This window comes from Cronbergia sp. UHCC 0137 (assembly GCF_034932285.1).
Lineage (GTDB): Bacteria > Cyanobacteriota > Cyanobacteriia > Cyanobacteriales > Nostocaceae > Cronbergia.
Genome location: NZ_JAYGHC010000020.1, coordinates 30,771 through 88,441, shown reverse-complemented (window position 1 = coordinate 88,441; position 57,671 = coordinate 30,771). Strand labels below are relative to the sequence as shown.

General features: G+C 39.2%; 51 protein-coding genes (1 of these 51 only partly in view). 28 read left to right on the top strand and 23 right to left on the bottom strand.

The window, feature by feature from the left end:
- A protein-coding gene (locus tag VB711_RS12490) for a pitrilysin family protein (RefSeq protein WP_323286377.1) crosses the window boundary here: on the bottom strand, positions 1-97 show its beginning. It extends 1,145 nt beyond the left edge of the window; only the first 97 of its 1,242 coding nucleotides appear in the window; it begins with the start codon at positions 95-97; its stop codon lies off the left edge, out of view.
- Between the two features lie 398 nt (positions 98-495).
- On the opposite strand from VB711_RS12490, the gene VB711_RS12485 reads away from it, so the two are divergent.
- Positions 496-780, top strand: coding sequence for a hypothetical protein (locus VB711_RS12485; RefSeq protein ID WP_323286375.1), 285 nt, complete (start codon positions 496-498; stop codon positions 778-780).
- Positions 781-1,037: 257 nt separating this feature from the next.
- Here VB711_RS12485 and VB711_RS12480 read toward each other — a convergent pair whose 3' ends face one another.
- Both VB711_RS12480 and VB711_RS12475 read right to left on the bottom strand, forming a co-directional pair.
- The gene (locus VB711_RS12480) at positions 1,038-3,800 is read right to left on the bottom strand and encodes a bifunctional acetate--CoA ligase family protein/GNAT family N-acetyltransferase (RefSeq protein WP_323286374.1); all 2,763 of its coding nucleotides are present in this window, start codon (positions 3,798-3,800) and stop codon (positions 1,038-1,040) included.
- Positions 3,801-3,843: 43 nt separating this feature from the next.
- Entirely contained in the window at positions 3,844-4,302 is a 459-nt protein-coding gene (locus tag VB711_RS12475) for a hydrogenase maturation protease (RefSeq protein WP_323286373.1), read from the bottom strand.
- Positions 4,303-4,687: 385 nt separating this feature from the next.
- Here VB711_RS12475 and VB711_RS12470 point away from each other — a divergent pair, with 385 nt between their 5' ends.
- Complete coding sequence (locus tag VB711_RS12470) at positions 4,688-5,398, top strand: cytochrome b/b6 domain-containing protein (protein WP_323286372.1); 711 nt, start codon at positions 4,688-4,690, stop codon at positions 5,396-5,398.
- Positions 5,399-5,427: 29 nt separating this feature from the next.
- Here VB711_RS12470 and VB711_RS12465 read toward each other — a convergent pair whose 3' ends face one another.
- The 4 genes from VB711_RS12465 to VB711_RS12450 all read right to left on the bottom strand — a co-directional run bounded on the left by VB711_RS12465 (position 5,428) and on the right by VB711_RS12450 (position 13,955).
- The gene (locus VB711_RS12465) at positions 5,428-6,510 is read right to left on the bottom strand and encodes a hypothetical protein (protein WP_323286371.1); all 1,083 of its coding nucleotides are present in this window, start codon (positions 6,508-6,510) and stop codon (positions 5,428-5,430) included.
- 84 nt (positions 6,511-6,594) lie between these two features.
- Positions 6,595-9,558: a molecular chaperone gene (locus tag VB711_RS12460; RefSeq protein WP_323286370.1), complete on the bottom strand. Its 2,964-nt coding sequence runs from the start codon at positions 9,556-9,558 to the stop codon at positions 6,595-6,597.
- Between the two features lie 246 nt (positions 9,559-9,804).
- Positions 9,805-12,369, bottom strand: a complete 2,565-nt coding sequence (locus VB711_RS12455; protein WP_323286369.1) for a proteasome protein — start codon at positions 12,367-12,369, stop codon at positions 9,805-9,807.
- Positions 12,370-13,115: 746 nt separating this feature from the next.
- The gene (locus VB711_RS12450; RefSeq protein ID WP_323286368.1) at positions 13,116-13,955 is read right to left on the bottom strand and encodes a DUF2887 domain-containing protein; all 840 of its coding nucleotides are present in this window, start codon (positions 13,953-13,955) and stop codon (positions 13,116-13,118) included.
- 355 nt (positions 13,956-14,310) lie between these two features.
- On the opposite strand from VB711_RS12450, the gene VB711_RS12445 reads away from it, so the two are divergent.
- Positions 14,311-14,874, top strand: coding sequence for a hypothetical protein (locus VB711_RS12445; protein WP_323286367.1), 564 nt, complete (start codon positions 14,311-14,313; stop codon positions 14,872-14,874).
- A gap of 96 nt (positions 14,875-14,970) precedes the next feature.
- Positions 14,971-15,342 (top strand): zinc ribbon domain-containing protein, encoded by a 372-nt coding sequence (locus tag VB711_RS12440; RefSeq protein ID WP_323286365.1) that lies wholly within the window; start codon positions 14,971-14,973, stop codon positions 15,340-15,342.
- Between the two features lie 77 nt (positions 15,343-15,419).
- Here VB711_RS12440 and VB711_RS12435 read toward each other — a convergent pair whose 3' ends face one another.
- Positions 15,420-17,582 (bottom strand): tetratricopeptide repeat protein, encoded by a 2,163-nt coding sequence (locus VB711_RS12435; protein ID WP_323286363.1) that lies wholly within the window; start codon positions 17,580-17,582, stop codon positions 15,420-15,422.
- Between the two features lie 286 nt (positions 17,583-17,868).
- Here VB711_RS12435 and VB711_RS12430 point away from each other — a divergent pair, with 286 nt between their 5' ends.
- The 7 genes from VB711_RS12430 to VB711_RS12400 all read left to right on the top strand — a co-directional run bounded on the left by VB711_RS12430 (position 17,869) and on the right by VB711_RS12400 (position 23,386).
- Positions 17,869-18,051: a hypothetical protein gene (locus tag VB711_RS12430; protein ID WP_323286362.1), complete on the top strand. Its 183-nt coding sequence runs from the start codon at positions 17,869-17,871 to the stop codon at positions 18,049-18,051.
- A 171-nt stretch (positions 18,052-18,222) separates the two neighbouring features.
- The gene (locus VB711_RS12425; protein WP_323286361.1) at positions 18,223-20,139 is read left to right on the top strand and encodes a hypothetical protein; all 1,917 of its coding nucleotides are present in this window, start codon (positions 18,223-18,225) and stop codon (positions 20,137-20,139) included.
- 318 nt (positions 20,140-20,457) lie between these two features.
- Positions 20,458-20,712, top strand: coding sequence for a SemiSWEET transporter (locus VB711_RS12420; protein WP_323286360.1), 255 nt, complete (start codon positions 20,458-20,460; stop codon positions 20,710-20,712).
- Between the two features lie 55 nt (positions 20,713-20,767).
- Positions 20,768-22,396 (top strand): radical SAM protein, encoded by a 1,629-nt coding sequence (locus VB711_RS12415; RefSeq protein ID WP_323286358.1) that lies wholly within the window; start codon positions 20,768-20,770, stop codon positions 22,394-22,396.
- Positions 22,397-22,463: 67 nt separating this feature from the next.
- Positions 22,464-22,652, top strand: coding sequence for a CPXCG motif-containing cysteine-rich protein (locus tag VB711_RS12410; protein WP_323286356.1), 189 nt, complete (start codon positions 22,464-22,466; stop codon positions 22,650-22,652).
- A gap of 16 nt (positions 22,653-22,668) precedes the next feature.
- A complete protein-coding gene (locus VB711_RS12405) occupies positions 22,669-23,112 on the top strand; it encodes an SRPBCC family protein (RefSeq protein WP_323286355.1) in 444 nt (147 codons plus the stop codon).
- Positions 23,105-23,386 carry a hypothetical protein gene (locus VB711_RS12400; protein WP_323286354.1) on the top strand — a complete coding sequence of 94 codons (282 nt, stop codon included), beginning with the start codon at positions 23,105-23,107 and terminating at the stop codon, positions 23,384-23,386. The genes VB711_RS12405 and VB711_RS12400 overlap by 8 nt, the downstream gene beginning before the upstream one ends.
- Positions 23,387-23,483: 97 nt before the next feature.
- Here VB711_RS12400 and VB711_RS12395 read toward each other — a convergent pair whose 3' ends face one another.
- Both VB711_RS12395 and lepA read right to left on the bottom strand, forming a co-directional pair.
- Positions 23,484-23,702: a type II toxin-antitoxin system VapB family antitoxin gene (locus VB711_RS12395; protein WP_323286353.1), complete on the bottom strand. Its 219-nt coding sequence runs from the start codon at positions 23,700-23,702 to the stop codon at positions 23,484-23,486.
- Between the two features lie 115 nt (positions 23,703-23,817).
- Complete coding sequence (gene lepA / locus VB711_RS12390) at positions 23,818-25,629, bottom strand: translation elongation factor 4 (protein WP_323286352.1); 1,812 nt, start codon at positions 25,627-25,629, stop codon at positions 23,818-23,820.
- Positions 25,630-26,162: 533 nt separating this feature from the next.
- Here lepA and VB711_RS12385 point away from each other — a divergent pair.
- Together VB711_RS12385 and VB711_RS12380 are read left to right on the top strand one after the other, a co-directional pair.
- On the top strand, positions 26,163-26,399 hold the full coding sequence (locus tag VB711_RS12385) for a hypothetical protein (RefSeq protein WP_323286351.1): 237 nt from the start codon (positions 26,163-26,165) through the stop codon (positions 26,397-26,399).
- Positions 26,400-26,584: 185 nt separating this feature from the next.
- On the top strand, positions 26,585-28,369 hold the full coding sequence (locus tag VB711_RS12380) for an ATP-binding protein (RefSeq protein WP_323286350.1): 1,785 nt from the start codon (positions 26,585-26,587) through the stop codon (positions 28,367-28,369).
- Positions 28,370-28,472: 103 nt separating this feature from the next.
- Here VB711_RS12380 and VB711_RS12375 read toward each other — a convergent pair whose 3' ends face one another.
- Entirely contained in the window at positions 28,473-29,927 is a 1,455-nt protein-coding gene (locus tag VB711_RS12375; protein WP_323286349.1) for an MFS transporter, read from the bottom strand.
- 333 nt (positions 29,928-30,260) lie between these two features.
- Between VB711_RS12375 and VB711_RS12370 the strand changes: the two genes are divergently transcribed.
- Complete coding sequence (locus VB711_RS12370) at positions 30,261-30,788, top strand: phosphoribosyltransferase (protein ID WP_323286348.1); 528 nt, start codon at positions 30,261-30,263, stop codon at positions 30,786-30,788.
- A 106-nt stretch (positions 30,789-30,894) separates the two neighbouring features.
- On the opposite strand, the gene VB711_RS12365 is transcribed toward VB711_RS12370, so the two are convergent.
- Entirely contained in the window at positions 30,895-32,409 is a 1,515-nt protein-coding gene (locus VB711_RS12365) for an ATP-binding protein (RefSeq protein WP_323286347.1), read from the bottom strand.
- A 58-nt stretch (positions 32,410-32,467) separates the two neighbouring features.
- Positions 32,468-33,385 (bottom strand): AEC family transporter, encoded by a 918-nt coding sequence (locus VB711_RS12360; RefSeq protein ID WP_323286346.1) that lies wholly within the window; start codon positions 33,383-33,385, stop codon positions 32,468-32,470.
- A gap of 161 nt (positions 33,386-33,546) precedes the next feature.
- On the opposite strand from VB711_RS12360, the gene mrdA reads away from it, so the two are divergent.
- Positions 33,547-35,343, top strand: a complete 1,797-nt coding sequence (mrdA, locus tag VB711_RS12355) for a penicillin-binding protein 2 (protein WP_323286345.1) — start codon at positions 33,547-33,549, stop codon at positions 35,341-35,343.
- Between the two features lie 84 nt (positions 35,344-35,427).
- Here the strand turns inward: mrdA and VB711_RS12350 are convergent, their stop codons facing one another.
- Positions 35,428-35,832 carry a biopolymer transporter ExbD gene (locus tag VB711_RS12350; RefSeq protein WP_323286344.1) on the bottom strand — a complete coding sequence of 135 codons (405 nt, stop codon included), beginning with the start codon at positions 35,830-35,832 and terminating at the stop codon, positions 35,428-35,430.
- Positions 35,816-36,469 (bottom strand): MotA/TolQ/ExbB proton channel family protein, encoded by a 654-nt coding sequence (locus VB711_RS12345; RefSeq protein ID WP_323286342.1) that lies wholly within the window; start codon positions 36,467-36,469, stop codon positions 35,816-35,818. The genes VB711_RS12350 and VB711_RS12345 overlap by 17 nt, the downstream gene beginning before the upstream one ends.
- Positions 36,470-36,750: 281 nt before the next feature.
- On the opposite strand from VB711_RS12345, the gene VB711_RS12340 reads away from it, so the two are divergent.
- Positions 36,751-38,151, top strand: coding sequence for an energy transducer TonB (locus VB711_RS12340; protein WP_323286341.1), 1,401 nt, complete (start codon positions 36,751-36,753; stop codon positions 38,149-38,151).
- Between the two features lie 245 nt (positions 38,152-38,396).
- On the opposite strand, the gene VB711_RS12335 is transcribed toward VB711_RS12340, so the two are convergent.
- Positions 38,397-39,188 (bottom strand): M15 family metallopeptidase, encoded by a 792-nt coding sequence (locus VB711_RS12335; protein WP_323286340.1) that lies wholly within the window; start codon positions 39,186-39,188, stop codon positions 38,397-38,399.
- Between the two features lie 253 nt (positions 39,189-39,441).
- Between VB711_RS12335 and VB711_RS12330 the strand changes: the two genes are divergently transcribed.
- The 5 genes from VB711_RS12330 (at position 39,442) to rpmA (ending at position 43,704) form a co-directional block, all read left to right on the top strand.
- Positions 39,442-40,590, top strand: a complete 1,149-nt coding sequence (locus VB711_RS12330; RefSeq protein WP_323286339.1) for an ABC transporter ATP-binding protein — start codon at positions 39,442-39,444, stop codon at positions 40,588-40,590.
- A gap of 75 nt (positions 40,591-40,665) precedes the next feature.
- Positions 40,666-41,751, top strand: coding sequence for a spermidine/putrescine ABC transporter substrate-binding protein (locus tag VB711_RS12325; protein WP_323286337.1), 1,086 nt, complete (start codon positions 40,666-40,668; stop codon positions 41,749-41,751).
- A gap of 136 nt (positions 41,752-41,887) precedes the next feature.
- On the top strand, positions 41,888-42,772 hold the full coding sequence (locus VB711_RS12320) for an ABC transporter permease (RefSeq protein ID WP_323286404.1): 885 nt from the start codon (positions 41,888-41,890) through the stop codon (positions 42,770-42,772).
- Between the two features lie 173 nt (positions 42,773-42,945).
- Positions 42,946-43,371 carry a 50S ribosomal protein L21 gene (gene rplU / locus VB711_RS12315; RefSeq protein WP_323286336.1) on the top strand — a complete coding sequence of 142 codons (426 nt, stop codon included), beginning with the start codon at positions 42,946-42,948 and terminating at the stop codon, positions 43,369-43,371.
- A gap of 33 nt (positions 43,372-43,404) precedes the next feature.
- A complete protein-coding gene (gene rpmA / locus VB711_RS12310; protein WP_323286335.1) occupies positions 43,405-43,704 on the top strand; it encodes a 50S ribosomal protein L27 in 300 nt (99 codons plus the stop codon).
- Between the two features lie 413 nt (positions 43,705-44,117).
- On the opposite strand, the gene VB711_RS12305 is transcribed toward rpmA, so the two are convergent.
- Complete coding sequence (locus tag VB711_RS12305; RefSeq protein ID WP_323286334.1) at positions 44,118-44,543, bottom strand: hypothetical protein; 426 nt, start codon at positions 44,541-44,543, stop codon at positions 44,118-44,120.
- Positions 44,544-44,751: 208 nt separating this feature from the next.
- Here VB711_RS12305 and cruG point away from each other — a divergent pair, with 208 nt between their 5' ends.
- The gene (gene cruG / locus VB711_RS12300) at positions 44,752-45,918 is read left to right on the top strand and encodes a 2'-O-glycosyltransferase CruG (protein WP_323286403.1); all 1,167 of its coding nucleotides are present in this window, start codon (positions 44,752-44,754) and stop codon (positions 45,916-45,918) included.
- Positions 45,919-46,114: 196 nt separating this feature from the next.
- Here the strand turns inward: cruG and VB711_RS12295 are convergent, their stop codons facing one another.
- From VB711_RS12295 to VB711_RS12285, 3 genes are all read right to left on the bottom strand, one after another.
- Positions 46,115-48,382, bottom strand: coding sequence for a transglycosylase domain-containing protein (locus VB711_RS12295; RefSeq protein WP_323286333.1), 2,268 nt, complete (start codon positions 48,380-48,382; stop codon positions 46,115-46,117).
- Between the two features lie 294 nt (positions 48,383-48,676).
- Entirely contained in the window at positions 48,677-49,144 is a 468-nt protein-coding gene (gene lspA, locus VB711_RS12290) for a signal peptidase II (RefSeq protein WP_323286332.1), read from the bottom strand.
- Positions 49,145-49,178: 34 nt separating this feature from the next.
- A complete protein-coding gene (locus tag VB711_RS12285; RefSeq protein ID WP_323286402.1) occupies positions 49,179-49,766 on the bottom strand; it encodes a biotin transporter BioY in 588 nt (195 codons plus the stop codon).
- A 347-nt stretch (positions 49,767-50,113) separates the two neighbouring features.
- Here VB711_RS12285 and pstS point away from each other — a divergent pair, with 347 nt between their 5' ends.
- The 4 genes from pstS (at position 50,114) to pstB (ending at position 54,128) form a co-directional block, all read left to right on the top strand.
- The gene (pstS, locus tag VB711_RS12280; RefSeq protein WP_323286331.1) at positions 50,114-51,256 is read left to right on the top strand and encodes a phosphate ABC transporter substrate-binding protein PstS; all 1,143 of its coding nucleotides are present in this window, start codon (positions 50,114-50,116) and stop codon (positions 51,254-51,256) included.
- A gap of 183 nt (positions 51,257-51,439) precedes the next feature.
- Complete coding sequence (gene pstC, locus VB711_RS12275; protein WP_323286329.1) at positions 51,440-52,390, top strand: phosphate ABC transporter permease subunit PstC; 951 nt, start codon at positions 51,440-51,442, stop codon at positions 52,388-52,390.
- A 19-nt stretch (positions 52,391-52,409) separates the two neighbouring features.
- Positions 52,410-53,291: a phosphate ABC transporter permease PstA gene (pstA, locus tag VB711_RS12270; RefSeq protein WP_323286328.1), complete on the top strand. Its 882-nt coding sequence runs from the start codon at positions 52,410-52,412 to the stop codon at positions 53,289-53,291.
- A 30-nt stretch (positions 53,292-53,321) separates the two neighbouring features.
- Entirely contained in the window at positions 53,322-54,128 is an 807-nt protein-coding gene (pstB, locus tag VB711_RS12265; protein ID WP_323286327.1) for a phosphate ABC transporter ATP-binding protein PstB, read from the top strand.
- 190 nt (positions 54,129-54,318) lie between these two features.
- Here the strand turns inward: pstB and VB711_RS12260 are convergent, their stop codons facing one another.
- Complete coding sequence (locus tag VB711_RS12260) at positions 54,319-54,837, bottom strand: hypothetical protein (protein ID WP_323286326.1); 519 nt, start codon at positions 54,835-54,837, stop codon at positions 54,319-54,321.
- Between the two features lie 200 nt (positions 54,838-55,037).
- On the opposite strand from VB711_RS12260, the gene VB711_RS12255 reads away from it, so the two are divergent.
- Both VB711_RS12255 and VB711_RS12250 read left to right on the top strand, forming a co-directional pair.
- Entirely contained in the window at positions 55,038-55,961 is a 924-nt protein-coding gene (locus VB711_RS12255; protein WP_323286325.1) for a DUF4351 domain-containing protein, read from the top strand.
- Positions 55,962-56,027: 66 nt separating this feature from the next.
- The gene (locus tag VB711_RS12250) at positions 56,028-56,273 is read left to right on the top strand and encodes an AbrB/MazE/SpoVT family DNA-binding domain-containing protein (protein ID WP_323286324.1); all 246 of its coding nucleotides are present in this window, start codon (positions 56,028-56,030) and stop codon (positions 56,271-56,273) included.
- Positions 56,274-56,448: 175 nt separating this feature from the next.
- On the opposite strand, the gene VB711_RS12245 is transcribed toward VB711_RS12250, so the two are convergent.
- Together VB711_RS12245 and VB711_RS12240 are read right to left on the bottom strand one after the other, a co-directional pair.
- On the bottom strand, positions 56,449-56,736 hold the full coding sequence (locus VB711_RS12245) for a hypothetical protein (protein ID WP_323286323.1): 288 nt from the start codon (positions 56,734-56,736) through the stop codon (positions 56,449-56,451).
- 54 nt (positions 56,737-56,790) lie between these two features.
- Positions 56,791-57,624, bottom strand: a complete 834-nt coding sequence (locus tag VB711_RS12240; RefSeq protein WP_323286322.1) for an Rpn family recombination-promoting nuclease/putative transposase — start codon at positions 57,622-57,624, stop codon at positions 56,791-56,793.
- Between the last annotated feature and the right edge of the window lie 47 nt (positions 57,625-57,671).

Genomic DNA, 57,671 nt, shown 5'->3' with positions numbered 1-57,671 from the left:
GAACCCAAACATCTGCTACAACTACGGGGGTAGTGGGAATTTCTTGATGAATGAAAGTTAACCCATTATCTAGGTGAATAACGGAGGCTGGAAACACGATGTTAGTTTAGTGTGTGTGATAATTTTTTGTTCTTAACCATAATTTACCGTAATTTTGCCATCTTAGCTGCGAGAAGTTACTTAAATTATAGTTATAGACACTCTAAACAAGATAACACAATATATGGAAAATGTGAGAAATCTCAGTTAAGTTATGATTTATTAACCCAATAACGCGGTTTTAGGAGAAGCAAGAAAAGCCTGATCCTCAATGTCAGTAATAGTTGTACTTAAATATATTTAGATGATGAACACTATTAATTTCTCAAAGATATGCTAAGTTCGCGATTGTTACTTCCAAAAAACTGGTACAATTCGCTTAATGCTCTGCGGTATATCCTCTTCGTTAAAATCCTGCCCGGCACAAGATTGTCACCAACTTAATTAATGTAACCCATGAACCGCTTTATCTCCATTGTCATTGCGGCTATACTAGCATCAGCATCTATTTTTTCCAATGCGGAAAAAGCTGAAGCTCATCACTACAGATATTCCCATCGTCATGGTAGTCATGGCCGAGTCTATTATTATCGCAGACACCGCCGCCATTATTATCGTCCCGCCAGCCGTCATCGTAGACGCTACCGTGTCCGTCGTTGCAACAATAACGCTCGCTACCGTTACTATTACCGTCATGGACGTAGGTATCGCATCCACAGAAATGGCTATTATGGTTATTAACCTAAGTTGCTAGTTAGATCAAATTAAGGTGCGTCAGAAACTTAAAATTAGTGATTTTAGCCTAAATTATTCTGTCTGACGCACCCTACACATTACAAAATATCCGCAAAATTAATAACTAGCAACTTGAGTTATTAACAGTATCTAATAAACATTTCCAGGAATTTAAGAGGCGTTCCATGGAACGTCTCTACAACAGTCCCAGATTTACGCTCTTAATTCCTCTCAGAAGCCTCTGCGCCTCTGCGTGAATCAATTTAAAGGCGAATTTCTGCCCTTAACACTGTTGGGTCGGTGGTGGCTGCGATTTGGAAACCGAGTTTTTCACAAATTCGCCGCATTCCTAAATTATCAGCTAGAATATCGGCATAAATACAGCAGATTCCCTCATTTTTAGCAACTTCTAACAATCTACGGACTAATTCTGTGCCTAAGCCTTGACACTGATAGCGATCGCTCACTAGGATAGCAAACTCTGCCGCCTTAGTACCATGTAATTTATTCAACCTAGCTACAGCTAAAATTTCCCTTGCGTCTGTATCTGGATTATGATATAGTGGAACTAGAACCGTTTGACGGTCATAGTCAATAAAACAAATCCGCGTTAGTCTTTCGTGGCTAACCCTGTGACTCAACTTAATTAAATGAAAATAACGAAAATACACACTTTCTTCTGATAATGTTTGGTGAAACTGCACCATCAAAGGTTCATCTTCGGGACGGATAGGACGGATAGTAACAGGTTGACCGTTGGGTAAATTCCACTGTCCCACATATTGAGTAGGATAGGGACGAATGGCTAATTTGGGTAATTGACTTTCCTGCATATCGGGAGAATGGAGAACAATTCGCCCATCTAAAGCGATTAATCCCCCAGTATTGACAGCAGAAGGGGGAATTGCCAACAACGGATTAATATCAATTTCTTTAATCCAAGGTTGTTCGACCACCAATTGACTAAACTCTACCAATAATTGTTCAAGTGCAGACATATCCACACTTTTACGTCCTCTCACACCTTGGAGGGCTTGGTAAATTTTCGTATTTTCCATCATCCGTCGTGCTAAAGTGGTATTGAGGGGAGGGAGAGCGATCGCTCGATCTTGAAAAACTTCCACCAACTGTCCCCCAGCCCCAAACACCAACACCGCACCGAATTGGGAATCTAAACTACTCCCAATAATCAACTCATAACCATCCATTTTCACCATTGGCTGAACAGTTACACCCAAAAAATGTTCCGCCCCTACTTTCTCCCTCACAGATGTTTCAATAGCTTGATAAGCCATTCTCACCGCTTCGTGATCACGCAGATTTAACTGCACACCACCCACATCGGTTTTATGGGTAATCGTCTGGGAATAAACTTTCAAAACCACCGGATAACCCATCCCATCAGCACATTCTACCGCCCCAGCTACATTTTTAGCCACACAAGTCCTGACCACAGGAATACCGTAAGCTGTTAAAATCTGCTTAGATTCCCATTCTGTGAGGATAGTTCGCCCCTGTGTCCGTGCAGTTTGAATTATTTTTTCAACTAACGCCCGATTAGGTAAATTTAATTCAGGATCAATTACAGGTAATACGGGAGTTTCGTAAATCCCCCGCAAATTATAACTATAACGACACATATAACTAAACACACGCGCCGCCGTATCTGGATAACGATAGGTAGGGATTCCCTGACGGTTGAGAATATTTTCTCCCTCACTGACCTCAGCACCACCCATCCAACTTGCTAAGATAGGTTTACCAATATTGGCGTAAAGTTTCAACTTTTGTGCCGTTTGGGTAGGATTAGTCATGGCTTGGGGTGTGAGAATCACTAATAAACCATCACTATTGTGATCTTGCGCCGCAATTTCTAAGGCTTGAGAATATCTTTCGGGGTTAGCATCACCTAAAATATCTATAGGGTTGCTGTGACTCCATTGTGGTGGTAAAATTTTATTTAGTGAAGAAATTATTTTTGGGGAAATTGGCGCTAATTCTCCCCCAGATTCAATTAATGCGTCTGTAGCCAATACTCCTGGACCACCAGCATTGGTTAAAATCGTTAAACGCGAACCTTTGGGACGGGGTTGTTTCCCTAGTACCTCCGCCATATCAAATAAATCCGAAATACTATTCACCCGCAACACCCCACAACGCCGAAAAGCTGCATCTAGCACAGCATCACTCCCCGCCAATGCGCCTGTGTGGGAGGCTGCGGCCTTGGCTGCGGCGGCGGTACGACCGGCTTTAATCACAATAATTGGTTTGGTTAAGGCGACTTCTCGCGCGGCTGACAAAAATGATCTAGCATCGCTGATAGATTCCATGTAAATAACAATACTTTGCGTTTGGGGATCATCACCGAGATAATAAATCAAGTCCCCCCAACCGATATCTAACATTGAACCAAGGGAAACAAAGGCGCTAAAACCAACATTTTCCTGTAAACTCCAATCAAGGATGGCTGTACATAAAGCCCCACTTTGACTGAGAAAACCGACATTTCCCGGACGAGCGATCGCACTGGCGAAGGTAGCATTTAAACCCCTGTGAGGACTCATTACACCTAAGCAGTTGGGTCCAATGATGCGGAGTTGACCTCGATGTGCTTGTTGGAGTATTTCTTGTTCTAAGGCGATACCTGCTGCACCGGTTTCTTTAAAACCTGCGGAAATGATAATTGCGCCTTTTACACCGGCATCTATACAATCAGCGATAATTTTGGGTACGCTGAGGGCTGGTGTGGCAATTATGGCTAAATCTATCTTTTCTGGAACGGTAAAAATATTGGGATAAGCTTTAATTCCCAGGATACTATGGTGTTGGGGATTAACGGGAAAAACAGTTCCCCCAAAGGGACTGCTAACTAAGTTCCACAGTAGTGTACGGCCGACACTTCCAGCTTTTTCACTAGCACCAATCACAGCTACGGTTTGGGGTGCAAAGATGGCATCAAGGGGATTTGCTGTCTCTGTTTGCAGGATAGGATGGGTATGATTGGTGGTGGGTTTAATTTGTGCCATTACTGCTCCTGATTATAACTGGTTTGGCTGTTCTGATGCCCAATTACATCCATAATTTTGTATATTTATCCAGAATCTGTATAATTTTGTTGAGAGCGATCGCTATACCGTTTTCTGCTATGCTGGAAATACTATCGCTAATTTCAAAGTTAATTCCTGGTACACTCACTAACCAAGCTTGGGGACAACAACCATAGAGGGTTTGAGTTAAAGCCAATAGCGATCGTGAATTAGTTATATGTCCATTTATAGCATTATCAAAAGAGGGTAATATTGATTTTACTTGTACATCCTCAGAGGGAGAGTTAATACAGGCATCTACAAAAATTACTAAATTTACCGTGGCTAAATTTGCCGCTAATTCTGGTGTTAATTGATGAACTGCAAGGGATTCGACGTTGTTTAAGTTCCATGATTTGATGGTTTTGGCTATTATTTGTCCAATAGCATCATCACCACGTAACTCATTACCATAACCAATCACTAAGGCAGTTTTTTTCATCTCTCAATTTAGGATCATGAGCTTAATCTTTAAAATTTAAGACATAAATGTGAGGAACTTGTGAGGAAATACAAAAATTCGGACTTTTGCTGCTCTTTTATGGAGAAAACTAAAATTAATCTGAGAGGATGTTTGAAAAGTATCAGAATTAATCGAGATCCCCCCACTAAATTCGTCAAAGTCCCCCTTTCTAAGGGGGATCTGGGGGTGTAATATCACACACAAAAAAGTTTTAAAACAACCTATTATTTTAACTTTGGTGTAGCCAAGAATATTGTTGAAAAGCTCACGCCAAGGCGCAAAGACGCAAAGCAGAATTTGAAAATCACGACTTTTGCAAGAAGTTTATTTTGAGATTAATCTTTTTACTGACCTGAAATTTATTATGACTCGTTTAACACCTTATCAACCTTTGTTATTCCGAATTTGGCATGGTGCAAGTGGAATTTTGGTAATTGGCGCTATTATTAGCGGCTTTTTAGTTTATAACACTTTTGATGGCAGATTTGGCAAAATAATCATTCCCAAAATTAATCCGATTCAAGATATTCATGGGACATTTGGGGTATTTTTTTTAATTGTACTCCCCTTTTTTGCTGTTTATAGTTTTCATGCTGGAAAACATCGGCTTTTACAGCGAGATTCTATTCAAAAACTAACTCAAGTCGGAAAACCTATTTGGTGGGTGAGTTTGCAAAGGTTGGTAAATACTTCCATGTTGATTGCTGCTGTTTTAGCGGTGATATCTGGCAGAATGATGAAGGAAGAGTGGCTACCTTCAGGAGAATTTGATCATATTTGGTATTACTTTCACTTGATATCTTGGGTAATTATGGTTTGCTGTTTAGCAATTCATGTTTTGATGTCGGCTAAAGTTGGTGGTGTACCATTATTACTATCAATTTTGTCATGGAAATTACGCCCAGAAGATAGTCCTAAAAACTGGTATAGTCGTTTTCGTAGTTGGAATATTAGGGGAGAATTTAATCAGTTTATAGCAGGTAGTTTATTATTGAAAAGTATCGAGGTGATTGTATTGGGGGGAATTATAACAGCATTTGTTTTACCTCTGTTTTTCTCTGGTACTGGGGGTTAATTTTGAATGAACAATTGTTGAATGTATTTTCACCTTGATGAACGAAATATTACTCTTCCGGGAATTTCTTCCTGGTTAATTCTTGCATACATTCGTAAACAAGTTAACACTTCCCCTGGTGTACCTCCACAGTCTAGTTGGAGATCATCTTTGGAAAAGGCGCAAATATCGGCATAAATTCCTGATAAACTCTTAATTCTGATATCGTAACCTGCTTGAATTGCCCTTTCTACAACTTTTTTTAAATTGCGCCGAGATTCTTGTTGTAGCTTTCCCCACCAGGAATAACGCTCGGCTGGAGGGACAAATACTAAGGAATGAATGGCTTCATCTATGTCAAGCCAAGCACGTACAATTAGAGATAAATCAGTATTTTCCTCGGCTTTTTTTGTACGTTGAAAGCGATCGCTCAAAGCTTCAATATACTGGTATTTCTGTTCTGGTTTGGTATGTAAAGAAACTACATCAAAGCTAAATACACTCTTGAAAGCGTGATGTAATTCTGGTTCTATCTCAATAATTTTAGTATATAAAGCTATGAATCCAGCTAGTAAATTTAGCTCTCCAGTAGGATGATTTTGACCAATTGCTGTATTTAAAAATGCTGGACGCGATAAACATAATCCCCTCGCTGTCACACTTCCCTGTAATCCAGAATAAATTACTTCATCCCTCACAAAAGGTAATTGGTAAAGATGGCTATTGTTTTCTACAGCACCTATCTGTCGCGCCATTTCCCCAGCCCGTTGTCGCCAAGATGTGGCTAAATCTTCTGGAAGTCGTAGCAATTTACACTGAATTTCGTTCCATAAATCAGCATCAGTTTGACTTTTAAGTGAAGAGTTACCTAAATATAAATTCAGTTCTGGATCAGTATTAAATGCGTCTCGCAAATTTATTAATTTAAATTCGCTATTAATTTCAACTTTTGGTGGAGGTTGTAATAATTGCAGGATTTCTTTTCGGATTTCATCACATATTTGAATACCGGGATCTTGTGGGTATTCTTGTTGGGCTTGATCTAAAATCGTCTCTAATCCGTGAAGACTAAATCGCAATACTTTGGCTAGTTCTGAGTTTTCTATTTCTAGTAATTGATGTAGATGTTCCATGATGGGAAAGGGGAAAATAATGTTTAGGACGGGTAAGATGCCCATCCCACAATAGTTTAATTAAATCGAAATATGCAATTTTGTCTAATGAATACCGCAAAAAGGATCGCGTTCTTTGTCAACTTCGTTAGGTTGTAATTCTAAGTCGGTTCGATAAACATATCCTTCTTGTTGGAGACATTCTTGATTATTTGATGTCCAGTAGGGAACTTCGCCGGCGTGCATTCTTAACATCCCTTGATCATCCAAAGTTACACGATATTGACAAGGATAATCTGTGCTGATTCCTGGTTTATTCAGTTCACCTATGCGTATCCATTTTTTAGTGTTGGTTTCACTATCTGTTTGATAAATATAAAAGGTGTGTTGACTACTTTGAGGAAAGGGAGGTAAGGGGTTACTAATTAATCCGTTTCCTGGTGGTTGGTTGATACCATCTTGCAAATAATGAAACTTTTGCAGAGATTTACTTTCATTTTGATCAATTGCAAAAACTAAATGATAAGCATCTGGTTGATCAACGGTGGCTGATTCTAAAACATTGATGGCTATATCACCATCACGCAATTGATTATTAGGACGTTCCACTGCAACATTCCACTTTAATAAACCATCGGTAAATAATGTTGATGATTCTGAAAACTGGGAAATAATTTCTTTGATGTTAATGCCAGAAACATCTATTAAATAATGGGGATTTCCTTGACACAATAATACATTAAATTGGAGAGTCTGATCAATTTCAAATTGAAGTTTAATTTTTCTTAAAAACTCTGATTCTTCCATTTTGAGTTTCATCATCAATCTTTTACCATCAAAGCTACCCCATAACCTTAAATCTCCATCTTCGTAATCTTGACGATAGATAATGTTAGTTAATTGTATCCCTTGCCAATGGGTACGGACTTTGGCTACTGTTTCCCAATCTGCGAGTTGGTAAAGTTCTTGTCCGGCTTTGAAAATGGGTAAAAGTTCGTTGCTTTGGGTTTTGCGTTTGAAGTTGCAAGGTAGATAATAAAATAGGTTTTTGACATCTATTTCTAGTTGATTTGCACCTTTACGCAGCAAGGTTTTTGATTCTTCTGGATCAAATCTTAAACGACGGAGTTTTTCGGCGTAGCAAGCACCAGCAGAAGTGGCAAGTTTAGTAAATTCTAAAACAAATGTAATTCGTTCTGGATTCCAAACAAAATAGGGAGATTGGCTAAATTCTTGATAAATTTGTTGTTGTACTAGGTCGAGATTACAGGTTTTACCAGAGAGGATTAACCAATCTACTTTTTGGTTATTTTCAGCATCTAAACGACTTTCCATTAGTCCTTTGGCAATGCCAATTGCTTCTTTAATGGTGGAAATTGCAGCCGTTTCAAATTGCTGGCTGTTTAGGGTAACAGAAATTGTTTCAGAACTTCTAAATAAAAATTTAACTCCACTTTGGGCTAGTAATTCGCCAATTTGTTGTTCAGAAATTGTAAATTCGGTGGTGGGTTTTTGCCCTAATTTGAGTTTAGCTACTTCGGCATGATCCCAAAGGGTGTAAAATGTTTGTAAGCGTTGGGGTGCTTGTTGCCAACGGGTAGGTAATACTTTTTCTGCTGTATCTAGGGCATCTTTAAAGGCTACATCTCCTTCAGGGTTTTCTTTATCAACACATTTTAATAAGCTGCCAGTTTTAAATTTACCTTGTTCTAAAAAACGTTCGTTTAATTCGGAGTTGATTAGGTCTTCTAATTTTTCGCTTTCGATATCACCTGTATTAATTGCTGTTAGTAAAAAATCAGCGATCGCTACTTTTAATAACCGAAAAACTCGCAAGGTAATTAATTCGCCACCCAATTGTAAATGACCAGAAGAACCTAACAGTTTTGGTGTTAATTTATAGTATCTTCCACCTAATCCCCGATCTTCATGATTTTCAAACAAAGGGGTTTTATCTTCTAAAGTTAGTTCAATTAAGGCTAAGTCTGTAGTTCCACCACCAACATCTAAAACCAATACATTTTGTGACCATTTATGGCCATGTTGACGACAGCGAGTTTTAAAAGATTCAATCCCAATATTCAAATTACCGCCAAATTCTCGCCATAAAAAGAATATCGCTACAGAAACGGCTTCATCATAAGCAGTTTGAACGTCATCAACTCCCAATTCTTCTACCAGTTTTTTAACTTCTTTGCGAACTACTGGAGGTGCTACTGTGGGATAGGTGACTACTGCTGTTAAAAATTCACCTTCAGAAAATCTGCGTCTAGAACGTTGACGATAATCTTCTGTTAATTCAATTAAATGCGCCCAAGCTGCTTGAATTAATTCATTAACTGGGACGTTTTTTTCTTCCCCATTTATAATTACTGGAAAGGAACGATCTTGACCAAAGTAACGTTTAGGAGAATGATGAAATCTGCTGATAATTTCTTTGACAGAAGTAACTGTACCCTGGGCGATCGCTTTTTTCCGATTATCCCTAGCTTCTCTCCCTAATTGCAGTTTTAATGGCGTTAATTCTGAGATTTCCATTTCACTGGGAATTTCTGTATCTCTTCTGTCGATATCTAACACCACAGGAATTAAATTTTGAGATTCTAAAGTGGGAACTCGGAACACTTCATGATATATCTGATAAAGTTTTTTGCTAACAGCACGGCGAAATCTATCACTATTTCCTAAGCATAATTCTATTTGGCGAATTGCTTCTAGAAATTGTTTTTTATCATCATTTTCAAATACCTCTTTTAACTGATTAGGTTCTATTTCTAGGCTTTTGCTAATATCAGCAATAAATTTTTCCCAATCGCTGGAAGGTACATCTGGTAAGGCTTCTGATGCGGGTAAACTTAACCACTCCGCCAAGCGATCGCGCAATCTTAATTCCTGTTCTCGTGGTAAAATTTCGGCTATTGGTACTTCCATTGGATCAAATAGTGTGACTGTGGAATTAGATGTACCAAAGTCTACAGCCAGCCAACCAGGAAATCTTTTTTGTTGTCTTTCTGTTATTTGTTGATCGCTTAAATTATGGAAGTAGTTGTTAATTGGAAAAGTGTTCATTATTACAGTATCCTTTGTTTGTTGAATGGGAGGTTATTTTAATCACGCACTGTACAAATTAATCATGTTAATCATGATCTGCTTTCACCAAAATAGCTTGTTTCAGGTGACGACTAATTATATTTTTACCGATAAACTAGCCGTGGGGTAGGGGTTTAGCAGTGCTAAACCCCTACGATCAATATGGTTTTCCCGCTATACATATTTAAGATTTTCTGTCAATGCGTAAGTCCTAACAGCTTAACTTTAGGACGGGAAGGATGTATCAGTATCACCTTCATTAATCGCTGCTAAATCAGCTAAAATTTGTAACCAGGTGGGAATTGCTAACTCTCGTGGTGAGTCACCAGCCGCAATATATCTGAGTAGTTCTTCTTTTTTAGATAGGTTTTGTAAACTGGGAATAATTTGATCTAAAATTCCATTTAGTTCTGTATTGACTTGCTGGTTCACTTCACTAACATACTGGACAAGATGCAGACTTGCGCTAGTAGTAATTTCATCTCGCAAACGTAAAACAAAAAGTTGATGACTTCCTGTTTTAGCTGAATTTGGGTTTCTTTCTGGCGACCAATCAAATATTTGTCCAACGTGATGTTTTTCATCTCGTCGCGCTAGAGGAAAGATCGTTTCTGGAGATATTGATTGTTCGTTGTTACTGATTTCTCCCACAATTGCTTCTTTCCATTTCTGCGGGTCGCATCCTAAGAACAGTTTATAGAATAAATCTGCTGCTTCTACACCAAATTTTTCTTCTATTTGTTGTTCCATTTCTGGATGGATAATTGCTTGTAAATGTTCCCGTTCTGAGGTTATTTGATTGGCTAATTTACTTAATAAGTCTACCACGGCTTGACGCAAGCGATCGCGCGCAAATTCTTCTACTTCTCGCACGGTCTTTTCAAACTCTGGATAAAAGTCATCACTCTTGGTTGGTAAGGAACTGTTACCCCTATTTCCTCGGTCAAATAATTTCCCGGCTGCACCTTTGGTTTCTGCTAAGGTAATTGTCCCATTTTGGGCTTTATTAAATAGTAATGTCCACTGACTCCAATTCAAAATTCTCAAGGTTAATTCATCTTTAATCACATCACTGACAATAATTCCCCGTCTGTCTTTGAGTGGTTCTTTTCCTAAATCTTTTTGAAAGTTTCTATAGGTTTTATCCAAACTTTCTAAAGCTAAAGACAATTCAATCAAAGCCGGACTTTCTACGGTGGGGATACCTTGTTCATGAATTTGTTCTACAATTTCTTTTAGTTGTTCTTGTTGTTGACGCAATCCATCTGCTGCCCGTTTTGTATCTTCATGTAACTGTCTTAATCCGTGGTTAGCAACATGGGTTTGAATCAACTCTCGCAGTTTACTAATACCTCCATCTTGGGCGAAATAACCTAATTGTCTACCTAGTTGATTGCGTCCATCAAAGAATAATAAGCGTTCACTCAATCGTTCCCATTTCTGTTGTAATCGCTTTGAACGATCTAGATATTCAGGATAATCTAAATTAGCAAGAAATTCTTCAGAACCAGCCTTAACTGTAGTAGAACGTTTAGCTAATTCTGCTAAACCCAATAAAGGGGATAATAAAACAATTCTATCTTTTTGAGTAGTAAAAGCTTCCGCCCCATCAATGATAGTTTCCAGAACTTTGATTCTGTCAAATACCATTTCTGTTTGTACAGGTTGAGGGTTAGGAATTTCTTGAATTAGTAGATCTAATTCTCTTTCTCCACCCTCACTTTCTAAAGGTAGTTGATCAAATCTTCCCACACCGACCAGAATCAGATCCTTGAGGTCTTGTCCTGGTCGTTGTTGCTGCATCATCGTGAAGATTTTGTTAGCGCGATCGCTCCCTGGTGATTTACCATTAAGTAACACTAAAATTGTCTGCACCTGCGCCAATTCTCGCAAAGATAAAAAGGTATCCCTAGCGCCAGAATTAGCCGCCCCCAAACCAGGGAAATCCAACAACACAAACTCCGAAGCCCCAGATATATCCCAAATTTCCCGTGATATTTTTACCTCAATATCCACACGACGAATTAAAGGAAAGCTATTTTGTAATAACTTACTTTGTAAAAATTGGGGTGGACTAGGTAAGCGGATATGCGCTGGTGGTAAATCATCAAAGTTGAGAACTTGGACAGCCATCGGCATTTGTGCTAGTTGCAATCCTTCATGGGCTGTGATACTATCAATCTGGTAAGACCTACCGCAAAGTGCTTCACCATAAGCCTGATAAGCCCGCAAAAATAACACCAACTCCCGCAATAAATACCGTAATTCTAAATTATTAGAACTCTTCCAAGCCTCTTCACACCAACCAGTAATATCTTTTCCGGTTTTAATTTTAGAAATTGTTAAAGGTGTAATTCCTGCTGCTGTAGCCCTTTGAATTGCTTCCCCCAACATGAAGTGTAAACACTCGTTTACCCCTTCATGGGACAGATACTCAATGGCGTAATTATCCACTTGGGTAGTGACAAAACCATCTTGGGGTTTGAGGTGAATAGCGGTGACATTTCCTGTGGTGGGGTTCTCGTTCACCGGTAAAGCATCTGCATAACCAATTAAAGCACCAAGCAGCAAAGTTTTACCGCTACTAAATTCTCCCATTACGCCGATTTTCACGGGAGAGGTAGCCAATTCTACTGTTTTCTCAGCCGCTTCCCGTAAACGCACTAAACAATCATCTAGACTAGCGGGAACCCAATCTTCCTGTTGGGAAGGGTGTTCAGGTACTGAGTCAATTTTTCTGAGAATAAATTCGCCGTACTCTTTAAACCTGGCCAGGTTGTCTGGTTCCATAGAGTAGTTTCCTGTTTTAGTTAAATTGCTGTCCGCTTTATAACACAAAAGGGGCAAAAAATGACTTATTCATGCAACAAGAAGGGAAGGGAAGAAAGATTTTTTTATCTTTGCTTGTAACCGAGTATACTCAATATGATAAAAAAATTAAATTTTTCAAAAATACTTAATCCTTTGACAGAATAGAATAGAGGTTTAACAATTGATAGAATCTATTATATTTTGTAGGGTGCGTCAGACCCGATAATTTAGAATATGACAGATTTTCTCTATCTGACGCACCGCACCAATAAAGTAAGTTGCTAGTTAGATACAATAAGGTGCGTCATAAACTTAAAATCACTGATTTCAGCCTAAATTATTCTGTCTGACGCACCCTACAGTCCACTTTGACAGGATAAAATAGAGGTTTAACATTACGCTTAACCACTACCCACGGTTCAATTTTTTGTAATTTCTAAAAGTTTTAGGAATTACGCATTGATAGAATCTATTATCTTTTGTAGGGTGCGTCAGACCCAATAATTTAGAATATGACAGATTTTCTCTATCTGACGCACCGCACTAATAACGTAAGTTGCTAGTTAGATACAATAAGGTGCGTCATAAACTTAAAATCACTGATTTCAGCCTAAATTATTCTGTCTGACGCACCCTACAGGCTAATATCGCATGACAAAAGACTGAAACTGCATTTTTTGGAGTGCGCTATCCCGTGGGTAATTCCTGGTATAGCTAATCCTGCTTTATATTTGTTGCTGATTGTGCTGTAACCAGTTTTCTAAATCCCCAAGCACGGAAAAGTCTAATAAATCCTCAGCAAGTGTCTCTGTTTGTTCTCTGGTTAACTGCTGGATTTGTGGTAATAAAACATCAGGGACTTTTCTAAACCGTCGTTTTAATTGTCGGATAACAAGCATTTTCTCTGCTTCTTCCTTCCATTCTCTCACAGCCCTTGGTTCTTCTGTTATCGGTTCTAACATGGCTTCTATTTCCTCTCTACTGAGTTTGGTAAGTCTGTAAACAATGATTGTGGTTACTAAATCTATTATCGCTTGTTTATCTAGGTTGTCTATCTCCGTATCTCTGGCTTTTGCTATCAAAAATTTTGCGGCTTCTACTGCTTTGGTTTTGGGAGTAGTCGTCAACAACATTAACCCTATTCCTAAAGGTTGTGTTTTTAAGTCCCCTAATTCATTCAGATATATTCTTTTGACTTTGTAACTGTCTATCAATACATCATGAATTAAGTAATTAGATGGTTCTAAACTACGAGAAGGGAAAATTAATACTCCAAACCAGTTATCATAACGAACTTTATGACGATAAAGAAATGTCATCAGTTCAGTAAAAAACCGATGATACAAGTCTTCGTCTTCTTGAAATTGTACTTCAGCAAAAAAGGCTATTTTCGGGTTAGCATGATCAGGTGGTAGAAATACTCCATCAATTCTAAATGCTGTTTCTTTGACTTCTATGGAATCAAATTGATATTTTTCTGCTTCTAGTGGTTTTTGATCTACCAGTTCAAATAATAAACTAGGAAATTGCTTAAATAATTTGTAGAAAATCGAATCACGTCGCATAATTTACTTTTTTTAGGAGTTACGCATTAACAAAATCTATTACATAAGGATGATGGATTTTATCTATTGTAGGGTGCGTCAGACCCAATAATTTAGCAAACAATAGATTTTTTCTATCTGACGCACCGCACTAATTTAGATGAAGTCAGATGCGTCAGAATCTTAAAATTAGTGATTTTAGCCTAAATTATTCTGTCTGAAGCACCCTACAGATTTTTATGTATTATTTGCTAGGATCAAAGGTTTTACTTAAATTGATTTAGTAATTTAAATTACTTGCAGTTCTACTGATAACTGATACTGGGAACTCTATTTTCAAACCCCCGTCAGTATTCATGTTATCAGAGGTTTTAGCATGAACAAGAACCATTTTTTATCCATAGCTATTTTGAGTGCAGCAGGAGTGATTTCTTACTCTTCCCCAGTGTTGGCTGATGAAATTACTTGCCGCAGTACATTAGGATCTATTACAGTTGATAATGTTCGAGTACCTAGTGGTGCTACTTGTATTTTATCTCAAACAAAAGTTAAGGGCAATATAAAGGTAGAATCTAATGCAACACTCAGAGCCAGTAAAGTAAATGTAAATGGTAACATTCAGGCTGAGTATGCAAAAAATGTGGTTGTTGATTCTAGCTCGGTGATTGGTGGTAATATCGAAATTGACGAATCAGAAGCAGCAACTATTGTCAATTCCCGAATTAATGAAGACCTAGAATTTGATGAAAATTCTGCTAATTTAGTCGCAAGGGGCAATACCATTGGTGGTAATTTGGAGGCTTTTAAAAATACAGGAGGACTTGCCATTATTAATAATAGAATTAATGGTAATCTGCAATGTAAAGAAAATCGTACTGCACCAAGAGGAAGAGGTAATATTGTCAAAGGGAATAAAGAAGATCAGTGTTCCCGACTATAGTTATAAGTAAGTTCTTCAAAGTTTGAAGCATACTGCATATTTTTTCTATACAGTGGCTAAAATTGAAATGTTAACTCACTTAACTCTATCCATATTTTGGCTACTGTATCCTGTTCTCGTTGTCATCAAAAAATTGATAGTCAAGCTATCATCTGTCCCCATTGTCGCTTAACTCTAAAAGCCTACGGTCATCCTGGCATTCCTTTACACCGTGCTACAGGAGATAATTATCTTTGTCCTAGTTGTATCTATCATGTTGATGATAGTTGTAATTTTCCCCAACGACCTGATGCTAAAGATTGTACTCTCTATGTAAGTCTGGAAGATCAGAAATTAGAGTTGGAAGCGGAACGTAATTCATCACGCTTGAGTACAAGTTGGAAAAGGTTGCTAATTCGTTATCAGTTTTTGATCTTGATTTTAGCTTTATTGTTGGTTTGTTTTTTGATTGCTTTGTTAAGTTATTAATCTTTTTTTCACGCAGAGGCAAGCCAGTGCGTTGGGCGGGTTCCCCGACTTGTAGCAACTGGCGCGCGGAGAGTGGTTTATTGTATTAGTTGCTGGAAGCGTGGATCATTGGTAATGTCGTCAAAGTCTATGTCTGTTACTGCTTCTTCTCGATATTTGGGGTTGAGTTGAATTGCTGTTTGTAGGTTTTCTACTGCTAGTTCGACTCGTCTTTGTAGTGCATAACAGGCGGCTTTGTTGTAGTAGGCTATGCTATAATCTGGATCTAGTTCTAGTGCTTGGTCGAAATTAGCGATCGCTTCGTCGTCTCTTCCCAATCTCACTAGGGTATAACCCCGTTTATTCAAGGCTTTGGGGGAATCGGGTTGGAATTTTAATACTTGATCAAAGGCTGCGATCGCTTCGTCATACTGTTCTAATTCTATCAGAGAAAGTCCACAATTTAACCATGCTACGTGATCTTCTGGTTGAATTTTAACGGCTTGCTGAAAACAGTTAAATGCTTCTTCATGTTTTCCCAAGTTCCCAAAGGCTACACCTTGATCACACCATGCTTGATGGTAGTCTGGCTTGATTTTAAGCGCTTTTTTGTAGATAGCGATCGCTTCTTCATAGCGTTTTAATCTACTCATCACTATACCACATTTCAACCAAATTACAGGATCATCACGCTGGATTTTTATGGCTTGTTGATATGCTACTAAAGCATCTGCATAAAGTTTTTCAGCAAAAAGTCTATCTCCTTCTTGAATTTGATCATCAGCATTCACTTTTGGTATTTCTTCTGGGCTAGGTTTCAAAGTATGATCAGCCAATTTCTGTAAAATTGAATCTTTCCGTTGTTGTGCATCTAATTGTAGTTCGGAAAGTTGATTAACAAACTCAGTTTCTAATTTTTCTATTTTATCTAAAATCAACATTTTTTGTTGTTCAGCATTTTCTTGTAATTCAGAAAATTGAGATACAAACTCTAATCCAGATTTTTCTAAGTTTTCCAAAAGTAGCTGTTGACGTTGTTGAAATTCCAACTCGAATCCTGATTGTAAATCTAGCAAACTTGCCAAAATATTATCTTTTTGGGTTTGAACATCTCCTTGAAAACAAGATAATTGAGTTATAAAGTCTAACTGAAGTTTAGCTAAATCTGCCAAATTATCATCTTTTCGTTGTTGAACTTCAGAACGTAATTCAATCAATTGAGATGTAAACTCACTACGAGATTCTTCAATAATTGCTAAATTATTATCTTTTTGTTTTTGAACTTCAACTAATTGAGATGTCAACTCAGCCACGGATTGTTCGATAATTGCCAAATTATCATCTTTTCGTTGTTGAACTTCAACCAATTTAGACGTAAATTCAGCACTGGATTTTTCTAAATCTGCCAAATGATGATCTTTCTGCTGTTCAACTTCAGAGCGCATTTCCAGCAATTGCAATGTAAATTCAGTTAGGGATTTCTCGATAATTCCTAAATCATGATCTTTGCGTTGTTGAATACCAGAACGCATTTCAACCAATTGGGCTGTAAATTCAGCCAGGGAATTTTCTATATTAGCACCAGCAATATCTTTTTGGTTTTGAATATTTGAATGCAATTCACTTAACTGCAAAACCAGATCATCGGTTATTTTTTGGAAATTATCAAAAATTCTATTTCTCTGATTTTTAGAATCCAAATCCAATTCAGATTCTAATTTATTAAGATTTTGTTTAACAGACTGGATTTCTGTTTCTAATGTAATTAAAAATTGTTGTTTTACCTGAGCAACTTCAGATAATAAACCAGCTATATTTTCTTGTTCACCAATTATATTTTGCCTCAAAGCCTCAGCTTGTAACACTAATTCATCATTAATAATTCTTGCTTCTTCCTTCACACTCGTTAACTGATTTCGTAATTCTTCCATTCCCCCCAACTGGTTTATAGCCCGATCAACAATTTCTCGAATTGCGGCTTTTCGTAATAGCCATAAAGAAGCGATAACAGCCACAGGAAATAAACTCAATATAGTTAACCAAACATTTAAGAGAGTAGTTGTCTGGTTAAAATTTGCTTCCATTTGCCTTTCTGCACGAAGTCGCGTCAATTCCTCCCGTTCCTGATTGGATATAATCTGAGTGGGGGTAACGGTAGTCGTAGGTTGTCCATAGACAAAACCAGCCCACAGCAGCAACGGTGAAAGTAAAACTGCACCTTTCCCCGCCAAAGTTAAGACTAATTGGTTTTTGTTCTGCATGACAACCTTCCTCGTCCGTTGGTTAATTTTTCAAGTGGAGTGCTTATATCCAATCTACAGAAGATATTCTAAATATAGCGGTTTTTAGTTGGATGAAATACATCATAGCCTCGTCCTCCCTTGCAATCATCTATGTATGGTAAAAAGATGAAATACATCATAGCCCCCTCCTCGCTTGCGGGGAGGGGGTTGGGGGTGGGGTTCTCAAACCGCTATAGTTAGAATTAATCTTGGCTGCAAAGCTATTTTTCAGGCTAAAACATAACTAACTCCGTAGGAAATACCGATGAACCGTTCAAAAATAGTTGCTATTGTTACAGGTGCGTTTTCTATACTTTTGGCTGTTATTTACCTAATTGTTGTGCAATTACTTGACTATCGCGACATGAAACCCGCACCTATTAGCCAACTTGATCCACCGATAATTGTATTATTTTTGCCAAACAGTCAAATGGAAGTAAAATTTTAGGAATAGACTATCATATAGGATTTACGCACTGTACAAAATGCAGATGATATGTATGAACAAAATTGCCTAGTTTCAGGCTTTTGGAATCGGACAGTTAGTGCTATTGTATCTCACTATATTATGTTGTAGAGATTTTTAAATTCAGCGAATTTTAAGCTGTGTTTATCTGGAATGCCTCTTTTTGCTGATGTAGTCACAGTAGAACAGTATTTTCCCAAACTCTTTTTTGTCTCACGCTTAGGGTGCGAAGACGTAAAGAGGAGTATAGGGAGAAAGAGTTTTATTGTAGGTATGATTATTATGAATCAGGAATACGAAGTGCGGTGCCAACATTTTGCTTGTTTGAAGGAGAAGTACCAAGCTCATAAATATCAGGATTGTTCTCCTTCTAGTCTACTGTATTTGATTCTACGAAAAGCTGATTTAGGATTAGAACTCAGTAATATAGAATTAGATTGGTTACAAAAAAATCAACTCACAAAAACAACTGAAATTATTTGGCTAGACAAATTTAGAAAAGGCGAACTCAAAAGGCTAGAAGATGAATTTTCTCAGTTGAAAGCTAAGTATAGAATTACTAAATCTTGGGAATCGTCATTAAACAGTTTTCTATATCCCATACTTTGGAAACTTAATTCAGAAGGTATTTTAAGCGATGTAGAACTTGAACTATTGCAACATAATAATCTATTTCAAATAGTTGAACTTGCTCAAAGCATAAAACATTTCGCTGACTTGAAACAGAAATATCAAGCTAATAAATATCAAGATTCATTTCCTGACCAGATACTCTATAAAATTCTCAAAAAATTAGATAAATTTCAACCTTTGGATGATCCTGAATATGAATGGCTGCTAGATAACGAGTTGCTGGAAACCATAGAAATATTTGAACAACAAGATTCAGAGAGGAAAGCAACATTTATTCAGTTAAAACAAAAGTACAAGGCTACTAAACATTCTGATGTATCCCCCTCTAGTCAATTATATGAAATATTGCAAAAACTAGAGCAAAATCAAAAGCTAAATCAACATAATTTAGATTGGTTGAAAAATGAACACCTGACAGAGACAATTGAGATTGCCAAAGAACTTGAAATCAAAAAAGAATTTATTGCATTAAAGAAAAAATACAAAGCAGAAAAATATATAGATTTATCACCCTCTAATCATCTATATACTATTTTGAAAAAATTTGATTTAGGACATCCTTTAAGTAAGGATGATTTGGATTTTCTGCAAAAAAATCAATTAATAGATACATTAATTATCGCTAAGGATAAGTATGCTACCAGTTTAAAAACCAAAGCAGAATTAGAACAGTTTTTAAATGATTCAGAAATTGAATGGTTGCACAATAATAAACATGAAGACATTATTGCTTTCGCTAAAAATAAGCAATTTATAGCACTTAAAAGAAAGTATGGATTGATAGATCCTTTATTGCCTCTAGAGCCATTTTATGCTATTATGATCAAATTAGAAAAAAGAGAAAGGTTAGATCCTGTATTAGTTTTTCGGCTTATGGATGAGGGACTTTTATCTCGTGGTGGGAAGATTGCTATTGCATATTACAGACTAGAAGCTGAGTTTTCTGAACAGGAATTAAAACGGACTGGAAATAAATGGAATATACCTACAGCTAGTAGTTATTGGCGCAAAGCAAATGAAGCTGAATTGGCTTTAAAACTTACTAATTTAGACTTAGCAAAAATCACAGAAAATAATCTCAAATCAGCCATTTTAGTCACTAGAGGAGCAGCATTAAGAGATATTAATGAATTAAATGATGCAGAAGACTGTGCGAGAAAAGCTATTGAATATCAGCCAGATAGCCATCAACCTTATACATTAATGGGTGCTATTTGTTATGATAAAAATAACCATGAAGAAGGTGATTATTGGTTTGAACTAGCTGTTGAAAATGGTGCTGAAACTGAAGATATAGATGCTGAAAGAAAACGAATAATCAAAAGTACAAAAGATGAACAAAAACGACATGAGGCAGCAGAGTATCTTTTGAAAAAAGATCCAAAAAGATATGCTTGGGCTAAAGATTATCTAAAAAAGCAAAAAAATAAAACCTAAAAAATATAACTTCAACAATGACAATCTAGGCTATACCATACTGGATATAGAGATGTTCCATAAAATATCTCTATATTAAACATGGAGTGAAATTGAATATGGGTTTCCTATAACCCTTGTAGAGACGGTACATGGAACATCTCTACATTCTTTTCTGGAGATGTCTATTGTTATAGCAAACCCAAATTATTCGTGAACTATAAGATCCCCGACTTCCTAGAAAATTTGGGGATTTGAATCTTATAAAATATTCCTTTTTATCAATTATCTAGGGTTGCTATATTATGATAGTATACTTTATACTAAAACTAATTAAATATGGATTTTATCACCCTTTTAGGATTCGCAGCAGGTTTATTAACCACTATCGCCTTTTTACCACAGATGTTTCAAACCTGGAAGACAAAATCAGCTAAAGATGTTTCCTTCGTGATGCTGATTACATTTATGACGGGTTTGTTTCTATGGTTAATCTATGGAATCATTCTTGGTGCTGTACCGATTATTATGGCTAATGGCGTGAGTTTATTTTTCAATTTCATTATTCTCTGGTTAAAAATTAAATATAAATAAGGATTTTCATTTATCTGGGTTACAATTAAATATAGATCACCTTTTTAATAAACCTGTGACATCATCTGTATTTGACTCTGAACGCCTTCTATTTACCCCTGCAAACCCGAATAATGACGCTATCCCCTTAATTTTTGCTTTTCCTAATGAGTACACGGTGGGGATAACTAGCCTTGGCTATCAGGTGGTTTGGGCGACTTTAGCCATGCGTGATGATTTACAGGTAAGTCGTTTATTTACAGATACTCAAGAACAACTTCCTAGACAACCGGAAATACTTGGTTTTTCTATGTCTTGGGAATTAGATTATGTGAATATTTTTAATCTTTTGGAATCTTTAGGAATACCCCTCCGGGCAAGTTTGCGGAATAAACAACATCCCCTTGTTTTTGGTGGTGGTCCAGTTTTAACAGCTAACCCTGAACCATTCGCTGATTTTTTCGATCTGATTTTATTGGGAGATGGTGAAAATCTTTTAGGGGATTTTATTGATATTTATAAAGAAGTTAGAAACGCTGATAGAGAAACACAATTAAAAAGATTAGCGCAAGTTCCAGGAATTTATGTTCCGAGTTTGTATGCGGTAGAATATAAAAGTAAAGATGGAGAAATAAAATCTATTAATCCCCTTTTACCGGAAATTCCCGCAATTATCCAAAAGCAAACTTACCGGGGAAATACTCTTTCGGCTTCTACTGTGGTGACAGAAAAAGCCGCATGGGAAAATATTTTTATGGTGGAAGTGGTGCGGAGTTGTCCCGAAATGTGTCGCTTCTGTTTAGCAAGTTATCTCACCTTACCTTTTAGAACAGCGAGTTTAGAAAATTCTTTGATTCCCGCTATTGAACGGGGTTTAAAAGTTACAAATCGTCTGGGTTTATTGGGTGCTTCTGTAACTCAACATCCTGAATTTACCGAATTATTAGATTATATTAGTCAACCAAAATATGATGATGTGCGGTTGAGTGTTGCTTCGGTAAGAACAAATACAGTAACAGTACAGTTAGCTGAAACTTTGGCAAAAAGGGACACGCGATCGCTTACCATTGCCATAGAAAGTGGTTCCGACAAGTTACGCCAAATCATCAATAAAAAGTTATATAACGATGAAATCATCCAAGCAGCCATTAATGCTAAACTAGGAGGGCTGTCTAGTTTGAAACTTTACGGAATGGCGGGTATTCCTGGGGAAGAAGCAGAAGATTTAGAAGAAACAGTGGCGATGATGAAAGCCGTTAAAAAAGCTGCTCCTGGTTTGCGGTTAACACTGGGATGTAGTACCTTCGTACCCAAGTCACACACGCCTTTTCAATGGTTTGGGGTAAACAAGCAAGCGGAAAAAAGATTACAATTTTTACAGAAAAACCTAAAACCCCACGGAATAGAATTTCGACCAGAAAGCTATAATTGGTCAATTATACAGGCTTTATTATCCAGGGGCGATCGCCGAATTTCCCATCTGCTAGAATTAACTCGTGACTTAGGTGACTCATTGGGTAGTTACAAACGTGCGTTCAAACAACTCAAAGGACAAATGCCCGACTTAGATTACTACGTTCACAGCAATTGGTCAACCGAACAACTTTTACCTTGGAATCACTTGCAAGGACCCCTACCTCAGTCTACACTAATAAAGCATTTGAATGAAGCTACCAGTCATTTTCGCTCATCTTCTCAACAGTGATTGCTAAGATACTCTCCGCGCCTCTGCGTCTCTGCGTGAGACAAAAAATCAAGGATAATATTCAAAAATGCAAAACACATCCGAATTTTACTGCGCTTATTGTGGTGAAACAAACTTAACCTTTATCGACCTAAGTGGAGGAAATCAACAGTCTTACGTTGAAGATTGTCAGGTTTGTTGTCACCCAAATATTTTGTATGTGCGCGTTGATGAAGATACACTAGATATTGAAATAGATACAGAATACGCAGGTTAGAGTTTAGATTTTTTCCATGCTGCATTTTAAACATTCCTCAATTATTAACGCACCAGTAGAAGTAGTTTGGAAATTTCACGAAAGACCGGATATTTTACAGCTACTAACCCCTCCTTGGCAACCAGTCCAGGTACTTCGTCGGGAAGGAGGACTGAATGAGGGTGCAATTACAGAATTTCGGCTGTTTGTTGGTCTGTTACCCTTGACTTGGTTAGCGCGTCATACTGAATATAAAGAATATTCTTTATTTACTGATAAACAGATATCGGGACCCTTTGAGTCTTGGGTACATCGCCACGAGTTTACAGCAGAGAATGGTAAAACTAGATTAACTGATAATATTTCTTATTCTATGCCTGGCGGTGATGGAGTGGAATTTCTCAGTGGTTGGTTATTACAGGTGCAGCTAGAGGCAATGTTCCGCTACCGCCATTATATCACAAAAAGGGAATGTGAGTAAAATTAAGGCAGAAGGTAATGGAGTTTTAGATAGTCTAAAAATTTTCTTTGGAGTACAAATATTTATGGAAGTTAGAGAAATTAAAATTTGTGTAGATGCGGAAGCAGCAAAACTCTATGAATCAGCCATACTTGCTGACCGTCAAAAGATCGATGCTATCCTAAGCTTGAGGCTCAAGGAACTCGCCAGAAAGCGTAGACCACTTGAAGAAGTAATGAACGATATTAGCCGTAAAGCAAAAGCAAGAGGACTTACCCTAGAAATGGGGATTTAAACCCACGGAGGTGGGTTTTGTCTGTTTAGAAGCGGTTTCTAACCGCCCCTTTAAGGTTATTACAGATGCAATTAGAGGCAATGTTCCCTTACTGTCATTATATCACAAAAAGGGCATGACGAGTTTCGCGCAGGGCTTTGTGGTCGAAGTCTTGGGAAAACTGAATTTGTCCAGCAAGGTCTAGAAGGTTTTTCTTGCGGCGCGATCGCAGAAGTTCATGCAGAGCAAGTTTAATCAATTCTTCTTGAGCGTTGAGGTTGGTGAGTTGGAGGGCTTCTTTGAGAAGGGATTCGTCAAGATTAAGAATGATTTGCATAGGATAGCTATTGGAAAATTAAGTTTTAGAGGCGAATAGGTTTCGGTCGGGGAAGCCGCTACGCACCATCTCTGTATAGGTGACGTTTCTAGCTACCCCTTTAATTTTAAATCATCTAACTTTGATCTAAACGCAGGACGGCCATAAATGCTTCTTGGGGTACATCTACTGTACCTACAGATTTCATCCGCTTTTTACCTTTTGCTTGTTTTTGCAAGAGTTTCTTTTTGCGGCTGATGTCACCACCGTAACATTTGGCTAAAACGTCTTTCCGTAAAGCGGGGATATGTTCACTGGCAATTACTTTACTACCAATGGATGCCTGAATGGGAACTTTGAATTGATGACGGGGGATGAGTTCTTTGAGTTTTTCAGCCATTGAACGACCAACGTTGTAGGCTTTGTCGCGGTGGACAATCATGGCTAGGGAATCCACGGGATCACCGTTAATCATGATATCCAATTTAACCAAGGGATTTTCCCGGTAGCCAATTAGATGATACTCCATGCTGGCGTACCCGCGCGATCGCGATTTCATTTGATCAAAAAAGTCGGTAACAACTTCCGCTAACGGTAACTCATAGGTTAGGGTAGTCCGTCCTTGGGTGAGATATTTCATATCTTTGAACACACCACGGCGATTTTGTGATAATTCCATCAAAGTCCCAACGTAAACTTCCGGCGTAATCATTTCGACTTTGACGTAGGGTTCCTCAATTCTTTCCCGCTCGTTGGGTGAGGGTAATCGGCTAGGATTATCTATGTATAACTCTTCTCCTTTGACGGTGATGACCTTGTAAACCACCGAGGGGGCTGTAATGATTAAATCTAGATTATACTCCCGTTCTAGGCGTTCCTGGACGATTTCCATGTGCAGTAAACCCAAGAAACCACAACGGAAACCAAACCCCATCGCACTAGATGTTTCTGGTTCGTATTGCAACGCGGCATCGTTGAGCCGGAGTTTTTCTAAGGCTTCCCTTAAATCCTCGAATTGGTCGGCATCTATGGGGAACATCCCACAAAATACCATTGGGTTCGCTTCCGTATATCCAGGTAGGGCTTCTGTAGATTTTGATTTAGCTAAAGTAATGGTATCGCCTACCCGTGCATCAGCTACCGCTCTAATTGATGCTCCTAAATAACCTACTTCCCCAGCGTGTAGTTCTTCGACTTGCTTTTGACTGGGAGAGAGAACACCTAACTCATCAATATCGTATTCTTTACCGGATGCCATTAAGTAGATGCGATCGCCCTTTTTGACTGTTCCATCCATTACCCGGAAATAGACAATTACACCACGGTAACTATCATAATAGCTATCAAATATCAAAGCCCGTAAGCGATCGTTAATCTTGTCTGCTGGTGGTGGGACTCTCTCGACAACCGCCTCTAAAATTTCAGGAACACCAATTCCCTCTTTAGCAGAAGCCAGAATTGCTCCACTACAATCTAAACCAATAATTTCTTCAATTTCCCCAATTACCCGGTCTGGTTCTGCTCCTGGTAAGTCAATTTTATTCAAAACTGGGATAATTTCTAAATTATGCTCCAGCGCCAAATAAACGTTAGCTAGGGTTTGCGCTTCTACACCTTGGGACGCATCTACTACCAACAGCGCCCCTTCACAAGCTGCCAAAGAACGGGACACCTCATAGGAAAAATCCACGTGTCCTGGAGTATCAATTAAGTTTAACACATACTGCTGACCATCTTTAGCAGTATAATTCATCCGGGCAGCTTGCAGCTTAATTGTAATGCCACGCTCCCGTTCCAGATCCATGTTGTCGAGAAACTGTTCCTTCATTTGTCGGTCTTCTACAGTCCCAGTGGCTTGTAGTAGGCGATCGGCGAGGGTTGATTTTCCGTGATCAATATGAGCAATGATACAGAAATTGCGAATGCGAACTGCGGGAACGTCAGTCATATACTAATTTTTGCTTGAGCAGCAACCAAAGTGAAAGCTATTTACTTCATGTATTTTAACCCAAGTTGCTAGTTAGGAATTAGGAGTCAGGAGTCAGGAGTCAGGAGAAAGAATCAATTGCTTTGAGCATATTTTTGTGAAGGTCTATCGTTAGCCGGTGGCAATCATTAACCAGGGGGGTACAATAGATTGGGATATAAATTCAAGTACGTTTGGACTCATGGGTAATTGCCCAAATTTGCTGATTTAACAACAAAATTTCTAGACAAGAAGCTCTTGTCTAAGGAGTTATAGGAAAATTACCATTTAAAACCTGACATTTTACCTTGGTATTATTTCGGGAAATAATGTAGCTTTACAAAAAGCCGGAATTATACAGCAGGAGTCAGGAGTCAGGAGTCAGGAGTCAGGAGAAAAACTGGCTTTGTGTATAGGTTTCAATTTAAATTCTGTACCTCATTGATCTGCAATCTGCTGTAAATATAACTGCTAGACAAGGCTGTGGATAAAACAACTTCAGAGCATCTAAACCTATGAATACACAAGAAAACCCTACCAATCTGGAAAGTAAATACGCTGATAAGGTAGAAATCGCTCTCCACTTAGATTCCGAGTTATTAGAGCAAATTCAGCATCTTACCAATGACCCTAGTAAAGTAATTGAGGTAGCAATTCGTCAATGGTTACGGGGTGATGCCATTAGAGATGATGAGCTAACGCGCAATCCTGTGCGGACACCTGTTCCCCCTAGAGGTGAATGGAATGATTGAAATAAGCTGTTAACTAATGCTTGTTCATTCTTAAATGATAAAAATTGTAAAATTTAATGCTCTAGATTCCTGAAAAGTCAAAAATACATAATCGAAAGTGTGAAAGCTGTAAAACTTTATGCCAAAATTTAAACAGCTTTAGTACAAGCACGGTAGAAAGCCATTTGTCTATCCAACTCGATTAAATGACTATTACTGCGAACACCCAATTGCCAAATTTATTTCCTCAGAATCTGGAATCTATCACCCGCATTACTGATGGCTTATTACCAACTCTAGGAGCGGAGTTGGTTTATATGCAAGATCGGTCAGGGCGTTATCTGACATTTTATTGTCAGCATAGCGAACTCTTGGGATTCAAGACTGAGAAAATAGTTGATTTGCTGAATGAAAATCAAGAATTTATGCCGGTTGATCAGGTCGCTTATTTGGAGCAATTACGCCGGATTTTAACCAGTTTAGTGCCTGAAAGAGTTCAGTGTTGGTTTAAGTGCCGTCAGCAGTTATTAGAGTTGGATTTGACAATTACTCCGATTATGCCAAGGGTGGGTCAAGGGGCAACTACGGTTTTGGTGATGGGTAGGTTATTGTCAACCAAGAGCAACACCAAAGAGGGGAAGCGGGGATCAAAAACTCCGAAATCATTAGATTTGACTGGGACTTTGCCTACGGGAACACGCAATGTGCCGCAGGTATCACAGCAACACCAAAAAATATTAAATAAAATCACCAGAAATATCCGCCGCACACTGGATCTAGATGTTATTTGGCAGCGTACAGTTGATAGTTTGGGTAGGGTACTAAAGTTACAACGCTGTATTATTTGTCCTTACCAACCCTCTAACTTAACGGTGCGGGTAGTGGCAGAATATCGACAGTCTGGGCTAAATCCCTTACTGGGATCAGAAATAGAGCTATCTTCTGAACCAGCTTTTGTGAAAGCTTTAACGACCCTTGAACCAGTGATGGCTGAGGTATCTAATTATATTAATGGGAAACAAAAGAAAATTTTGCTGGTGGCTACTTGTTACCAAGACCAAGCTAATGGGTTAGCGGCTTTGGATTTTACAGAGGAATGCTACCCTTTGACAGATGGGGAGTTAGAATTAGTCAAGGAAGTGGCAGATCAGTTAGGAACAGCGATCGCTCATGCTACTTTATATAAGGAACTAGAAGCAGCTAGGCAAAAGGCCGAAGAAGCCTCCCGATTAAAAAGTGAATTTCTGGCCAATGTATCCCATGAAATTCGCACCCCCCTAAATGGCATGATTGGGTTTTTAAAGCTGATTTTAGAAGGAATGGCCGACGACCCAGAAGAACAAAATCAGTTTTTAACTGAAGCTCATCATTTATCAATTCACCTGCTGAATATCCTCAATGATATCTTAGACATTGCCAAAATCGAAGCTGGTAAAATGGTGTTAGATGTCGCACCAGTGAAGCTAAATGAGCTATTTAGTGATGTAGAAAACTTTATGCGTCCCCAAGCGGAGATGCGAAAACTCAGCTTCCAAATGCGTAAACCGCCCACCTCTGATGAAATTGTCGTTCAAGGCAATTACCAAAGATTGTTACAAGTTATGCTAAATTTGGTCGGTAATGCCATTAAATTTACCCATGAAGGTGGCGTAACCATCAGCGCCGATTTAGTCATTAAAAAAGGCAAAGGAAAATCTCAACCGCAGCAATTCCCAGGTATGGTAAAAGTGCGGGTGGCTGATACTGGTATTGGTGTTTCTTTAGATAAACAAGATAAGTTATTTCAACTATTTTCTCAGGTAGATGGTTCTCGCACTCGTCATTATGGTGGTACAGGTTTGGGGTTGACCATATCTCAAAAATTAGTCGAAGCAATGGGTGGTGAGGTGCATTTCTATAGTCTAGGGGAAGGATTAGGTTCAACGGTAACTTTTACTGTGCCATTGTATCAACAGCCGGTAATTTTTTCTCCTAGTGAATCTGATTCATAAGTAGTCGGACAAAATTAAATTCATTTGTTGAAAGAGGGAACAAGGAACAGTAAATTCATCTTATTTCTCCCCTTTCCTCCTGCCTCCTGCCTCCTGCCTCCTGCTATATTTCCCCAGTTCCTTCCCGACGCTGTTTGAGTTTCATCATGATCTCTGCGTGCATTTCGCGGGTAATGGGATAAAAGAAAGTTAAAACTAAACCAATAATTAAACAAATGGTGGGTAGAGGTCCAATAGCTATGCGGATAGCGAAAAGTGCTGAATCAGGTTGTGATACCGCAGCTTGTCCGGCTACACTTTCTTTAAAACCAGATGCTTGTAAGGCATTACCAACTAAAAATAACCCAAAGGCTAACCCGAATTTTTGCAATAAAACCATGAAACCATAAAAAATTCCTTCCCGTCGTTGTCCTGTTTGTAATTCATCTAATTCAATTACATCAGGAATCATTGACCAGGGTACTAAATAAGCTGTAGAAACTCCACAACCTGCCATAATAGCCATTGCATACATCAGTAAGGGTTGATTAGGTTGTAAAAAAAATAGTCCTCCAGCAGCTATAATCCATATAGACATTCCCAGAAAATAAACAAGTTTTTTACCAACTCTTTTACTTAATGCACTCCACACAAATAACATGACTAAAGCTGTTCCTTGGACAGCAATCATTAATGTGGGTACGTCGGAATCTTTAAGCCCCATGCAGTAAACTACAAAATAGGGAATGATGCTGGCTGTGATTTGTACTCCTAACCAAGAAAATAGATATATAGCAATTACAAATAAAAAAGGTCTATTGGTGAAGACAATTTTTAACTGGGCAAAAAAGGGGATTTCCTCTGGTTCTTCTCGTTGGATACGTTGGGCTTCAAAAGCCAAAATGCGATCGCGTGTTCCATAAACGCACCAATATAATGATAAAATCGAAACTACAGCACATATACCTGCTAAAACTAAATACTGTTGTTGACTATCAGCTATTTGAGAAAATACAATTTGTGCCAAAATTAAAGATAAAATACTCCCACCAATAGAAAAGGTGAAACGAAAACTATTGAGGCTAGTACGTTCATCATAATCTTGGCTGAGTTCGGGAGTCATCGCTGTGTAAGGCAAATTCACAACGGTGAAAAATGCCTGAGAAATGATGCCAATGACTACATAATACCAAAACAATGGCCAAATATTACTACTTTGATCAGGACTAAATTGCGGTACAATCCATTGCAAGAAAAAGAAAAATCCAAAAGGTATTGCTCCATATAATAGCCAAGGCAGACGACGACCCCACCGTGATGATTTGGTTTTATCAGTCAATAACCCGATAATTGGATCGTTAATGGCATCCCAAATTTTACCAATCATCAAAATGCTACCTGCTAACCCGGCAGGAATACCAGCAACATTGGTAAAAAAAACCAGCATAAAAAATATGCCAATATTAGAAGTAATGGCAGGGCCTAAGTCTCCTGCACCATAAGCTAGTTTGGTTTTTAAATCTAATTTTCTAGTTATGGGAGTTTTGATTAAATTATCATCACCAAGAAAATCATTCATAATAATTTGCAATCATACTACAATAAAGAATTTAATTCTGTTTTCCGTACTAAGGAACGCAAATTTAATAACCTGCAATTCTGATTTAACGTGGAATGGTGCGTTACGCTGTCGCTAACACACCCTACTTTTCCTACTTTTGCACTTTATTTAATTCATATTCCTAAGTAGATGAACAGAAAAAATTAAAGGTATGTGAAGAAAACTAAAGATGTCCAAAACTCTCTTCCTGTTCCCTGTTCCCTGTTCCCTGTTCCCTGTTCCCTGTTCCCTTGCCCCAACAACAATTTTTAACGCCCACCTACTTAGCTGAAAATAACTTGTTTTAGTCTTATGTCAGACCTTTACATCTCTTGGTTAGATTATCACCAAAAAATTGAACAATTAGCAGTTAACATTTATCAATCGGGTTGGGAGTTCAACCAAATTGTCTGTTTAGCTAGGGGAGGACTGCGAGTAGGAGATATTCTCTCACGCATCTACAATCAACCTTTAGCGATTTTAGCTACTTCATCTTACAACGGAGCGGGTAAGCAAGAAAGGGGTAATTTAATTGTTTCTCCTCATTTAACCATGACTAGAGAAAAGTTAGGTTCACGGATTCTGCTGGTGGATGATTTGGTAGATTCAGGGATTACACTTGAGCAAACTGTCCCTTGGTTAAGGTCATATAGTAAGTTTCCAATTGAAGAAATTAGAACCGGTGTGATTTGGTATAAGTCTGATTCTGTGATTGTCCCAGATTTCTATGTTGATTTTTTACCGGATAATCCTTGGATTCACCAACCTTTTGAGCCTTATGAGTCGGTGAATTTAGCTGATTTAGCGGCTAAATATGGACAGGTATCAGTAAAAGCATGATTGGGGACTGTCTGATAGCGTAGCGTGGCGCAAGCCATATCAGGATGTCCAGGATTTGAGGATTTACAGGATGAAAATAGGAATTGATAACTAGCAATTTGGGTAATTACTCTAATGGTAATTCAATCACAAACTCTGTTCCTACACCCAGAGTAGAATTACATAATAATTTACCTGCGTGAATTTCTTCAACTATTTGTTTAGCGATCGCTAATCCTAATCCCGTACCTTTACTGATACCCTTAGTAGTAAATAAATGATCAAATATCTGCTCTCTCACTTCTTGAGTCATACCCGTACCATTGTCAATTATTGAAATTTTTGCCAGGTTATGTTCTAGGTTTGTATTAATAATAATCAGATTTGGACTATTCTCTATTTCTGTAAAACTGCGTCCTATATTTGATTCTTCTAGGGCATCAATGGCATTTGCTAACAAATTCATAAATACTTGATTTAATTGCCCCGGAAAACATTCCACTAGCGGTAAATCACCATAATTAGTGACAATTTCAATAGCTGGACGATTTTCGTTAGCTTTTAGACGGTGTTTAAGAATTAAAATAGTGCTATCAATACCTTCATGAATATTAAAAGCAATTTTATGGTCTTTATCTGCCCGTGAAAAGGTTCTTAAACTGGTACTAATATTAGAGATTCTCTCAACACCCAATTTCATCGAACTAATCAATTTGGGTAAATCTTCTCTGATATAATTTAATTCAATTGCTGCTATTGTTTCTTTAATAATTTGACTGGATTGAGGAAATTCTTGTTGATAAAGGTCAATTAATTTAAATAAATTTTGAATATGATATAGGGCTGGATTAATATTACCACCAATAAAGCCGATGGGATTATTAATTTCATGGGCAACACCGGCTACTAAATTACCTAAAGCCGACATTTTTTCACTTTGCACCAGTTGTAGTTGGGTTTGTTGTAATTCTCTAAAAGCCAGTTCTAACTTCTCTGCTTGCTGTTTCAGGGCAATTTGTGCCTGATGACGTTCAATTGCTACCCGTGCCATGGATGTGGCTTTCTCTAGGAGTTCACGATCATGGCTGATGGGGGTGTAAGGAAAAGAATGATACATGGCTAGAGTTGCCAGCACTCGACCATCTTCTGCAATAATTGGGGTAGACCAGCAAGATCGTAAACCGTAATCTAAGGCAATCAAGTAGTTTTTCCACAATGGGCTGGTAGCAATATCTTCTACAATTATTGGGATTTTTAGGTAAGCAGCAGTCCCGCAACAACCCACATTTACACCAATTTCTATCTTATCTACGAGCGCGCTATATCCTTGAGGTAAACTGGGTGCGGCACAACTTCGGAGTCGCTTACCATCTTCGAGTAAAAGAAAAGAACAATATACTTTTAATCTCGATTGGGATTCTATCAGTAAAGCTAGGGCTGATAATACGGTTGCCAAGGGTTTACCCTGCGCTACTAATTCTAGAATGCGATGTTGCCCATCGGATAGAGCTAAAGCTTGTTGTAATTGTTGATTTTGTTCTCTGAGTTCTGGTTCTAAGCCTTGCATGGCATTATTTGGATCTTGAAGTTCAAACAGCGATCGCTCAGAATAATCAAAGGTACTGATCTTGGACTCTGCCATAATTCAAGGATTGAATGATTATCTATTCTACCATATCTCAGTAAATTTCCTCATCCGATTAAAATAACCAAAGCCAAAGGGGGAGAGTAACTAAAGATACAATCATCCCTAGAGCGATCGCTGTCACTGTCAAATCACGGTCAAGATTAAAGGTTTCGGCTATGATCAGGGTAGCAAAGGCTGGAGGCATGGCCATTTGTAAAATTAATACCTTAGCCACCTCACCAGTAATTCCCAATAATGGTAACATACTACCCAAAATTAGGGGAACTAGAAGCATTTTAATCACCAAACTACTGGCTACTTGGGGTAATTTATGCCAAGAATTTAACTCTGAAAGACGCATTCCCATGAGAATGAGAGTTAAAGCCACAACACTCCAAGCTAATTTGTCTAAACAAAATTCTACTACAGACGGTAAAGCTACTGGGCGAAATAGCAAGCCAAATCCAAAACCCCACAAAGCCGGATTAATTAAAATCACCTGAACAATATTTACATGATGCTCAACAGTGCGACCAAACTTAGCTGCTAATATTGCTCCTAAACCATAAGCACCGAAAAGTGATCCCAATAAGTCGTAGAATAAAGCCCAGGCGAAATATTCTTTGCCCACCATTGCGAGAATAATGGGATAACCAAAGTAACCTGTGTTACCCACCATTGCAGTGAGAATCAGACTACCTTGTGTTGATTTTTCGGGAGAAGACTTAGTGAAATAGACTTGACTTTTAATCTGTAACCAGGCTAAAAATGCCCCTAATAAGATAGCTAAATGAGCGATCGCTGGTGCAATCCAAATCTGTCCAGATAAGTCTGCTTGACGCAAAAAAGCTACAACACTGAACGGTACTCCTACCCAAAACAGAAACTTACCTAAATACAAGGGAAAATGGTCAGGTAATTTCCGTCCCAATATTAATCCCAATAAAACTAATCCCACCAGTTTGAAGTATAGTTCTAAAATAATGATCAAAATTGATTATTCCTAAAATCATGAGAAAATCAGAAACATAATTTTAACTCCTCTCCTCCATAAACCAATACTATCATCCTGTAGTTGATAGTCTGATCAATACTTGGTAGAACTTGAACACAAAGGCTATTAGTTAGTAATTTACAAGTTATTTTTGTCCTATGGCTTTATTACAACATCCTTTACTGGGCGGGCGAAAAAATACACGCACAGTTGGACGCAATTTTCAACCGATATTTTTAATTTTATTCACTTTATTCATGACCTCTGGTATAGGTGTTCGTTTAGCATATTTGCAAATTGTTGAAGGGCCACGTCATCGGCAGAGGGCAGAATCAAACCGCATTAGAATGATTCCCAAGCAACCGGAACGGGGCAACATTTTTGACCGCAACGGTAAGCTACTAGCCACCACCCGCTATCCCCGGTCTGTATATTTATGGCCAATGGCACATACCAAACCAGCCTGGTCTGTAGTCGGGCCAAGACTAGCGCAAATTTTAGAAATTCCCTTAAACGAAATAGAAGATAAACTAGAGAAATCATCTACTAACCCATCTTCTCTCATTCGCATTGCCCGTGACCTGAATGAAGAACAAATTACAGTATTAAAGGAATACGAAAATGAACTCAAGGATGTAGAAATCAATACAGAAGCAGTTCGTTATTATCCCAAAGGTAGAGAACTAGCTCATATTTTAGGATACACCCGTGAACTCACCCCTGAACAATTAGAAAAAAGGAAATCGGCGGGTTATCGGTTAGGTGATGTAATTGGGCAAATGGGAGTAGAAAAAGCCTATGAAAAAACTTTGCGTGGTGAATGGGGTGGACAGCAAGTAGAAGTAGATGGTGCAGGCCGTCCCATCAGAATATTAGGAGAAAAACAAGCAAAAGCTGGTAATGATCTCCACCTAACTATAGATTTAGATTTGCAGCAAGCCGCAGATCGGGCTTTAAATAATCGCAATGGGGCAATTGTCGCTTTAGACCCCAGAAATGGCGAAGTTTTAGCCATGGTATCTCACCCCACCTTCGACCCAAATATCTTTTCTAAACAAAAACTTTCTCAAAAAGATTGGAAAACTGTGCAAGGAGATGAGCATCCTTTGGTTAATCGCGCTTTGAGTGTGTTTCCACCGGCCAGTACCTTTAAAATTGTCACTACCACCGCTGCACTAGAATCGGGTAAATTTGCTCCTAATACAGTTTTACAAACCTATGGTTCTTTAACAATCGGTGGTACAAGGTTTGGTGAATGGAATCACGCTGGATTTGGTCCATTGGGTTTTGTCGGTGCAATGCAATGGAGTAGTGATACTTTCTTTTATCAAATTGCCAAAAAAGTTGGTGGACCAACCTTGATTGAATGGACTCGCAAATATGGGTTTGGAGAAAAAACTGGGTTTGATTTTTCTACAGAAGAAGCCAAAGGTTTAGTTCCCGATGAAAAATGGAAACAGAAAACTTGGAAAATTCCCTGGAGTGTGGGGGATAGTGTCAATATGTCCATTGGCCAAGGGGCTTTACAAACTACTCCTCTACAAGTGGCGGTGATGTTTGCTGTACCTGCTAATAATGGTTATCGAGTCCAACCTCATTTATTAAAAGATAATAGAGATGTGAAAAACTGGCGAAAATCTCTAAATCTCAAACCTTCAACTATTAAAATTCTCCAGGAAGGACTGCGAAAGGTGATCAGTGAGGGTACGGCTCAGATTTTGAATAAACCGACACTTCCCCCTGTGGCAGGTAAAACTGGTACGGCGGAAGCCTGGAGGCGTGGGATCAAAGAAAATCACGCTTGGTTTGGTGCTTATGCTCCCATGGATAAACCAGAAATTCTCATAGTCGCCTTTGCTGAACATTCTGGTGGTGGTGGTGGTAGTGTTGCAGCCCCCATGGTTTTAGAAATGATGGAGGGTTATTTCCAGCGTCGGAAAAGAGGCAGGAAGTAGCGGTTCGACTACGCTCACCGACCGGGGGCAGGGGGCAGGGGGCAGGGAGAGAAGTCAAATCTTGATGATTTTCTGTAAGTTCTGCTATTGTTTTTGGGTGGCGATCGCTAATTTTGCTCCCTTTACCTGTCTTACCCGATCCATTACTGCTACCACTTGTCCATGACCAACTTGATCATCGGCATTAATAATTACTAGGGCTTCCGATTCAGCACCAATCAAAGTTCTTAATTTCTCTGCTAACCCATCTACTGCGATCGCTTGACGGTTGACACTAATTACTCCTTTTGCATCCACTGTGATCGTGATTTTTGTGGGAACTTGTTGCCTCTGGGCTGTTGATGCTTTGGGTAAATTTACTGGCAACCCTTCCGACTTGGTTAAAGTCAATGTTGACATAATAAAAAATGTCAAAATCGCAAAAATCACATCAATCATCGGCACAATATTGATCTGTGGCAGTATATCTGGCTCATCTGGTAGACGCATAGGTTCTATCTCCTCTTTCGTAGCGACGACGGTAAAGTAATTCTAGTTGTCCTCCATACTCCTGAATTAGTGCCATTTGACGCTGATAAGCTCCCCGGAAGGAGTTGGCAAAAAATAGTGTAAATATGGCAACTATCAATCCTGAAGCGGTGGAAACTAGGGCTTCACTGATACCAGATGTTACTCCTGATGCTTTAGCACCACTAATATCACCAATATCCAGAGAGGCAAAGGAATTAATCAATCCTAATACTGTTCCCAGTAATCCTAGTAGTGGTGCTAGACCAATAATAGTATCAAAGATGTTTTGAAAGCGTTTGAGTCCAGGAATTTCTGCTTGCGCTTCGCTTTCTAATGCCAGACGAAATTCTTCTGGGTTGGGTTCTTCTAATTCTAAAGCCGCTAAAAAAATCCGGGCTAGGGGTAAATCGGCGTTTTTTTGGAGTTTATCCATAGCACTAACTACGTTATCTGACCGATAGAGATTCAAAACATCTCTAATTACACGGGTTTGACGGTTATTAATTCTCAGCCAAAACTTGACTCTCTCAATAATTAGGGCGATCGCTAACACCGAAAACCCCAGCAGAGGCCACATTACCACACCACCCGCCGTAAACAGATTATTAATTCCCATTTAGCTCCTCGTTATTCACACTACGCAGTAGTTTCATATAAATTGATAGTCTTTGTCAAGAAACAATAATCTATCTGCCAAATTTTTTGCAAGTTAATGTTATTGTTGTTTACATCAAATTTTTTCAACTTCAAGAATATCTGAACTAAACAGCCTTTCCAGCCTCTAGCATCAATTAATTGTGGTTGTTTGCCACAGGTAACAAGATTATTTTTTTACTTGATCTTTATTGCACCTCATCGTAAGATAATGCTATTAGTGAGAATAGGTAGCGATAGAATATGGGCTTTTCTGGTATTGCTGTCGAGCAACGTTCCAAAGAAGTTGAGACTTTGAGAACTTTCCTGGTTTATAGTTTGATTGGTTCACTAGGGCTGCATATTAGTGTACTTTCTTTAGGTATCGGTAATCTTTTCACAAAAGTGCCAGATGTGAAAGATGAACCCCTAGAAATAACGATAGTTGATTTCCCCACCGAGGAAAAAATACCAGAGACAAAAAAAGTACCGGAAGTAGTTCCTGTGCGGCGTGTTAACAATGTCAGAACTCTTCCTGTTGTATCTCAACCCCCTCAACCCGAAAAACAAGCACCCGCACCAGTAAATAAGGTTGCTGAACGCCCCACAACTCCCCAAGTTCCCCAGCGAACACAACAGATTACCAAAGCAACGGAGAAACCACAGCCAGTTCCCATCAGTTCGGAAACCAAGGCAAATATACCCCCCCAAGAAGTCCTAACTAATGCCCAATCATCTGTGAATGTAGAGCAAAGTAGTTCCAAGTTAAAGACTCTATTAGGTGGAATTAGAGATGCTAGGGCTAGTCAGGGAAATAATAATAGTGTATCTAATCAACCTAGTCAAACTGGTACTAACTCTAATAGTGGCAATAGCGTAACCGTATCGAATAAACCTAGTGACACTGGTACAAGTTCTCCAGGAAATAATGAGATTGTCGCCACAGCACCCACAACTAGAAAGGTTTCCACCCCCCAGACTAACCAAGGTACAAGAAACGGGCGTGCAGCTTGTCGTGAATGTAACGCTAGATATCCAGAATCTGCCAGACGCAGGGGAATTGAAGGCAGGGTTGAAGTGGCAGTTGACACAGACGATCAAGGTAATGTCACTAATGTACGCATTGCCCGTTCTAGTGGGAACAGTGACTTGGATGAAGAAACCCTCAAACAAGCACGTAACTGGAAATTAAAACCTGCCCAGGGTGGTAGACAGGGAGTATCTATCGGTACAGAATTTGCTCTCCAAGGTTCTCGCCGTCACCGCGAAGCCCAACAGCGCAAGAAGCAAAGAGAAATAGAAGCCAGAAACCAGCAAACGACAGCGGAAACTCCTCGAAGAAGGCGACGTTTAGAAGCGTTAAATAACACCACTGGTTCTTCGGTAAATAGGATAGAACCAGTTAGACGCAGATCCAGATCAGGAGAAACGGCTACAACCAGTTCATCATCATCTAGACTAATTCGGCGGCTGCGTCGTCAACCAGTGGAAAATACCTCTACCAGTTTATCACCTGCTGCACCAACTACTAGAAATCGGCGACGGAGAAGAGAACAACCGACATCGACAAATCAAAATAGTCAAAACAAATTGATTAATTCTTTGCGTCGTTCTCGTCAACCTTCTCCAGAAACTCCTGCTACTCCTGAAAATAACAATGATTAAATAGGGTTTGCGGAAAAAGTCCTTTCGTTAGGGCTAGGAGTCAGGAGTCAGGAGTCAGGAGTCAGGAGTCAGGAGTCAGGAGGATAGTTAAAAACATTTTTTCATCCCTGGCTATCAACAAAAGTGCAAGGTTTTTCAGACACAAGACGCTATAACCTTGCACCTACCGTCTTTTTTTTAGCTTCAAGCCTTTGATTTATCAGGCTTTTAGCTTTATTAAGCAACCCCTAAATAGGGTTTCGCTATTAGGGTGTTGATTGGGACGTTGGGGTAGGGTTGAGATTTTTGGCTTTGTAGAATGTTTCTAAACTATCGCGATCGCCGACAAAACGCCAGTGCCAAGGTTCATAACTGACACCTTGAGAATTATCTTTAGGAAAGGATAACTCAAACCCAAATCGAGCGGCATTCCCTTCTAACCACTGAAAAGCCTTAGTATTATCAAAGTTAGTTTGGAGATTAGTTGCCGGTACTGTTCCATCTCCAATATCCACAGCATAGCCAGTATGATGTTCACTATGGCCAGGAGGCGCACTCAGAGCAGCCCTTTGTGCAGGAGTTTGATTTCGCTGCGCCCCTATATCAAAAAATAACTGTTCCTGCTGTTTAATGGAACGAAAGCCAGAAATCGACACTAAAATTACACCTTTACTCCGCGCGGCTTGTACCATTGCTTGATATTTTTCCGCAGCCGATTTTCGCATTCTTATCCTTCCGTCAGCCGTAATCGCTACTAATTCTGATTCTGGTGCTTCTGGATAGACAAAATGCCCTAATACATGATCATTATTCTCCTCTGGTGTACTGTTCAATATCGGTTGAGCTTCAGTAGTTTTTTTCGGTGATGTGACAAAAAAGAAAAAACCACTAGCTACAGCCAACAGAATAAATCCTCCTATGGCACCAAACACTAAAATTAAAACTCGCCAACGCCCTGGAGATCCTGCATCAGCAGTATCCCGTAACGCCACTGGAATGTCATCACCAGGACTTGTTGATGAGTTTTGCGGTTTTCCAGAAAACCCAGCTTTATTCAAGGTTTCGCTCCTGCTTGTGTTCAATAAGTTACTCAAAGTTCTCGAATTACTAACCTTTTTGTATCTTTTTTAATACTCAACAAACATGGTAATATAGCTAAAAGTTTCAGAATTTAGCCAAAGCTACCACTGGCAATCGAGAGCTAAATAATGAAAGTATATTCTTAATCTGTGGTTTTTGCCGGGTACAATAAACCAAAGCGTCAATTGTAGTTTACTCTGTCTCCTAGACCACGGTATCATACTGAAGACTATGGCTCAAACTGTGTTAAAAAATCAGAGGGGTGTGAAGACTTTTCAATCACTGGATGTCGAACTCCGTAACGTCTTTAAATTTTTCAACCAAGAACCAGCAATACATGGCGTAGACTTGGATATCAAGCAGGGAGAGTTTTTTAGTATTTTAGGCCCTTCCGGTTGTGGCAAGACTACCACACTGCGCTTGATTGCTGGATTTGAAAAAGTTGATGCAGGTAAGTTATTGATTCAGGGTCAGGTTATGACTAATGTGCCTCCTTACAGGCGACCTGTCAATACCGTCTTTCAAAGCTATGCTCTGTTTAATCACCTCAATGTGTGGGATAATATAGCTTTTGGACTGCGGTTAAAAAATTTATCTGGCTCAGAAATTAATAGTAGAGTTGGAGAGGCGATAAAACAGGTAAAAATGGAGAGTTTGCGATCGCGCTTTCCTAATCAACTTTCAGGAGGCCAACAGCAACGAGTAGCCTTAGCCAGAGCCTTAGTTAACCGTCCTGCTGTACTACTCTTAGACGAACCATTGGGGGCATTAGACCTAAAACTCCGTAAGGAAATGCAAATTGAATTGTCTAACCTCCATAAAAATCTAGGACTGACTTTTATCATGGTTACACACGATCAAGAAGAAGCACTATGCTTATCTGATCGAATTGCAGTGATGAATCAAGGTAAAATAGAGCAAATCGGTACTCCCAGCACCATCTACGAACGTCCCGAAACGCCCTTTGTGGCTGACTTCATTGGCGATACTAATCTATTTACTGGAGAGATTGCTGACGTAGATCCAACCTATATCAAAATTGTCACCAAAACTGGACTTTCTATAGTTACAATTCGCTCCTCAGATACACCAAATGAATTAGCACAATCGGTAGTAGTTAGTGTCCGTCCAGAAAAAATTCAAATATCACTTTATCAACCCAATTTACCGACAAACTGCTTTGAAGGACGGCTAATTAATGTCATGTATTTGGGTACTCATGTTAATTATGTCGTAGAACTAACTAACGGCATCAATATCAATGTTTTACAACCCAACACCATGGGCAACTTACCAGATCGTGATACACCCATCTATATTTGGTGGTCAGAAACAGACTGTTTAGCTATTAGTCAAACATCAAATGTGAAAAATTCATAGTTTAACTAAAAGTTCATACAACTTAGACAGCAAAAGATTTTCAAGCCTGTTAAAAGTTCCTTGTTCTCTACCATAATGACTAACCGTAGACAATTTTTAACCCAGATAGCAGCACTTTCTACTTTATCTTTAAGTAGTTGTGGCTGGAGACTCGCTAATGTCGGATCAAATTACACTAAAACCAGTCGTCAACTTGACCAATTATATATCTATACCTGGACACAATATACTGATAAACAATTACTAAAAACTTTTACTGCCCAAACAGGCATGAAAGTGTTAGCAGATGTGTATGATTCTAATGATGTGATGCTGGCTAAGTTACAAGCTGGTGCTGGTGCAATTTACAGCAATATCTACCCATCTGACTACATGGTGCAGAAAATGTTAGATAAAAAATTATTGACACCATTAGAACATGAACGATTGATAGGTTTAGAGAACTTATTTCCTCGCTTCCAAAATCCTAGTTATGACCCGTTTAATCGTTATAGTATTCCTTTTAATTGGGGAACAACCGGGTTACTTTACAATTCTGAAAAACTCAAAACTCCCCCCGATGATTGGGAATATCTGTGGCAAAATCAGAAACAGCTTTATAAGCGGATGACCTTACTGAATGATGTCAGGGAAGTAATGGGTGCAACGTTGAGGATGTTGGGTTACTCTTATAATTCGCAAAATGAACTAGAGATTAAACAAGCATATCAGAAATTGAAACAACTCAAGCCAGCGATCGCCGCTTTTGACACTGATGCTTGGCAAAATCAAATCATGGCAGGGGATTTACTCTTAGCTATGTGTTACTCAGGAGATGCTGTCAAAATATCTCTAGAAAACCCCAAACTTAAATTTGTCATTCCTCGCAGCGGTTCTTCTCTATGGACTGATACTATTGTTATTCCCAAAAATGCCCCCAATTTACCAGGAGCGTATGCTTGGATTAATTTAATTTTACAACCAGAAATAGCAGCCCAAACCAGTGCAAGATTAAAGATTGCAACTCCCAACAGTGCCGGATTTGAACAATTACCAAAATCAATTCAAGATAATACTATTTTATTTCCCCCTGAGTCGGTATTAGAAAAGTGTGAACGGCTAACTCCTTTAGGTAAGTTTGAAGAACTATATGATCGATATTGGACTCAGTTATTAACTTAATTTTAATCACGGATTTAATGGATTACACAGATGACACAGATTTAAAGATTATCTAATCACGATCACGGATTTGACGGATTACACGGATGACACGGATTTGAAGATCATCCAATTACCAATTACCAATCACCAATCAATGCAAAATTCCCAACTTAAATCAGAAAAATCACAACAGTCATGGTTAGAGTGGATACAACCTTTAACTTTGCTTACACCATCTGGAATTTGGTTATTACTATTGTTAGTATTACCAACATTAATCATTTTTCAACTGAGTTTAGTTCCTAATATTCGACCAGGTGATTTAGTCAATCCCAGTGGAGTAGATAACTACATTCGCATATTTGAACCTATTTATTTACAAGTTATCTTTAATTCGCTTTTTTTAGCCATTACCACGACCATTATTTGTTTGATTTTGGGTTTCCCTGTTGCTTATTGGATTGCTCAAATTGCCCCAAAACCTTGGCGAAATATCCTGCTTTTGAGCTTTGTTTTGCCCCTATGGACTTCTTCCTTACTCCGTTCCTATGCCTGGATTACCATCCTCCGTCCCACAGGATTGTTTAACAGTGTCCTCAATACCTTGGGTTTGCCCTCTTTGGAACTACTTAATCGTACTCCAGCAGTATTAATTGGGATGAGTTATAGCTTATTACCATACATGGTTTTAGTCTTGTATGCCTCCATCGAAAAACTAGATAGACAGTTACTAGAAGCCTCTGCCGACTTGGGGGCAAATCCCATGCAAACTTTTTGGAAAGTCACCGTACCGCAAGTTTTACCAGGGATTACGGCTGGTTCTATGCTGGTTTTTATCACAGGTTTAGGAGATTTTATCAACCCAGAATTACTTGGTGGTGCATCTAGTATGACCGCAGCCAGATTGGTGTATAATCAATTTCTTGGTGCTACTCAAAATTGGGGATTTGGTTCAGCCTTGAGTATGACCTTGATTTTGGTTGTGAGTATAGCGATCGCGATCGTGATTAAATTTGGAGAAGTCATACCCAAACGCTAAGTTAAAATAAACTTGACTTAATCACAGTCAATAAAATATAATATTAGATTGTCTGTCTCATTCCTGCTCGGATCAGGTAGACATAACACAAAAGCTGGAAAAAACATCAATTAATCAAGTCTCTACAGGAGATAAAAGCCAGCTACCTGTACGGCAACCTCAAGGACAATTCCATGACTTACGCAATTATTGAAACTGGTGGCAAACAAATAAAAGTGGAAGCAGGTCGATTTTACGACATTGAACTGCTAAATATTGAACCAGATGAAAAAGTTACAATAGACGCAGTATTGCTGGTGCAGCACGGTGATGAACTCTCTATTGGTCAGCCATTAGTAGCAGGTGCGATCGTTGAAGGGACAGTGATGCGACACTTTAGAGGTCGTAAAGTCCTGGTGTATAAAATGAAGCCCAAAAAGAAAACCCGCAAAAAACGGGGACATCGCCAAGAAATCACCAGACTTTTGATTAACTCAATCAACTTGAACGGTGAAGTGTTGGCTTACGAAGAAGCACCAATTATGCTCGAAGGACCAAATCTGGACGATGAAACTTTCACTGTTGAAGATAACCTGGTTGAAGAAGCTGCTGCGGAATAATTAACAAAAGTAGTAAATACACAAAAGGAAATTATGGCTCATAAGAAGGGAACAGGTAGTACGCGCAACGGTCGCGATTCTAACGCTCAACGTTTGGGTGTAAAAAAATTTGGTGGTCAAGTTGTCCGTGCCGGTAACATTCTTATCCGTCAGCGTGGCACAAAATTCCACCCTGGTAACAACGTGGGTATTGGCAACGATGACACACTTTTCGCTTTGATTGATGGAATAGTTACCTTTGAAAGAAAGGGTAAAACCCGGAAAAAAGTTAGTGTGTATTCACCAGCGCTAGTTAATGAAGTAGCTGAAGTAGCGGAAGTAGCTGCAAGTTAAATCAATCCGAGTCTTTGACTGGAAATATTGATTGATTTGCCAAGTAGTTAACGTAAGTTGCTTTATTTAGACGAACTCAGGTGCGTCAGAATCTGAAAATTAGTGATTTTAGCCTAAATTATTCTGTCTGACGCACCCTACAGCTAAAAACCTTTTCCCCCTGCCCTTTTCCTTATCCTAAGAAGATGTTTTAAAAGTTTTGGGCGAATATAATAGAGCCTCCGGCTCCCGTAAGGGATACACTACTACACAAGCTAAGTCCACCTGCGTGGACTAAGGAAAAATTAAGGGTTTGAAACCCACGGAGGTGGGTTTTGTCTGTGTAGCCGCGACTTCTAGTCGCCAGGGCGAGTATGAATTTAGACTTTTCAAACACCCTCTAAAGACAATTTTTAATTCCAACCTACTTATAATTAAATTAGGTGATGGATTACCGCCCCGACCCCTAAACCTGCTAGTGAGAAGATAGAAGCAAACCAAAAAGCTAAAGATTCTGTTAAATCGGCTTTTTGAAAGTCTATTTTGACTAAAATACTGGCTGAAAGTATAAGTAAGGCATCAAGAAATACTCGAAACCAGGCAATCATGACAAAAAACAAGAAAGCGGCTAAAATTGTCACGCCAAAAGACCTAGTATTAGATTTAAGAAAGCTACTATAATAACGTGCTAGTTTCGACCAAGGAGTAGTTAAGATCAGGAGTACAAGCAAGATCACAACTACAACTACTAGCCAGACAAACCACTGAGGCTTGGTTTCTGATATTACCCAGCCCAGGGTAGTGTAACTCAGCATTACTAGCATCAAAGAAAACCAAGGAATTTTTCTAAAAATCAGCATAGGTTTTGGTGTTCCTAGTACGCAGCCTCGCAATAGTGAAACTGAGTTAATCTTGCGTAAGTCCTAAAGGTGGGTCAGAATTTTAAAATTAGTGATTTTAGCCAAAATTATTTTGTCTGACTCACCCTACAGATTACAAAATATCCGAAAAATTAATAACTAGCAACTTGAGTTAATATTTAAATATTTAAAATTTCAATTACTAAAGATTTTGATAGAAAGTACAATTTCTCTTTTATTACTACTAATCCAAGTACCAGCCACAGCAATTCTACTCTCCCGACTGGTGAAAGGACCCACACGCCATGCACCTATCCAACCCCAACAGCCAACACCAGAACTTTTAGGAACTGTGAGTGTTGTTGTTCCTACACTAAATGAGGCGCTACGGATTAGTCCTCTATTAACTGGGTTAAGTCGCCAAAGTTATGAAGTTCGGGAAGTTATTGTTGTCGATAGTAGATCCCAAGATGGTACACCGGATTTAGTTAAGGCTGCACAACAAAAAGACCCCCGTTTTCGTGTGTTGACAGATGACCCTTTACCCTCCGGTTGGGTGGGTCGTCCGTGGGCGTTACACAATGGCTTTTTATCCACTTCTGAGGGGAGTGAGTGGTTTTTGGGGATGGATGCGGATATTCAGCCTCACCCCGGCTTAGTGGCGAGTTTGGTGCAGACAGCCCTAGAAGAAGGTTATGATCTGGTTTCTCTATCGCCCCAGTTCATACTCAAGTATCCGGGGGAATGTTGGCTACAACCGGCTTTGTTGATGACTCTGCTTTATAGATTTGACTCTGCGGGTATTGATACGACCCAACCAGAAAGGGTGATGGCCAATGGACAGTGTTTTTTGTGTCGGCGTTCTGTTTTAGCGGTTGTGAATGGTTATAGCAGTGCTAAGGGTTCTTTTTGTGATGATGTGACATTAGCCAGATATATTGCGGCGCAAGGCTTTAAGGTGGGCTTTTTGGATGGATCAAAGGTGTTGCAGGTGCGGATGTATGAAGGGGCGTTGGAAACTTGGAAGGAGTGGGGACGCAGCCTTGATTTAAAGGACGCATCTCCCCGCGCTCAAATTTGGGGGGATTTGTGGTTGTTGTCAGCAGTACAAGGTTTACCTCTGTTGATTGTTTTAGCTTACTTGCCAATGTTGCCATTTTCCTCTTTACCGATTTCTTTAGTGTGGGGATTGAATATATTTTTGGTGGTAATTCGCTTTGCTTTGTTACTAGCGATCGCACCGTCCTATAATCGTCAAGATGCCCAAGGTGGTTGGTTATTCTGGCTTTCTCCCTTGGCTGATCCTTTAGCGGTGTTACGCATTTACTTATCAGCATTCCGCAAACCAAAAGAGTGGAGGGGAAGGAAGTATTAACCCGGATTTCTCACAAAGAATTTTCTGTATCTCCTGTTACTTTTTGAATTTGGAATTGCTGACACTGTGTGTACCTCGTTGCACTTATTTTCCTCTGTTGCCCCTATTTATTGAGCCGATACGAAAATACGTTAATTTTGCGTAAGTCCTAATTTTATTAAATCAGCGCAATACTCAAAAACCTGTCACCTCCAGCTTATTTGGCAATTTTCCCCATATAATTCCCCCATAACTGTGCTGCTTGGCCGCTACTGCCTGATGTAGGAGAATTATTATCATTTCCTAGCCAAATGCCAGTGACAAGTTTTCGACGGGGAATAAAACCAATAAACCAAAGATCAACGTTTTTATCGGTTGTCCCAGTTTTTCCCCCTTCTCCCAGTCCCAAACTAGCACTACGACCAGTGCCTCTGGTGATTACCGCACGCATCAAATCAATCATTTCATCAGCAATATTGGTTTTTAAAACCCGTTTTTTAGCATCTTTTTTATCTTCATCAAAAGAATAGATCACACGACAGGTTTGTATATCTTCACGATCTTTGCAGTCACTACTATCTAAAATACGACTGATGGCATGGGGCGGATTCCATTCACCACGATTAGCGATCGCTCCAAAGGCACCAGTCATTTCTAATACATTAACCACACTTTGACCCAAAACCAATCCAGGCACAGGATCAAGGGAAGATTTGACACCTAACCTTTCTGCCATCCTCACCACTTTATCTAACCCAACTTCCCGTGCTAGTCTCAAAGCAATGGGATTTTCTGACAAAGCGAACCCCGTAGCCACATCTAAACTCCCACCACCACCAACTCGACAGGGTTTGTATGTAAAACCTTGCCAAGGCAAAGCAGCGCAAGAATAACTCCTATAACGGGAAATTCCCTGTTCTAAAGCAGCAGCATAGGCAAATATCTTAAAAGTTGAACCTGGTTGACGTTGAGCTTGGAAAGCTCGATTAAACTGACTTGTTTTGTAATCAGTCCCCCCGACCATCGCTAAAATACTGCCATTACTAGAATCTAACGTTACCATTGCCCCTTGGGAAAACCGAAAATTTGAACCAGCATTACTAACAGTATTCCGCAGTGCTGCTTCTGCCTTTGCCTGCATTACTGGATCTAATTTGGTTTCAATGATATAATTTCCTTCTCTAGCTGCCCCTTGTCCTAAAATCGCTGCCAATTCTTGAAAAACGTAATCGTAAAAATAAGGAGCGATGGTTTTAGCTTGTCGTTCGCAAACCTTGGGGTTAACTTGAACAGTAGAACGTCTAGCGCGGTTGGCTTCTTCTTCGCTAATTTTTCCCATTTCCAACAGCCGTTTAACCACCCGATTTCGGTAATCAGCCGCATCTAATTTATTAGCACCATTACCACAAAAATTAAACGCATTGGGAGCCGGTAAAATACCTACTAAAGTTGCTGCTTCCGCCAGAGTCAATTCTTTAGCTGACTTATCAAAATAATATCGAGCGGCATCTTCAAAACCGGAAGTATCTGCCCCCAAAAATACCCGATTTAAGTAAGTTAATAAAATGTAATCTTTGCTGTAAAGTGTTTCCAACTTCAGGGCTACAACTGCTTCTCGTAACTTACGCCCTAGAGAATCTTGTCTCCCTACATAATCACGGAATAAACTACGGGCGACTTGTTGGGTGACAGTGCTTGCCCCTTGTTGGACATCACCTTTACGGGTGTTGATTAACAAAGCTCGCAAAATGCCCAAAGGGTCAACACCAAAATGCCAGTAATAGCGACTATCTTCTGAAGCGATGACGGCAGAGGCTAAATAGGGTCCAAAATCCTCCAACTTTTTCATGTCTACATGAGCAGTATTGCGGGGTTCACGTAGGGGAGTTGAGCCATCACGGGCATACACGACTACAGGTGCGCTGGTAGCTGTAGGTAGGGGTCGAACCTTAAATTTTGTTGATTCTAAGCCAATAGCCAGGACTAACAGGGCTGTAACACCCGTAATACCATAAGCTGCCCAATGAGCCGCTTTAACATATAATGGTGGGGGATCTATGTATTGTAGTCTGACACTATTGACTAAGGCTGGTGGACCCAAGGTAATAACATCACCGTGACGCAGTTCTAGGGGTTGAGTAATCCGACGTTTACCAAGATAAATACCATTGGTGGAGGTTTCGTCTTTGATTGTGAATACAGGACTGCGTTCGTTGGAATCCCGTGACAGTGAAAGGTGAATACTGCTGACAATATCGTTGCGAACGACTATATCACAAGATTTGGAACTTCGTCCTAAAATATAGCGATCGCCCAATAATGGATATATTTCTGCTTGATCAGCCCCCGCATCCTGCACCCACAATTCCGGTACTTTAGCATTAGGCTTTAATGTCAGTTTAGAAAAATCTACTCTAGCTTGAATAGTATTTACTGCTTGTGTTAGTTGACCAAGTATGGTTTGCGGCTTTTGTGGGTAACTCATATAGCAGGGAACAGGGAACAGGGAACAGGGAACAGGGAACCGATTTATAGAAGTTAAAAGCCTATATTATAGACTTTCGATCTATTTTGAATGGTAGCTTTATTTTTCTACCAATGTAGTCGTTAGGGAAAACTTACCAATCACGATCACGGATTTAATGGATTACACAGATGACACGGATTTCAAGTTTAACCAATTACCAATTACCAATTACCAATTACCAATTACCAATCACCAATTCCCAATTCCCAATTCCCAATTCCCAATCACCAATCCCCAATCACCAATCCCCAATCACCGCGTTCTACCTGGTGTATGTTGCCAAGAGGCGATTAATAAACAAACAATACCCACACTAATACAAGTATCTGCTAGATTAAATACAGCAAAGTTAATTAGACGAAAATCCAAAAAATCAACGACGTAACCTAAAATAAATCTATCAATACCATTGCCCATCGCTCCACCTAAAATCAACCCATAACCCAATTGATCCCAAAAACCTAAACTAGGACCCCACCAAGCGATCGCCATTAATGCTAAACTTACTCCTAAAGATAACCAGCGTAACCACTCTACTTTCCCACTGAACAAACTAAAAGCTGCACCAGTATTAGTCACATAAGTCAGATGAAATATCTCTGGTAACAAAGGTATGGTCTGCCCCAGGGCAAAGGTTTTTACTACCCAGTATTTTGTTAGTTGATCGATCAAAAAGGCTACAACCGCAGCAATCCAAAAGAGACGATTTTTTAAACGCATGAATTGGTGATTTCGTAAATTGGTTGACGATAAATTAATAAAACATGATGTGTCTTAGTATATAGGCTAATAAAGTCACAGCACAGACTACAGCTAACTGTCCAGGTAGGGCAAAGCAGGAATATTTAAGGATTGCTTGAACTAAAGACAAATTTTCAGCACCTTTCCAGGGGAAAAAATAGCTGATAATTAAATAAGTAATACCGCAGATGTGGACAGTAATCAAACCACAAAAACAACTAAAAGCCAGAGTTTCTAAGCGTGGTCTGGCTTTAAAGGCCAAATAACCACAAATCCAAGCCCCAGGAATGAAGCCTAACAAATAGCCAAACTGAGATAACCTAACATAACCAATACCACCACCCTCAGCAAATACGGGCAACAAAGTTAAGCCCATGACTAAATAGGCAATTTGTGATAAAGCACCAGCATTTTTTCCTCCTAAACAGCCTACAAATAGTACGGCACCGATTTGATAGCTGACACCTAAAGAAAAGGTCTTAATTCCATCATGGCTCCAATACCAGGGTAATGTGATGCCATAAGCCTCTAGGAACGTACCACCCATTGTCAGGAGTAAGCCTATCATGGACCAAAGCAATTGATTGGAAGCAGCAAACAACATTGATCATGTAATAGGGAACAGACAAAAGCAAAAAACTAACAGCAACCAGTATAGGCCAATGGTTAAAGATTGAACTTTTGGCAGAAAAAAGGAAACAAATACTTTTAATTAAATATGACTCACGCAAAGCAACCTCAAACCCTGATCTTTCTTGCCCTGTGGTATATCCTGATTAAAAATCTCGCCGTATCATCATTTTCTGTATACAATTTAACATCAATCTTGTAATTTTACCTGAATTGGTAATTTATTAACCTTTTGTTAACCCATTGTTTACCTTAGACTCAATCATTTAGGGGTATGTTAGAGACGCTAATCTGGAAACTTTAAAAACCTTGACAGCAATGCTATTACCTTCAATCCCAGTCAAAAATAACCGCCTTGCAGCCTTAGTTTCAGTAGCATTACTGGCAACTAGCCTAACTGCTTGTGGTGAGCCAAGCACAAATAATACAACCACAACAGAAACGCCAGCCGCTACTCCAGCCTCTCTGGATCTTGGTGGAAACGTGGCCTTGACTGGTGCTGGTGCATCTTTCCCCGCCCCCCTATACTCAAGTTGGTTTGTTGATTTAAACAAAAAATATCCTAACCTGCAAGTTAACTATCAGTCCGTAGGTAGCGGTGCTGGAGTTGAGCAGTTTACTAAAGGAACTGTAGATTTTGGTGCCAGTGATGTGGCAATGAAAGATGAGGAAATTGCAAAAATACCAGCAGACAAGGGTGTACTTTTGTTGCCAGTGAGTGCTGGTAGTATTGTATTGGCTTATAACCTACCCGATGTAGCTGAAATGAAGCTACCACGGGCAGTCTATACAGATATTTTGTTGGGAAAAATTAAAACTTGGAACGATCCCAAAATTGTCGCTGCTAACCCAGGTGTTAATCTACCCAGTACCCCGATTACAGTTGTCTATCGTTCTGATGGTAGCGGAACTACAGGGGTGTTTACTCAACACATGAGTGCTATTAGCCCAGAATGGAAAACTAAGGTTGGTGACGGCAAAAGCGTAAACTGGCCTGTAGGTGTTGGTGCTAAGGGAAATGAGGGTGTAACTGCCCAAATTCAACAAACAGTAGGTTCAATTGGCTATATTGAGTACGGATATGCCAAACAAAATAATATCAAATTTGCGTCCTTGGAAAATAAAGCAGGCAAATTTATTACCGATAACGAACTATCAGCTTCTAAAAGTTTAGAAGCCGTAACTTTACCAGAAAACCTCCGAGCTTTTATTGCAGATCCAGAGGGAGAAGATTCTTACCCAATTGTTAGCTATACCTGGATTTTGGCTTATAAGAACTATCCAGATGCCAATAAAGCTAAGGCTATGGAAGCAATGATTGAGTATGCCTTAACTGAAGGACAAAAGATTGCGCCAGAATTGGGGTATGTTCCCTTACCTGCGAATGTGGTGGCTAAGGTTGCGGCTGCGGCAGATCAAATTAGTCCAGACTACAAAATTAACGTTGGTGCTGGTAATTAAACATTGAATTGAAAGTCAAAGGACGTTTTTTGATTGGACTCAGAAATAGTAGAGGTTGGGGTAGATGAACCAACCATTTTCAATCTCTGAAAAGATTAGTTAATAATAATTTTGACTTTTGACTTTCGCTTTGCGGCTGGTTTCCTCCCACACTTTTCGATTTAGTCCTTTAAGTTAGTAGTCATGACTACAAGTTCTCAACATTTGCCCTCGGCAATGAAAACTCGCACTGACCTAGACAGGTCACTAGATCAAGGCTTTATCTTAGTCACCAAGATTTTTGCTTTAGCGATCGCTGCGACTCTATTATGGATTACCCTACAGGTAGCGATCGGTGCTTGGCCAGCCATCCAAGCCTTTGGCTTAAAGTTTTTAGTCCAAACTACCTGGAATCCAGTTAAAGACGATTATGGTGTACTACCCCAGGTTTACGGAACTCTATTTAGCTCCCTCCTTGGTCTACTATTATCCATCCCCATTGGTGTTGGTACTGCGGTTTTATTAAGTGAAAATTTTCTGCCCTCAAAACTCCGGTTGGTACTGGTGTTTTTAGTAGAACTTCTGGCAGCTATACCTAGTGTGGTCTATGGTGTATGGGGTATTTTCGTCTTAGTACCAATAACCACCAATTTAGGTAAATGGCTTCATAGTAATGCAGGTTTTATCCCCTTCTTTAGCACCCCTCCCACGGGTCCGGGAATGTTACCTGCGGGTATTATCTTGGCAATTATGACTTTGCCGATCATCACCGCCATATCCCGTGATGCTTTGATTTCTGTACCCCCTAGCCTGCGTCAAGCATCTATAGGTTTAGGCGCGACTCGCTGGGAAACAATTTTGCAAGTGATCATTCCAGCAGCCTTTTCTGGAATTGTCAGCGCGGTGATGTTGGCATTAGGTCGGGCTATGGGAGAAACCATGGCTGTAACGATGTTAATTGGTAACTCGAATAATATCAGTCTTTCACTTTTAGCACCTGGTAATACCATTTCTTCCCTACTAGCCAGTCAATTCTCCGAAGCTGGGGGTTTGCAAATTGGGGCTTTAATGTATGCGGCCTTGGTGCTATTTTTCCTAACTCTGGGAGTTAACATCCTGGCAGAGTATATCGTCCTGCGAGTCAAGCGCATTTAGTGTAGTTGTGGTTTGAATTATGACTTCTAGTTTTCCCGAACGCAGCCTCACTCGCTCTCCCAAGTCTAAGCGCACCCTGTTTAATACGGTGATGACAGTGTTGGCTTTTACCTGTGGAGTATTGGCACTTTTGCCTTTATTGGCTGTACTCTCTTATGTTATAATCGAAGGATTTAGCAGTCTCAACCCCAGTATATTTACAGAATTACCTCCTGCACCTCTGAGAAAGGGGGGCGGTTTTGGTAATGCTATTTTGGGAACTCTGCTCATGGTCAGTATTGCAGCTTTAATGAGTATTCCCTTTGGGGTTTTGGCGGCAATTTATTTAACAGAATTTAGTTCTGGACCACTAGCTAGGTGGATAAGGTTTGCAACAAATATCCTCAGTGGTGTACCTTCGATTATTGCCGGGGTATTTGCCTATGGGATTGTGGTTTTAACCTTTGTTAAACTGGGTATAGGTTCTTATTCAGCCATTGGTGGGGGATTCGCCTTGGCGATTTTGATGTTACCAATTATTGTGAGAACCACGGATGAGGCCTTGCAGTTGGTTTCCCAGGATTTACGACAAGCATCTGTAGGGTTAGGGGCGACGAATTTCCAAACGGTGACACAGGTGGTATTACCAGCAGCTTTACCTGCCATTGTAACAGGATCTACTCTAGCGATCGCTCGCGCTTCTGGAGAAACTGCACCTCTGCTATTTACGGCTTTATTCTCTCAATTCTGGCCTAAAAGTTTACTTGAACCTACAGCATCCTTAGCTGTATTGGTCTATAACTTCGCCGTTACTCCCTTTAAAAATTTACAGTCCCTCGCTTGGGCTGCTTCTCTAATTCTAGTATTAATGGTGCTGATTACCAGTATCATCGCTCGTTGGGCAACTAGAGAAAAAGCCTAATTATCTTTTAAACTTCACCCCCAAGCATCTATGGCTACTAACGTTAACACAGAAAATGATACTGAAGCGATTTTACGCACAGAAGACCTAAACATTTATTATGGCAGTTTTTTAGCTGTGCAAAATGTTTGGTTGAATATCCCCAAAAATCAAGCAACAGCCTTTATTGGTCCTTCTGGTTGTGGTAAAAGTACCTTGCTGAGATGTTACAATCGTCTCAATGATTTGATTGAATCGTTTAGAGCCGAAGGTAAAGTCTATTTTGGTGATAAAAATTTGTATGCACCAGATATCGACCCCGTAGAGGTACGTCGTCGGATTGGTATGGTGTTTCAAAGACCAAATCCCTTTCCGAAATCAATTTTTGATAACATTACCTTTGGGGCTAAAATCAACGGCTACCAAGGGGATATGAATGAATTGGTAGAACGGAGTTTACGACAAGCAGCTTTGTGGGATGAGGTCAAAGATAAACTTAAACAAAGTGGTTTGTCTTTGTCTGGTGGACAACAACAACGTTTATGTATTGCTAGAGCGATCGCTGTCCAACCAGAAGTTATACTCATGGATGAGCCATGTTCCGCGCTTGACCCCATTTCTACTTTACGGGTAGAAGAACTAATTCACGAGTTAAAAGAAAAATACACCATCGTTATCGTTACCCACAATATGCAGCAAGCATCACGGGTATCTGATAAAACGGCCTTTTTTAACGTCAAAACTTCTGAAAAGGGTAATCGGACAGGCTTTTTAGTCGAGTTTGATGAAACAGGAGTAATTTTCAATGATCCAAAACAAGAAGACACCAAAGCCTACATTAGCGGTAGATTTGGCTAAAAGTTTCTTCTAAGTTGGCTATTAAATATAAAAATTCACTCAGGTTTACCCATTTGGTAGATTGTTCGAGTGATATTTTTTTGGCTTTTGTTTTATAGCAGGGAATAAAATAATATTAAGTTTAAAATAGCGATCGCACTATATCATAGATTCAAAAGCGCGATCGCCTCTTTCTAGGATACAGTAAAAATTAGTGATTTAGACTGTATTTTTTACGCAATTTGGAAACACCAAACCAAATCCCTAGAGTTGCTAGTCCAAGAGTTGGGTTAAACTCAAAGGGAACAGGTGTCGCAGGGGTGAATGTCGTTGTTGCATTTGAGAAATCAGCATAATCAAAGGAATAGGACGGAAAATCTACCAAAATGCTTCCGAAACCACTATTACCAGGTGTTCCTAAATTCAAAACATTGTTTCCCTGTATGAATTCCGCATCAGCAAAAGTAATATTACCCCCGTTAACGACGAAAGCGTTAGCACTATTAGCAGTACCATTAAAACTATAAGCACCGAGTCCACCACCAGGGCTAGATAAAACCGTTGCTGTGATCCCTGTTCCTGAGTTATCTCCCTCAACTAAACCATCTAGCGTTCCCGTAACGAATCCTCCTGTTGGTGCATCACCATTTACATTCTGAAAGGAGAAAGTAAAACTCAAAGCATTCGCAGGGGTAACATTAAGCAATACTGAGGCAACAAACCCAGTCACAGCAAGGGCTTTAGCGATTAGGGGGGGTGGAAATATTGATTTTCAGCATGATAAAAGTTAAAAAATTAAAGGCGACATCCTTAATATCCACATTATTGTAAAATTTGTCAATACAGCGTAAATTACGGTTTAAACAGATTAATTGGATGAATCTGCGACTTCTTAAATAAGTTGGGTATCTGGGAGCATAATTTTCAAAAATGACACGTTTTATACACGACCAATTCGCCAAAGATTATCTAGAAGAACTACTCAAACCATTAGGAAAAGTGGAAGCAGCCAGTAGAGTAGCTGGAGAAGTACGAGAAATAGACGTATTATTTACACCATTCCCTAATCAAACCAATGTAGAAATACTAGGATTATTAGGAAAACTAGCCACCACACCAGCCATCTTTGAACCATTCCGTAACCCAGTTTCCACAGAAGAAATATGTGATTGTCTGTTAAAATCATTAGTAGTCAGGGGTGCATTACGACGAGCAGCCAAACGAGAACAAACCAAAATAAAAATACCCAAATTATGGATACTCACCCCCACAGCATCAAAAAACACCCTATCAGGATTTAGGGCTATCCAAACACCAGAATGGTTAAAAGGAATATATTTTTTAGCAGATTCCCTACACACAGCATTGATTGTCATCCACCAATTACCACCTACTCCAGAAACACTGTGGTTAAGACTTCTGGGACGGGAAACAGTACAAAAACGAGCCATTGATGAATTAGAAACCTTACCAATCAATCACCCATACCGAAAAGCCACGCTAGAATTACTCTATAACCTCCAACAAGGTTTAGCAATAAATAACAGTCAGGAAAGAGCAGATCAGGAGTTAATTATGCGGTTAGCACCACTTTACCAACAAGATAGAGAACGAACCAGACAAGAAGGAGAACAGCAGGGATTACAGCAGGGATTACAACAAGGATTACAACAAGGATTACAACAACAACAACATTTAATTATCCGTCAATTAAACCGCCGAATTGGTCAAATTGATTCATTATCAATCCAAAAAATCGAGGAGTTATCTGTTGGAAAACTTCAGGAGTTAGGAGAAGCGTTATTAGATTTTACTTCCGTTACAGATTTAGAAACTTGGCTTAATTTTCACTGAACCGATCGCACTATATCATAGATTCAAAAGCGCGAATCACCTCTCAAGTAAGGAGTTAAAGTAGTAATGGCTAGTGCAAGAATTACCACAACAGGGCAAGTAACTATACCCAAAGAAATTAGAGATTATCTAAATTTAGATACGGGAAGTAAAATTGATTTTGTCATTGATGAAAATGGCATAGTTAAACTTATTCCTCTCAATATACCTATTCAAAAATTATCTGCAATTTTGCACCGAAAAGGCATAAAAGCCACAACTTTAGAAGAAATAGAACAAATAATCGGTGAGGCTGCAAGTGATTGGACTTGATACAAATATTTTAGTGCGCTACCTAACGAAAGATGATGATCAGCAATGGTATCAAGCAATTGAAATTGTAGAAGGAGGAGAACAGTAAAATAGCGATCGCTCTTAATCAGTGTTGTCAGAAAAGATCAATATAAACATCTGTGATCTAATTAATTCACCGACTTGAGAGCATATCTTAACTTTGCCGATCCTGCTTTTCAATAGTTTGTCGTACTACTTCCACTTTTAATTCTAGTGCCTCGGCAATTTGTTCTAAACTCAAACCCATTTTCCATAAACGCGGGATTGCTTCTAGCTTTACTTCTTCCTTTACTTCTTCCTTTATTTCTTCCTTTATTTCTTCCTTTATTTCTTCCTTTACTTCTTCCTTAACCTCTTCTCTAACTTCTTGATAAAATCGAGTTTGTTGCCATTGAGTTAATCCAAGCATTGCTTCTAACTCCTCTCGACTAACTGTATTCACGCGATCAATATAAACATCTGTGATCTAATCAATTTACCGACTTGAGAACATATCTTAACTTTGCCCATCCTGCTTTTCAACAGTTTGTCGTACTACTTCCACTTTTAATTCTAGTGCCTCGGCAATTTGTTCTAAACTCAAACCCATTTTCCATAAACGCGGGATTGCTTCTAGCTTTACTTCTTCCTTTACTTCTAGCTTTACTTCTTCCTTTACTTCTAGTCTTACTTCTTCCTTAACTTCTTCTCTAACTTCTTGATAAAATCGAGTTTGTTGCCATTGAGTTAATCCAAACATTGCTTCTAACTCCTGCCGACTAGAGGATGAAAATTTATAAACGAGCATCCTTTCTACTAATTCTAAAAGATAACGACGGTTTGGTGCATCTGTTTGTTGTACCTGATCTATCAAACTTCTTGCTTTTTGTACTGCGTCATCTTCAGAAGCCACTACTAATTGTATAATTCCCAAACCTATCGAGGATGGTGCTTGAGTTAATTCATCTAAGTAAATTACATGAATTTGCCCAGCAGCCAGTAAAGTTTGGTACACAAGAGGTACACCAGAATCAATACTGCGTTTTGCCCAAAGTACCACAGCTTTCCAGGGTTGGATAGGTCTATATTGATTTAGGTAGACAAACACCTCTGTCATCAACCGCCAGTATAAATCATCATCCGACTGGAATTGTACTTCGACAAAATAAATCGGGTCTTGTGGGTACTCAACTTTGGGTAAAAATAAGCCATCTATGCGACGTGCTAGTTCTTTAATTTCTACAGAGGAAAATTCGTAGTGGGAAGCTAGTCTAGGAGACTGTTTCAGCAATTCAAAAAAAACGTCAGGGAGATTTTGTAGCAGAGTGTAGAAGATTGTATCTGTCTTCATTTGCAATCAGAAGCAGAGTGTGGAGGTTTGTATCAGTTTACATTACT

Excerpts from the sequence above, each read along its gene's own strand:
- VB711_RS12485 (WP_323286375.1), top strand. The coding sequence starts at position 496 with ATGAACCGCTTTATCTCCATTGTCATTGCGGCTATACTAGCATCAGCA.
- VB711_RS12480 (WP_323286374.1), bottom strand. The coding sequence starts at position 3,800 with ATGGCACAAATTAAACCCACCACCAATCATACCCATCCTATCCTGCAA.
- VB711_RS12475 (WP_323286373.1), bottom strand. The coding sequence starts at position 4,302 with ATGAAAAAAACTGCCTTAGTGATTGGTTATGGTAATGAGTTACGTGGT.
- VB711_RS12470 (WP_323286372.1), top strand. The coding sequence starts at position 4,688 with ATGACTCGTTTAACACCTTATCAACCTTTGTTATTCCGAATTTGGCAT.
- VB711_RS12465 (WP_323286371.1), bottom strand. The coding sequence starts at position 6,510 with ATGGAACATCTACATCAATTACTAGAAATAGAAAACTCAGAACTAGCC.
- VB711_RS12460 (WP_323286370.1), bottom strand. The coding sequence starts at position 9,558 with ATGAACACTTTTCCAATTAACAACTACTTCCATAATTTAAGCGATCAA.
- VB711_RS12455 (WP_323286369.1), bottom strand. The coding sequence starts at position 12,369 with ATGGAACCAGACAACCTGGCCAGGTTTAAAGAGTACGGCGAATTTATT.
- VB711_RS12450 (WP_323286368.1), bottom strand. The coding sequence starts at position 13,955 with ATGCGACGTGATTCGATTTTCTACAAATTATTTAAGCAATTTCCTAGT.
- VB711_RS12445 (WP_323286367.1), top strand. The coding sequence starts at position 14,311 with ATGAACAAGAACCATTTTTTATCCATAGCTATTTTGAGTGCAGCAGGA.
- VB711_RS12435 (WP_323286363.1), bottom strand. The coding sequence starts at position 17,582 with ATGCAGAACAAAAACCAATTAGTCTTAACTTTGGCGGGGAAAGGTGCA.
- VB711_RS12430 (WP_323286362.1), top strand. The coding sequence starts at position 17,869 with ATGAACCGTTCAAAAATAGTTGCTATTGTTACAGGTGCGTTTTCTATA.
- VB711_RS12425 (WP_323286361.1), top strand. The coding sequence starts at position 18,223 with ATGCCTCTTTTTGCTGATGTAGTCACAGTAGAACAGTATTTTCCCAAA.
- VB711_RS12420 (WP_323286360.1), top strand. The coding sequence starts at position 20,458 with ATGGATTTTATCACCCTTTTAGGATTCGCAGCAGGTTTATTAACCACT.
- VB711_RS12410 (WP_323286356.1), top strand. The coding sequence starts at position 22,464 with ATGCAAAACACATCCGAATTTTACTGCGCTTATTGTGGTGAAACAAAC.
- VB711_RS12405 (WP_323286355.1), top strand. The coding sequence starts at position 22,669 with ATGCTGCATTTTAAACATTCCTCAATTATTAACGCACCAGTAGAAGTA.
- VB711_RS12395 (WP_323286353.1), bottom strand. The coding sequence starts at position 23,702 with ATGCAAATCATTCTTAATCTTGACGAATCCCTTCTCAAAGAAGCCCTC.
- lepA (WP_323286352.1), bottom strand. The coding sequence starts at position 25,629 with ATGACTGACGTTCCCGCAGTTCGCATTCGCAATTTCTGTATCATTGCT.
- VB711_RS12385 (WP_323286351.1), top strand. The coding sequence starts at position 26,163 with ATGAATACACAAGAAAACCCTACCAATCTGGAAAGTAAATACGCTGAT.
- VB711_RS12380 (WP_323286350.1), top strand. The coding sequence starts at position 26,585 with ATGACTATTACTGCGAACACCCAATTGCCAAATTTATTTCCTCAGAAT.
- VB711_RS12375 (WP_323286349.1), bottom strand. The coding sequence starts at position 29,927 with ATGAATGATTTTCTTGGTGATGATAATTTAATCAAAACTCCCATAACT.
- VB711_RS12370 (WP_323286348.1), top strand. The coding sequence starts at position 30,261 with ATGTCAGACCTTTACATCTCTTGGTTAGATTATCACCAAAAAATTGAA.
- VB711_RS12365 (WP_323286347.1), bottom strand. The coding sequence starts at position 32,409 with ATGGCAGAGTCCAAGATCAGTACCTTTGATTATTCTGAGCGATCGCTG.
- mrdA (WP_323286345.1), top strand. The coding sequence starts at position 33,547 with ATGGCTTTATTACAACATCCTTTACTGGGCGGGCGAAAAAATACACGC.
- VB711_RS12350 (WP_323286344.1), bottom strand. The coding sequence starts at position 35,832 with ATGCGTCTACCAGATGAGCCAGATATACTGCCACAGATCAATATTGTG.
- VB711_RS12345 (WP_323286342.1), bottom strand. The coding sequence starts at position 36,469 with ATGGGAATTAATAATCTGTTTACGGCGGGTGGTGTGGTAATGTGGCCT.
- VB711_RS12340 (WP_323286341.1), top strand. The coding sequence starts at position 36,751 with ATGGGCTTTTCTGGTATTGCTGTCGAGCAACGTTCCAAAGAAGTTGAG.
- VB711_RS12330 (WP_323286339.1), top strand. The coding sequence starts at position 39,442 with ATGGCTCAAACTGTGTTAAAAAATCAGAGGGGTGTGAAGACTTTTCAA.
- VB711_RS12325 (WP_323286337.1), top strand. The coding sequence starts at position 40,666 with ATGACTAACCGTAGACAATTTTTAACCCAGATAGCAGCACTTTCTACT.
- VB711_RS12320 (WP_323286404.1), top strand. The coding sequence starts at position 41,888 with ATGCAAAATTCCCAACTTAAATCAGAAAAATCACAACAGTCATGGTTA.
- rplU (WP_323286336.1), top strand. The coding sequence starts at position 42,946 with ATGACTTACGCAATTATTGAAACTGGTGGCAAACAAATAAAAGTGGAA.
- rpmA (WP_323286335.1), top strand. The coding sequence starts at position 43,405 with ATGGCTCATAAGAAGGGAACAGGTAGTACGCGCAACGGTCGCGATTCT.
- VB711_RS12305 (WP_323286334.1), bottom strand. The coding sequence starts at position 44,543 with ATGCTGATTTTTAGAAAAATTCCTTGGTTTTCTTTGATGCTAGTAATG.
- VB711_RS12295 (WP_323286333.1), bottom strand. The coding sequence starts at position 48,382 with ATGAGTTACCCACAAAAGCCGCAAACCATACTTGGTCAACTAACACAA.
- lspA (WP_323286332.1), bottom strand. The coding sequence starts at position 49,144 with ATGCGTTTAAAAAATCGTCTCTTTTGGATTGCTGCGGTTGTAGCCTTT.
- pstS (WP_323286331.1), top strand. The coding sequence starts at position 50,114 with ATGCTATTACCTTCAATCCCAGTCAAAAATAACCGCCTTGCAGCCTTA.
- pstC (WP_323286329.1), top strand. The coding sequence starts at position 51,440 with ATGACTACAAGTTCTCAACATTTGCCCTCGGCAATGAAAACTCGCACT.
- pstA (WP_323286328.1), top strand. The coding sequence starts at position 52,410 with ATGACTTCTAGTTTTCCCGAACGCAGCCTCACTCGCTCTCCCAAGTCT.
- pstB (WP_323286327.1), top strand. The coding sequence starts at position 53,322 with ATGGCTACTAACGTTAACACAGAAAATGATACTGAAGCGATTTTACGC.
- VB711_RS12255 (WP_323286325.1), top strand. The coding sequence starts at position 55,038 with ATGACACGTTTTATACACGACCAATTCGCCAAAGATTATCTAGAAGAA.
- VB711_RS12250 (WP_323286324.1), top strand. The coding sequence starts at position 56,028 with ATGGCTAGTGCAAGAATTACCACAACAGGGCAAGTAACTATACCCAAA.
- VB711_RS12240 (WP_323286322.1), bottom strand. The coding sequence starts at position 57,624 with ATGAAGACAGATACAATCTTCTACACTCTGCTACAAAATCTCCCTGAC.